Annotated in this window: 53 protein-coding genes and 1 other annotated feature (2 of these 54 cut by a window edge); of the genes, 15 read left to right on the plus strand and 38 right to left on the minus strand. The window is 39.2% G+C overall.

From position 1 onward, the window contains the following. Positions 1–799: the 3' portion of a sporulation integral membrane protein YtvI gene (gene ytvI / locus AWM68_RS15360; RefSeq protein ID WP_066243685.1), read on the plus strand. 320 nt of this gene lie to the left of the window's left edge; the window shows 799 of its 1,119 coding nt (coding positions 321–1,119); its start codon lies off the left edge, out of view; the stop codon is at positions 797–799. A 650-nt stretch (positions 800–1,449) separates the two neighbouring features. Here ytvI and AWM68_RS15365 read toward each other — a convergent pair. From AWM68_RS15365 to dnaE, 8 genes are all read right to left on the minus strand, one after another. Then, positions 1,450–1,845, minus strand: a complete 396-nt coding sequence (locus AWM68_RS15365) for an FxsA family protein (RefSeq protein WP_066243688.1) — start codon at positions 1,843–1,845, stop codon at positions 1,450–1,452. An 89-nt stretch (positions 1,846–1,934) separates the two neighbouring features. Then, entirely contained in the window at positions 1,935–3,689 is a 1,755-nt protein-coding gene (gene pyk / locus AWM68_RS15370; protein WP_066244120.1) for a pyruvate kinase, read from the minus strand. A gap of 92 nt (positions 3,690–3,781) precedes the next feature. Further along, positions 3,782–4,741 carry a 6-phosphofructokinase gene (pfkA, locus tag AWM68_RS15375; RefSeq protein ID WP_066243690.1) on the minus strand — a complete coding sequence of 320 codons (960 nt, stop codon included), beginning with the start codon at positions 4,739–4,741 and terminating at the stop codon, positions 3,782–3,784. A gap of 118 nt (positions 4,742–4,859) precedes the next feature. Beyond that, positions 4,860–5,837 carry an acetyl-CoA carboxylase carboxyl transferase subunit alpha gene (gene accA, locus AWM68_RS15380; RefSeq protein WP_066243694.1) on the minus strand — a complete coding sequence of 326 codons (978 nt, stop codon included), beginning with the start codon at positions 5,835–5,837 and terminating at the stop codon, positions 4,860–4,862. Positions 5,838–5,840: 3 nt separating this feature from the next. Then, positions 5,841–6,695, minus strand: a complete 855-nt coding sequence (accD, locus tag AWM68_RS15385) for an acetyl-CoA carboxylase, carboxyltransferase subunit beta (protein WP_066243696.1) — start codon at positions 6,693–6,695, stop codon at positions 5,841–5,843. 16 nt (positions 6,696–6,711) lie between these two features. After that, positions 6,712–7,362 carry a FadR/GntR family transcriptional regulator gene (locus AWM68_RS15390; protein WP_066243699.1) on the minus strand — a complete coding sequence of 217 codons (651 nt, stop codon included), beginning with the start codon at positions 7,360–7,362 and terminating at the stop codon, positions 6,712–6,714. Positions 7,363–7,382: 20 nt separating this feature from the next. Further along, positions 7,383–8,624: an NAD(P)-dependent malic enzyme gene (locus tag AWM68_RS15395; RefSeq protein ID WP_066243701.1), complete on the minus strand. Its 1,242-nt coding sequence runs from the start codon at positions 8,622–8,624 to the stop codon at positions 7,383–7,385. Between the two features lie 114 nt (positions 8,625–8,738). Further along, positions 8,739–12,125 (minus strand): DNA polymerase III subunit alpha, encoded by a 3,387-nt coding sequence (gene dnaE, locus AWM68_RS15400; RefSeq protein ID WP_066243704.1) that lies wholly within the window; start codon positions 12,123–12,125, stop codon positions 8,739–8,741. A 414-nt stretch (positions 12,126–12,539) separates the two neighbouring features. Here dnaE and AWM68_RS15405 point away from each other — a divergent pair, with 414 nt between their 5' ends. From AWM68_RS15405 to AWM68_RS15415, 3 genes are all read left to right on the plus strand, one after another. Next, the gene (locus tag AWM68_RS15405) at positions 12,540–12,872 is read left to right on the plus strand and encodes a YtrH family sporulation protein (RefSeq protein ID WP_066243706.1); all 333 of its coding nucleotides are present in this window, start codon (positions 12,540–12,542) and stop codon (positions 12,870–12,872) included. Next, the gene (gene ytrI, locus AWM68_RS15410; protein WP_066243708.1) at positions 12,872–13,384 is read left to right on the plus strand and encodes a sporulation membrane protein YtrI; all 513 of its coding nucleotides are present in this window, start codon (positions 12,872–12,874) and stop codon (positions 13,382–13,384) included. The genes AWM68_RS15405 and ytrI overlap by 1 nt, the downstream gene beginning before the upstream one ends. 119 nt (positions 13,385–13,503) lie before the next feature. Further along, positions 13,504–13,689 (plus strand): hypothetical protein, encoded by a 186-nt coding sequence (locus AWM68_RS15415; RefSeq protein WP_066243712.1) that lies wholly within the window; start codon positions 13,504–13,506, stop codon positions 13,687–13,689. A gap of 44 nt (positions 13,690–13,733) precedes the next feature. Here AWM68_RS15415 and AWM68_RS15420 read toward each other — a convergent pair whose 3' ends face one another. Then, entirely contained in the window at positions 13,734–14,681 is a 948-nt protein-coding gene (locus AWM68_RS15420) for a DHH family phosphoesterase (RefSeq protein WP_066243715.1), read from the minus strand. Positions 14,682–14,766: 85 nt separating this feature from the next. On the opposite strand from AWM68_RS15420, the gene AWM68_RS15425 reads away from it, so the two are divergent. After that, complete coding sequence (locus tag AWM68_RS15425; protein WP_066243718.1) at positions 14,767–15,063, plus strand: YtpI family protein; 297 nt, start codon at positions 14,767–14,769, stop codon at positions 15,061–15,063. Positions 15,064–15,315: 252 nt separating this feature from the next. Here AWM68_RS15425 and AWM68_RS15430 read toward each other — a convergent pair whose 3' ends face one another. The 7 genes from AWM68_RS15430 to AWM68_RS15455 all read right to left on the minus strand — a co-directional run bounded on the left by AWM68_RS15430 (position 15,316) and on the right by AWM68_RS15455 (position 22,021). Then, positions 15,316–16,632, minus strand: coding sequence for a DRTGG domain-containing protein (locus AWM68_RS15430; RefSeq protein ID WP_066244121.1), 1,317 nt, complete (start codon positions 16,630–16,632; stop codon positions 15,316–15,318). A gap of 82 nt (positions 16,633–16,714) precedes the next feature. Continuing rightward, complete coding sequence (locus AWM68_RS15435) at positions 16,715–16,957, minus strand: hypothetical protein (RefSeq protein WP_066243723.1); 243 nt, start codon at positions 16,955–16,957, stop codon at positions 16,715–16,717. Between the two features lie 57 nt (positions 16,958–17,014). Then, a complete protein-coding gene (locus AWM68_RS15440) occupies positions 17,015–17,695 on the minus strand; it encodes a metal-dependent hydrolase (protein WP_066243725.1) in 681 nt (226 codons plus the stop codon). Between the two features lie 120 nt (positions 17,696–17,815). Further along, complete coding sequence (ald, locus tag AWM68_RS15445; RefSeq protein ID WP_066243728.1) at positions 17,816–18,937, minus strand: alanine dehydrogenase; 1,122 nt, start codon at positions 18,935–18,937, stop codon at positions 17,816–17,818. 274 nt (positions 18,938–19,211) lie between these two features. Then, positions 19,212–19,373, minus strand: coding sequence for a hypothetical protein (locus AWM68_RS21520; protein ID WP_156488430.1), 162 nt, complete (start codon positions 19,371–19,373; stop codon positions 19,212–19,214). A gap of 63 nt (positions 19,374–19,436) precedes the next feature. Continuing rightward, positions 19,437–20,822, minus strand: a complete 1,386-nt coding sequence (gene argH, locus AWM68_RS15450) for an argininosuccinate lyase (RefSeq protein ID WP_066243729.1) — start codon at positions 20,820–20,822, stop codon at positions 19,437–19,439. Further along, positions 20,819–22,021, minus strand: a complete 1,203-nt coding sequence (locus AWM68_RS15455) for an argininosuccinate synthase (protein ID WP_066243732.1) — start codon at positions 22,019–22,021, stop codon at positions 20,819–20,821. The genes argH and AWM68_RS15455 overlap by 4 nt, the downstream gene beginning before the upstream one ends. A gap of 213 nt (positions 22,022–22,234) precedes the next feature. Between AWM68_RS15455 and AWM68_RS15460 the strand changes: the two genes are divergently transcribed. Next, complete coding sequence (locus AWM68_RS15460; RefSeq protein ID WP_066243734.1) at positions 22,235–22,549, plus strand: hypothetical protein; 315 nt, start codon at positions 22,235–22,237, stop codon at positions 22,547–22,549. 26 nt (positions 22,550–22,575) lie between these two features. Here AWM68_RS15460 and AWM68_RS15465 read toward each other — a convergent pair whose 3' ends face one another. The 8 genes from AWM68_RS15465 to AWM68_RS15500 form a co-directional block, all read right to left on the minus strand. Further along, positions 22,576–23,082, minus strand: coding sequence for a MogA/MoaB family molybdenum cofactor biosynthesis protein (locus AWM68_RS15465; RefSeq protein ID WP_066243741.1), 507 nt, complete (start codon positions 23,080–23,082; stop codon positions 22,576–22,578). Between the two features lie 18 nt (positions 23,083–23,100). Continuing rightward, on the minus strand, positions 23,101–23,931 hold the full coding sequence (locus AWM68_RS15470) for an EcsC family protein (protein ID WP_066243744.1): 831 nt from the start codon (positions 23,929–23,931) through the stop codon (positions 23,101–23,103). Positions 23,932–24,004: 73 nt separating this feature from the next. Then, positions 24,005–24,670 carry a GNAT family N-acetyltransferase gene (locus tag AWM68_RS15475; protein ID WP_066243746.1) on the minus strand — a complete coding sequence of 222 codons (666 nt, stop codon included), beginning with the start codon at positions 24,668–24,670 and terminating at the stop codon, positions 24,005–24,007. Positions 24,671–24,818: 148 nt separating this feature from the next. Then, positions 24,819–26,006 (minus strand): acetate kinase, encoded by a 1,188-nt coding sequence (locus tag AWM68_RS15480; RefSeq protein ID WP_066243749.1) that lies wholly within the window; start codon positions 26,004–26,006, stop codon positions 24,819–24,821. A gap of 206 nt (positions 26,007–26,212) precedes the next feature. Then, positions 26,213–27,211: a class I SAM-dependent methyltransferase gene (locus AWM68_RS15485; protein ID WP_066243752.1), complete on the minus strand. Its 999-nt coding sequence runs from the start codon at positions 27,209–27,211 to the stop codon at positions 26,213–26,215. Between the two features lie 188 nt (positions 27,212–27,399). Continuing rightward, the gene (gene tpx, locus AWM68_RS15490; RefSeq protein WP_066243756.1) at positions 27,400–27,900 is read right to left on the minus strand and encodes a thiol peroxidase; all 501 of its coding nucleotides are present in this window, start codon (positions 27,898–27,900) and stop codon (positions 27,400–27,402) included. 91 nt (positions 27,901–27,991) lie between these two features. Further along, on the minus strand, positions 27,992–28,444 hold the full coding sequence (gene ytfJ / locus AWM68_RS15495; RefSeq protein WP_066243759.1) for a GerW family sporulation protein: 453 nt from the start codon (positions 28,442–28,444) through the stop codon (positions 27,992–27,994). A 1-nt stretch (position 28,445) separates the two neighbouring features. Continuing rightward, on the minus strand, positions 28,446–29,117 hold the full coding sequence (locus tag AWM68_RS15500; protein WP_066243763.1) for a DUF2953 domain-containing protein: 672 nt from the start codon (positions 29,115–29,117) through the stop codon (positions 28,446–28,448). Between the two features lie 146 nt (positions 29,118–29,263). Between AWM68_RS15500 and AWM68_RS15505 the strand changes: the two genes are divergently transcribed. Next, positions 29,264–30,061, plus strand: coding sequence for an NAD kinase (locus AWM68_RS15505; protein ID WP_066243765.1), 798 nt, complete (start codon positions 29,264–29,266; stop codon positions 30,059–30,061). A 143-nt stretch (positions 30,062–30,204) separates the two neighbouring features. Here AWM68_RS15505 and AWM68_RS15510 read toward each other — a convergent pair whose 3' ends face one another. The 6 genes from AWM68_RS15510 to ezrA form a co-directional block, all read right to left on the minus strand. Further along, the gene (locus tag AWM68_RS15510) at positions 30,205–31,794 is read right to left on the minus strand and encodes an amidohydrolase (RefSeq protein WP_156488431.1); all 1,590 of its coding nucleotides are present in this window, start codon (positions 31,792–31,794) and stop codon (positions 30,205–30,207) included. Between the two features lie 151 nt (positions 31,795–31,945). Next, the gene (mbcS, locus tag AWM68_RS15515) at positions 31,946–33,520 is read right to left on the minus strand and encodes an acyl-CoA synthetase MbcS (RefSeq protein WP_066243768.1); all 1,575 of its coding nucleotides are present in this window, start codon (positions 33,518–33,520) and stop codon (positions 31,946–31,948) included. A 134-nt stretch (positions 33,521–33,654) separates the two neighbouring features. After that, positions 33,655–33,840: an alpha/beta-type small acid-soluble spore protein gene (locus tag AWM68_RS15520; protein ID WP_066243771.1), complete on the minus strand. Its 186-nt coding sequence runs from the start codon at positions 33,838–33,840 to the stop codon at positions 33,655–33,657. Positions 33,841–34,228: 388 nt separating this feature from the next. Next, positions 34,229–35,440, minus strand: a complete 1,212-nt coding sequence (gene thiI, locus AWM68_RS15530; protein ID WP_066243776.1) for a tRNA uracil 4-sulfurtransferase ThiI — start codon at positions 35,438–35,440, stop codon at positions 34,229–34,231. A 5-nt stretch (positions 35,441–35,445) separates the two neighbouring features. Then, positions 35,446–36,588, minus strand: a complete 1,143-nt coding sequence (locus AWM68_RS15535) for a cysteine desulfurase family protein (protein WP_066243779.1) — start codon at positions 36,586–36,588, stop codon at positions 35,446–35,448. A 172-nt stretch (positions 36,589–36,760) separates the two neighbouring features. Next, entirely contained in the window at positions 36,761–38,452 is a 1,692-nt protein-coding gene (gene ezrA / locus AWM68_RS15540) for a septation ring formation regulator EzrA (RefSeq protein WP_066243782.1), read from the minus strand. A 223-nt stretch (positions 38,453–38,675) separates the two neighbouring features. Between ezrA and hisJ the strand changes: the two genes are divergently transcribed. Continuing rightward, a complete protein-coding gene (gene hisJ / locus AWM68_RS15545; protein WP_066243785.1) occupies positions 38,676–39,509 on the plus strand; it encodes a histidinol-phosphatase HisJ in 834 nt (277 codons plus the stop codon). On the opposite strand, the gene refZ is transcribed toward hisJ, so the two are convergent. Beyond that, positions 39,474–40,160 (minus strand): forespore capture DNA-binding protein RefZ, encoded by a 687-nt coding sequence (gene refZ, locus AWM68_RS15550; protein WP_231868441.1) that lies wholly within the window; start codon positions 40,158–40,160, stop codon positions 39,474–39,476. The two genes, hisJ and refZ, sit on opposite strands and share 36 nt — an antisense overlap. 154 nt (positions 40,161–40,314) lie before the next feature. On the opposite strand from refZ, the gene AWM68_RS15555 reads away from it, so the two are divergent. Then, a complete protein-coding gene (locus AWM68_RS15555) occupies positions 40,315–40,800 on the plus strand; it encodes a GAF domain-containing protein (RefSeq protein ID WP_066243790.1) in 486 nt (161 codons plus the stop codon). A 58-nt stretch (positions 40,801–40,858) separates the two neighbouring features. Here AWM68_RS15555 and megL read toward each other — a convergent pair whose 3' ends face one another. After that, the gene (gene megL, locus AWM68_RS15560; protein WP_066243792.1) at positions 40,859–42,037 is read right to left on the minus strand and encodes a methionine gamma-lyase; all 1,179 of its coding nucleotides are present in this window, start codon (positions 42,035–42,037) and stop codon (positions 40,859–40,861) included. A 346-nt stretch (positions 42,038–42,383) separates the two neighbouring features. Here megL and rpsD point away from each other — a divergent pair, with 346 nt between their 5' ends. Further along, entirely contained in the window at positions 42,384–42,986 is a 603-nt protein-coding gene (gene rpsD / locus AWM68_RS15565) for a 30S ribosomal protein S4 (RefSeq protein ID WP_066243795.1), read from the plus strand. 112 nt (positions 42,987–43,098) lie between these two features. Here the strand turns inward: rpsD and AWM68_RS15570 are convergent, their stop codons facing one another. Together AWM68_RS15570 and tyrS are read right to left on the minus strand one after the other, a co-directional pair. Then, positions 43,099–44,001 carry an aldo/keto reductase gene (locus AWM68_RS15570; RefSeq protein ID WP_066243796.1) on the minus strand — a complete coding sequence of 301 codons (903 nt, stop codon included), beginning with the start codon at positions 43,999–44,001 and terminating at the stop codon, positions 43,099–43,101. Positions 44,002–44,059: 58 nt separating this feature from the next. Further along, on the minus strand, positions 44,060–45,319 hold the full coding sequence (gene tyrS, locus AWM68_RS15575; RefSeq protein WP_066244129.1) for a tyrosine--tRNA ligase: 1,260 nt from the start codon (positions 45,317–45,319) through the stop codon (positions 44,060–44,062). A gap of 276 nt (positions 45,320–45,595) precedes the next feature. Then, positions 45,596–45,814: a binding site (T-box leader), on the minus strand. 127 nt (positions 45,815–45,941) lie between these two features. On the opposite strand from tyrS, the gene AWM68_RS15580 reads away from it, so the two are divergent. Further along, positions 45,942–48,794 carry a transglycosylase domain-containing protein gene (locus tag AWM68_RS15580; RefSeq protein WP_082820741.1) on the plus strand — a complete coding sequence of 951 codons (2,853 nt, stop codon included), beginning with the start codon at positions 45,942–45,944 and terminating at the stop codon, positions 48,792–48,794. 28 nt (positions 48,795–48,822) lie between these two features. Here AWM68_RS15580 and acsA read toward each other — a convergent pair whose 3' ends face one another. Further along, positions 48,823–50,538, minus strand: a complete 1,716-nt coding sequence (acsA, locus tag AWM68_RS15585; protein WP_066243801.1) for an acetate--CoA ligase — start codon at positions 50,536–50,538, stop codon at positions 48,823–48,825. 159 nt (positions 50,539–50,697) lie between these two features. Here acsA and AWM68_RS15590 point away from each other — a divergent pair, with 159 nt between their 5' ends. Genes AWM68_RS15590 through AWM68_RS15600 form a run of 3 tightly spaced genes read left to right on the plus strand, consistent with a single transcriptional unit; the run spans position 50,698 to position 53,176 of the window. Next, a complete protein-coding gene (locus tag AWM68_RS15590) occupies positions 50,698–51,330 on the plus strand; it encodes a GNAT family N-acetyltransferase (protein ID WP_066243803.1) in 633 nt (210 codons plus the stop codon). Between the two features lie 48 nt (positions 51,331–51,378). Further along, positions 51,379–52,032, plus strand: coding sequence for an acetoin utilization AcuB family protein (locus tag AWM68_RS15595; protein WP_231868442.1), 654 nt, complete (start codon positions 51,379–51,381; stop codon positions 52,030–52,032). After that, a complete protein-coding gene (locus tag AWM68_RS15600; protein ID WP_066243808.1) occupies positions 52,022–53,176 on the plus strand; it encodes an acetoin utilization protein AcuC in 1,155 nt (384 codons plus the stop codon). The genes AWM68_RS15595 and AWM68_RS15600 overlap by 11 nt, the downstream gene beginning before the upstream one ends. Before the next feature lie 261 nt (positions 53,177–53,437). On the opposite strand, the gene AWM68_RS15605 is transcribed toward AWM68_RS15600, so the two are convergent. From AWM68_RS15605 to AWM68_RS15615, 3 genes are all read right to left on the minus strand, one after another. Further along, positions 53,438–54,139, minus strand: coding sequence for a 5'-methylthioadenosine/adenosylhomocysteine nucleosidase (locus tag AWM68_RS15605; protein WP_082820734.1), 702 nt, complete (start codon positions 54,137–54,139; stop codon positions 53,438–53,440). Between the two features lie 21 nt (positions 54,140–54,160). Further along, positions 54,161–55,162 carry a catabolite control protein A gene (gene ccpA / locus AWM68_RS15610; RefSeq protein ID WP_066243811.1) on the minus strand — a complete coding sequence of 334 codons (1,002 nt, stop codon included), beginning with the start codon at positions 55,160–55,162 and terminating at the stop codon, positions 54,161–54,163. Between the two features lie 490 nt (positions 55,163–55,652). Continuing rightward, positions 55,653–56,741: a bifunctional 3-deoxy-7-phosphoheptulonate synthase/chorismate mutase gene (locus tag AWM68_RS15615; RefSeq protein ID WP_066243814.1), complete on the minus strand. Its 1,089-nt coding sequence runs from the start codon at positions 56,739–56,741 to the stop codon at positions 55,653–55,655. A gap of 125 nt (positions 56,742–56,866) precedes the next feature. Here AWM68_RS15615 and AWM68_RS15620 point away from each other — a divergent pair, with 125 nt between their 5' ends. Continuing rightward, positions 56,867–57,671 carry the 5' end (the start) of a cell division protein FtsA gene (locus AWM68_RS15620; RefSeq protein WP_197468189.1) on the plus strand. The gene runs 1,349 nt beyond the window's last position, so only the first 805 of its 2,154 coding nucleotides appear in the window; it begins with the start codon at positions 56,867–56,869; its stop codon lies beyond the right edge, outside the window.

Below are 57,671 nucleotides of genomic sequence, written 5' to 3' on the forward strand. Positions count from 1 at the left end.
TTATTTTGAAAAATCCTTTAAAACAAATATCCTGCCATTATATCAAGATATGCTCTCTATTTACAGCCAATTAGGAACAGACCAGCAAGAAACCGTTATGGATAATATAGAGAAGGTCGGAACAGAAATCACTTCGACTGCAACAAGTATTACGCAAGCAATCATTAACAGTGTCTCTTCTATGATTGTAAGCCTTCCTACTTTTTTAACGGTATTCATCTTTTCACTTTTAGCAGCCTTCTTTATTAGTAAAGACTGGTACAGACTGACTGGTTTTCTCACTTCAACTCTTCCTAAAAAGCTAACTTTGACTGTCCATACGGTTTATATTGAATTACGAAAAGCATTATTCGGTTTTATAAAAGCACAATTAACGTTAATCTCTATTACGGCATGTATCGTTTTAGTAGGCTTACTTATTTTACAGATCGATTATGCAGTCACGATTTCCGTGTTGATTGGAGCCATTGATTTACTTCCATACCTTGGTACTGGTGCTGTTTTTTTACCCTGGATCGCTTATTGTTTCTTGACTGGAAACTATACGCTGACGATAGGACTCTCCATCCTTTATGGCATTGTCGTTATTCAGCGTCAGATCATGGAGCCAAAACTTTTATCCCAAACAATCGGACTTGACCCTCTGGCAACTTTAGTTGCTTTATTTGCAGGCTTCCAGCTATTTGGTTTTATTGGATTGATAATAGGTCCTGTGATTCTTGTTATCATTCGAGCACTTTATGAAGCGAAGTTCTTTCATGAAATTTATCAGTTTGTTATGAAGCCTATACAAAAGTAAAAAGCTGTTTTTGGATTCTATGATGCTTTTGGAAGGTTGATTTGCGTTCCAGGTTGCTATTAAGAGGAGGTTAAGCAACAATCCTTTAGAAAAAGAAACCAAAGAAAAAACGTCTTCCTAATTCATAACGCGTTCTCTTTTGGAGGAGAAAATTAGTAATCCGCAAGCTTTTTAGCAGGTGATATAGCACTATAATTAGATGGTATTTGACATGAAAAAGACCAGATTTTTATGTCTGGTCTTTTTCATTTAGCATTATTCAGTTAAAGCACCCTATTACAGAAAATTGATGCAGCAGCATTTTTTATGGTACGTGTTCTTTTATTTATTACACTTTCGCGCAAACGAATAGGGTTTTCGCTCAGTCAGGGGTCAGTTTCGCTCAATCGGAGCTCCGTTTCGCTCACAAACTTGCCATTTCTGCTCACAACACAGCTGTTTTCGCTCAATAGTGTAGAATTGTTAGCTTTCACCATACTTCGACGATTATTTTTTTTACTTACTGAGTCTTAAAAAAAGAAAAAAATGCAATAAACATAACGTTTTCTCGTATGGAGTACAAATTGTGAAATAAAATAGTGCTTTTTGATTCATTTTTTCATGATAATTCAAAAGAGCTTGTCCAAGATTGTAATACACCACATTTTACACTATCTTCTTTTAATAAAATAAAATTGACCTGATTTCATTTTTTGAAAGATCTTTGCTTTTAGCCAAAACTTTACCGGCTTTCTTAACGGGGGAAAGAGTAAAGAAAAACCTAAAAAATCGGTTAGAAATCCAGGAGTTAACAAGAGTGCTCCACCGACAAGAATACACGCTCCGTCTAAAACTGCATCCCCAGGCATTTGTCCGCTTTCCAGCTGCCTTTTTGCTCGCTGCAGCGTTTCCGTACCTTCTTTTTTTGCTAAGTAAGCTCCTAATATGCCTGTGAAGAATATGCATGCAATCGTAGCAGGGATACCGATGTATTGTCCTGCCAAAATAAAGAGAATGACTTCAATCAATGGAATGATGATAAAAATCGGTAATAATACTCGGAACAAATTAAACCACCGCTTTCATAAGACCAAATTGGATATAAGGAATTTTACGTAGCAAAAAAGAGAAGGTTTCATCCTTCTCTTTTCATCATTTAGATAACACTCTTTCTTCCATCGTAAATATAACCTACAGAAGCATCAATGGTAATCTCTTGACCATCTTTAAAGATGTCAGTTGCATTTTGCAGACCCACAATAACTGGAATACTTAGAGATACTCCACAAACTGCCGCATGGCTAGTTAAGCCGCCTTCTTCTGTAATAACAGCTGATGCTTTTTCAAATGCAGGCATCATATCACGGTCTGTGCCAACCGTTACAAGGATTGCTCCTTCTGTCATCTTCTCCATCGCTTCTTGAGCTGTTTTTGCTACAACTACTTTACCTGAAGCAGATGATTGTCCGATCCCTTGAGCTTTCGCAAGTACATCACCAATGATGTGTACTTTCATCAAGTTCGTAGACCCAGATTCACCAACTGGAACACCTGCAGTAATCACAACTAGGCTGCCGTGTTGAACCGCATTCGCTTTTAAAGCTGAATCAATTGCAATTTGGAACATTTCATCCGTTGTTCCTGCTTTTTCTCCTTTAACAGGTGTAACACCCCATACAAGAGCAAGCTTACGGCAAACATCTTCATTGCTTGTTACAGCAATGATTGGCGCTTTAGGACGATACTTCGAAATCATTCGAGCTGTTTGCCCTTTTTCTGTTGCCGTAATCACTGCATCTGCCTCTAAGTTAAGCGCTGTAAAGGATACTGATTGAGAAATAGCATCTGTAATTGTTGTTTTGCTTTCTTTGCTTTTTGACGATAAAAGTGTCTTGTAGTTTAATGAGCTCTCAGCGCGGCTAGCAATCTTGTGCATCGTTTGAACTGCTTCAACAGGATAGTTACCTGCAGCCGTTTCTCCAGATAGCATGATAGCGTCTGTACCGTCGAAGATAGCGTTAGCTACGTCACTCGCTTCAGCACGTGTAGGACGCGGGTTACGCTGCATAGAATCTAACATCTGTGTTGCCGTGATTACTGGTTTTCCGAGCTCATTACACTTCTTGATAAGCATCTTCTGAACAAGAGGCACTTCTTCAGCAGGGATCTCAACACCGAGGTCACCACGTGCAACCATTAATCCGTCAGATACAGCAAGAATCTCATCAATATTATCTACACCTTCTTGGTTCTCGATCTTAGGGATAATTTGAATATGATTCGCATTGTGCTTATCCAAGATTTCACGAATTTCGAGCACATCCGTTGCACGTCGCACGAAGGATGCTGCGATAAAATCAACGCCTTGTTCAATACCGAACTGGATATCTTTTGCATCTTTGTCTGTAATACCAGGAAGCTTTACGCTTACGTTCGGTACGTTAACACCTTTTTTGTTTTTCAATGTTCCTGAGTTTAAGATTTTTGTAGTAAGTTCATTCTGACCGATTGAAGTTACTTCAAGCTCAATCAATCCATCATCAAGTAAGATTCTTGAGCCGACTTCAACGTCTTCTACAAGACCAGGGTACGTTACAGAGATCTTCTTATCATTTCCGACAACTTCTTCCATAGAAACGATCAGTTCATTCCCAGCTACAAGTTCAGCTACTCCGCCTTCAAGTGTTTGAGTACGAATCTCAGGGCCTTTTGTGTCTAAAAGAATGGCAACCGTTTTGCCAAGTTCTTTTGAAGCTTCACGGATATTAATAATACGTTGACCATGTTCTTCAAAGTCACCATGTGAGAAGTTTAGACGGGAAACGTTCATCCCAGCATTCATCAAATCTTTTAATTTATCAATGCTTTCGCTTGCAGGACCTATCGTACAAACGATTTTAGTTTTGCGCATCATGTAAATGGCCTCCTGATTTCTTTTTTCGCAAGAAGACATCGTACGGACTAAATACAAATTTCTGCAGCCGTACGATGCTATTTTGCTGGTTATATGGATAATTCTTGAGATAATCGATACATTTGTTTGTCAATCGAATGTTTTCTTGATAAAACCTCTGTAATGTCATAATCAACAAGTTTGTTGTTTTCAATACCTACTGTTCTTCCAGCTTTGCCCTCTAATAACAGTTCAACCGCTTGCGCACCTAGTCGGCTTGCTAATACACGATCAAAAGCAGTTGGGGATCCGCCACGCTGGATATGTCCTAAAACAGTAACCCTTGTTTCAAATCCTGTTAGTGTTTCAATTTCTTTTGCAACATCAACACCGCTTCCACAGCCTTCAGCAACAATGATAATACTGTGTTTCTTTCCGCGCTCATGTCCTCTTTGAAGCTTTTGAACCACTTGTTCCATCTTGTGGTCTTCTTCGGGAATTAGAATAGTTTCTGCTCCATCAGCTAGTCCTGCCCACAATGCAAGGTCACCTGCATCCCGTCCCATAACTTCGATAATATAGGTACGTTCATGAGAAGTTGCAGTATCGCGAATCTTATCAATAGCATCAATAATCGTATTTAAAGCTGTATCAAAACCGATTGTGAAATCAGTTCCAGGAATGTCATTATCAATCGTTCCAGGAACACCAATCGTAGGATATCCTTGTTCAGATAACTTCTTTGCTCCTTGGAAAGATCCGTCCCCACCGATTACGACTAGTCCTTCGATACCGAATTTCTTTAGCTGTTCAATTCCTTTTTGCTGACCTTCTGGTGTTTTAAATTCTAAACATCGTGCAGAATGCAGCATTGTTCCTCCACGATGAATTATATCTCCAACAGAACCTAACTCTAGTTTTTTTATATTCCCTGAAATTAATCCTGCATAACCATTGTATATACCGTAAACTTCTAAATCGTGGTAGATTCCTTTTCGAACAACTGCTCGAATCGCAGCATTCATGCCGGGTGAATCTCCACCACTCGTTAGAACTCCTATCCGTTTCATGAAACATTTCACCTCTCTAGTTCTCTCGTCTTATTAAAATATCATGTTCAAATGTTGAACACAATAGACAACAATAGACAAAAAAATGCGCCTTTCCTTAAGCAGAAAGGCACATTCCCTATTTAACAACAATGGAATCGTTTACAAACCCAAATTGTCCGATTTTTTTATATTTTTCATAACGCTGATTAATAAGCTCTTCTTCGGACATTGATAACAAGTTATTTAACGATTTTTCCAAGATATGGTCAATCAATTCAGCTTGGTGCTTGGCATCTTTATGCGCACCGCCTTTAACTTCTTCTATAATTTCATCAATAATTCCCATTTCTTTCAGATCTGGAGCTGTAATTCTCATAGATTCTGCAGCTTTTTTAGCTAATGATGCGTCTTTCCAGAGAATTGCAGCGGCACCTTCTGGTGAAATTACGGAATAAGTTGAGTTTTCTAGCATGTGGACATAGTTACCAACACCTAGTGCTAGTGCACCGCCGCTTCCACCTTCCCCGATTACAACACAAATAACAGGAACCGTTAAGCCCGCCATCTCAACGAGATTTCGTGCAATGGCTTCACTCTGTCCTCTTTCTTCTGCTGCTTTTCCAGGATAAGCTCCTTTTGTATCGATGAAACAGATTATTGGTCTATTAAACTTTTCTGCCTGCTTCATCAAACGCAGTGCTTTACGATATCCCTCTGGATGAGGCATACCAAAGTTACGTCTAAGATTTTCCTTCGTATCTTTCCCTCTTTGATGACCGATTACCGTAACAGGAAGTTCCTTATAAAAAGCGACTCCACCAACAATCGCTTCGTCGTCACCAAAAAGCCTGTCTCCATGTAATTCAATAAAATCGGTAAAAAGATAGCGAATATAATCAAGGGTAGTCGGGCGTTCAGCATGCCGGGCAATTTGAACACGATCCCACGGTTTCATTTCTGAATACGTACTTTTTTCAAGATTAGCCAGTTTTTCTTCCAGCCTTTTTATCTCATCTGTTAAGTCAATATCCTTTTCGTCCATAAAAGATCTCAATTCTGCTATCTTTTTTTCAAGTTCGTGTATAGGTCTTTCGAATTCTAGTTCTGCCGCCATGCTTTAACGCCTCCCTTCTGTATGCATCTTTAACAAAGTACTCAACGTCTTTTTCATATCACTTCTATGAATGACTCTGTCCAACTGGCCATGTTTTAATAAAAACTCAGCCGTCTGGAAATCTTCCGGCAATTCTTGGCGAATCGTTTGTTCAATGATTCTTCTACCCGCAAATCCAATTAGAGCTTTCGGCTCTGCGAAGTTATAATCTCCAACAGAAGCAAAACTTGCAGAAACTCCTCCAGTCGTTGGATGTGTCATGACAGAAATAAACAATAACCCTCTGTCACTCAGTCTTTTTAGAGCAACACTCGTTTTTGCCATCTGCATTAGACTTAGAACGCCTTCCTGCATCCGAGCCCCGCCTGATGCTGTAAAAATGATAAACGGGGTTTCATTATCAATTGCGTGTTCGATCGCACGTGTAATCTTCTCCCCAACAACAGAACCCATGCTGCCCATTCTAAAACGGGAATCCATTACAGCAAGTGTTACATCTAGTCCGTTCATCTGACCCGCACCCGTAACCACAGCTTCGTTAATCTTTGTTTTCTTTCGGTCACCCTCAAGCTTTTCCACATAATCAGGGAATTCTAGAGGATTTCCTGAAATCATTTCAGCATCATATTCCGTAAAGGTTCCTTCATCAATCAGAGAGGCTATTCGTTCTTGGGATGACATCGGATAATGATACTGACAACCTTGACATACAAGCAGATTTTTTCTTAACTCTTTGGTTACCATGATGTGCTTGCACTCAGGACATTTACTCATAATGCCTTCTGGTACATCTTGTTTTACTTTACCAGTTGGTATTGTGGCATATTTTTTCTTTTTTACAAACAAACCTTTAATCATGAATGAATAACACCACCTATTCGATTGCGTTTAGGGCATCGTTTTGTTTTGATAACAAATTCGTTAGCTTTTCGGGATTCTTTTGTTCAAGAAGTTCTAAGACCTCTTTACAAAGAGCCGGTTGCCAATAGGATTTTGCCTGTTGCAAAGATGATCCATAACCCGTCAGTTCTACATATAAACGATAAAGAAGATGATTGCCGCATGATTGAATAACAATTTTTTCAAATTTTCTACAGACTTCACTTGTTTCCTTTTGGCCACCGTTATCCATTTGCCGGATTAATTCCCTTAGCTTGCTGATTGTAGAGGAATCACATCTAGTAACAGCAAGCTCTGTACAATCTTTAATAACAATGTGTCTTGTTTCCTCAAGATCTTGTCTCGCTTTTTTATCGTTCAAAATGAAAGAAGCAAGAACTTCTACAAGACGATGGCCGGTTGCTTCACGTATAAAAGTCCCTTCACCTCTTCTGGTTTCAATTAACCCGAGCAGTTCCAGAGCCCTTAACGCTTCACGAACAGACGACCTTCCAGCTTTTAAACGGTCACTTAGCTCCCGTTCAGATGGAAGCTTGTTACCCGCTTGAAGACCGTCTTCTACAATAATAGATTTAATTTGCTTTAAGATTTCAATATATACTTTTTCGGTAGGCTGGACAGACATTCCTCTCTCCTTTGCCGGTTTCATTCATCTTTTCCGATAATTGCAAGTCTCTTTGTCTTTTCAGCAATTTCTTCTGGACTCATACGGATGCGTGCAACACCTGTTTCCATAGCTGCAGTAGCAACGGCTGCTGCAACGGCTGGAGCAACACGAGGATCAAATGGTGCTGGAATAACGTATTCTGCATTTAATTCAACAGGATTTACTAAGTTTGCAATGGCATGCACAGCCGCAATCTTCATTTCCTCATTGATATGTGTCGCTCTTACATCAAGAGCACCTCGGAAAATACCTGGAAATGCAAGTACGTTGTTAACTTGGTTCGGGAAATCTGAACGTCCTGTTCCAATAACCATCGCGCCTGCTTCACGAGCTTCATGAGGCATAATTTCAGGATTAGGGTTCGCCATCGCAAAAATAATCGGTTCAGGATTCATCGATTCTACCATTGCTTTAGTAAGAGCACCTTCTACAGAAACCCCTACAAAAACATCAGTACCGCTAATGACATCAGCAAGTGTACCTTCTTGTTTTGTACGGTTTGTGAACCTTGCTACTTCTTTCTTTACACTGTTCATACCAAAAGGGCGGCCTTCGTAGATCGCACCTTTTGTATCACACATAATGATGTCTTTTACGCCAAAACGATCTAACAATTTGATGATTGCTATACCAGCAGCTCCAGCTCCATTAACAACAACTTTAATTTTTGACATTTCACGTCCAGTTAATTTAAGTGCGTTTACTAGGCCAGCTAGCGTAACAATTGCTGTTCCATGCTGATCATCATGGAAGATGGGAATATTTGTTTCTTTTTTCAATCGCTCTTCTACTACGAAACAATTAGGTGCTGCAATATCTTCTAGATTCACACCACCGAACGTCGGCTCGAGCAGTTTTACGGTTTCAACAATCTTGTCCACATCTGTCGTATTTAAACAGATTGGAAATGCATCAACTCCAGCAAAACTCTTAAAAAGAACAGCTTTTCCTTCCATAACTGGCAATGCAGCTTCAGGTCCAATATTCCCTAGTCCTAAAACAGCTGTACCGTCAGAAACAACAGCTACTGTATTACCTTTCATCGTATAGTCATAGACTTTTGATTTATCGTCATAAATATCCTTGCAAGGCTCAGCAACACCTGGAGAATAGGCAAGGCTTAAATCCTTTGCATTTCGGACAGGTACTTTTGATTTTGATTCTAATTTCCCTTGATGTGTGCGGTGCATGTGTAGTGCTTCTTCTCGTAATGTAGACATCTCTTCATCTCCTAATGATTTAAAAATTTATGGTCGATGAGTCAAATTAGGAGGTGGTCAGACCACTGTTATTGACTCATTCATTATAACAAAAGTTAACTAACTGTAAAGTTTTTAATTTTTTCTCAACACGACGTTACCCTCACCAATAATGGATTGCAACTCTAACAATAAACTTTCCGTAGCCTTTATTTTTTGAGAGAGCTGAACCTTCTGTCTGTTCTCCTCATAGATGAGCACAACAGATCCATTACCTTTCGATTGGTCCAAAATCGTCTTCACTGCATTTAAGTATTCAGGTGATTGATGATCTTTATCAATCTTTATAAATACAGTCGGTTGGTCATTGGGTTTTAATTCTTCCAGCAGCTTGCATTGATTAATAAGGATCTGTATGGTTTCGTTACGCTGCTCAACACTTCCTTCTAAAAATAATTGTTCACCTTTTTGCAGAATACTGTGATTGGCCTCGTACACTTTAGGAAAAGCAACAGCTTCAATATCACCGCTCACATCACTAATTGTTAGAAAAGCCATCAGCTCTCCTTTTTTGGTTTTAATGACACGGACTTTGTCCACTATAACACCAAGGCGGACAGAAGATCTTTTTTCCTTCAGATCCCTAATATCAGCTGCTCTCCAGCTTCCAAGGATGGAACGATATCGTTCTAACGGGTGAGAAGAAAAGAAAAAGCCAAGTGCCTCTTTTTCAAACTTAAGTTTCTCGCTTCCTTGAAAAGGCTGAACGGATACGTAAGAAGGCTTAGGAAGATTAATATCATCATCGAATAAATACATTTGATTCTTTCGTGAAATTTCCTGAAACTCTTCTCCATATTCAATCGCTGTTTCAAGTGAAGCTAACAGAACAGCTCTGTCTTCTCCAAGATCATCCAGCGCTCCTGCAAATATTAACGATTCAAGCGTTCGTTTATTCACTGTTTTTTGAGGACATCGTGCACAAATATCAAACAGATCTTGAAACGGTTCTTTATGGTTTTCTTCCAAAAGGGTTCTTACTGCTTGAAGTCCTACATTTGTTATCGCTAAAAGACCGAATGCAACAGCTGATCCTTCAGATGTAAAAACAGCTGAGCCCTTTTTTATGGATGGAGGCAGAACAGGAATTCCTTTTTGCTCAGACTCTTTTATATATTGATACACTTTATCATGATTGCCAATAACACTTGAAAGTAATGCTGCCATAAAATATGATGGATAATTTGCTTTTAAGTAAGCCAGCTGATAGGCAATTACACTGTAAGCAACTGCATGGCTCCTTGGAAACCCATAGTCGGCAAAACGAACGATCAGATCATATAGAGCATCAGCTGACTTTTCATCATAGCCTTGCTTTAAACACCCAGCCACAAAATGCTGGCGTTCACGAAGCAAAATTTCCCGTTTCTTTTTACCCACTGCTCTTCTTAACAAATCAGCTTCTCCAAGAGTAAATCCAGCAGCTTTTGTAGCGATCTGCATGATCTGTTCTTGATAGACGATAACACCATAAGTAGCTTTGAGTATGGGCTCAAGGTCAGGGTGCATATATTCAACTGTCTTTTGACCGTGTTTACCTGCAATATAATCAGGAATGTTTTGCATCGGACCTGGTCGATAAAGTGCGTTCACTGCTACAATGTCTTCAAATTCTGTCGGTTTAAGCTGCTGAAGGACCTTTCTCATGCCATCTGATTCGAGCTGAAACACGCCTGTAGTATCACCTTTTGCAAGAAGCTCAAACGTTTTAGCATCCGAAAAAGAAATTTCATTAAGATCGATTTTGACATTCTCGTTCTCTTCAATCGCGAACAAAATATTTTCAATGAGTGATAAATTGCGCAACCCTAAAAAGTCCATTTTCAAGAGTCCTGCTGCAACAAGCCAATCCATACTGTATTGAGTGAGCGGGATTCCATCGTGTCCATTCTGCAAAGGAACTTTTTGAACAAGCGGCGAACCTGATAAGACGACACCCGCTGCATGAGTAGAAGCGTGTCTAGGCAAGCCCTCAAGTGTCATGGCAATTTCAACAAGTTTTTTTACATCCGCGTTTGTTGTGTATGTTTGCTTGAGACCAGCGGATTCTTTCAACGCATTTTCTAGTGTGATCCCTGGTCTAGCAGGTATATTCTTAGCCGTCAGATCAATAAGAGAGGGAGGAAAATCCATTACTCTTCCCGCGTCTCTAATCGCAGCTCTGGCAGCCAATGTACCAAAAGTTATAATTTGAGCAACATAATCTGTCCCATATTTGTTCGCGACATATCGTAACACTTCATCACGGCGGTTGTCAGGAAAATCAATATCAATATCTGGCATCGTCACCCGTTCTGGATTTAAGAAACGTTCAAAGATCAACTGATGGTGGATAGGATCAACGTTTGTAATATGAAGAACATAAGCCACTAAAGAACCCGCGGCCGAACCCCTCCCTGGGCCAGTTATCATCTTTTCATCATGAGCAAACTTCATAAAATCCCAAACGATTAGAAAATAGTCTTCAAAATTCATATTCTTGATAACAGTAAGTTCGTACGAAAGACGCTCTTTCATGTCGGCTGTTATGGTTTCATATCTTTCTAAAAGGCCCTCTTCACACAGTTCAGTCAAATATTCAAAACTGTTACGGGTAGCTGGAACAGGGTATTTTGGAAGAGCGATATTACCTAGATCAAGCTTTAATGAACATCTTTCTGCAAGTTTAGCTGTTTCGTATAAGGCTTCTGGTACGTGTGAGAATAAATCTTCCATCTCAGGCTGTGATTTCAAATAAAACTCACTCGTTGGCAATTTATATCGATCACGATTATTAATCTTTTCCCCTTGCTTTATGCATAACAGAATGTCATGTGCGTTAGCATCTTCTCTTTTCACGTAATACGTTTCGTGCATACAAATTAACGGTATGTGAAATTTTCTAGAAAGAGACTGCAGTTGCATGTTTACCGTTTTTTCAAACCCCGTATTATGATCTTCAAGTCCAAGATAAAAACGATCAGAAAACCAGTGCTTGTAAAATTCAAGTAATCGATTCAGTTTTCCGTCTTCTCTATTCTCTTCGTTCACAACGTATTTTTGAATCTCACCTTCTAAACCAGAGGAAACAACTATTAGGCCTGCAGCATGGTTTGCGAGCTCTTTATGGGTAAGCGGTGAAACTTCCCCTTCTTGCTTTGTTTGCATAAGCGTTGTAAGTTTTAGTAAATTTTCATAGCCTTCCGTGTTCATGGCATATAAAAGTATTTTATGAGATGAGCGTATTTTCTCCTTCGTGTTTTGGTGCTGTTTTCCTATTTCGGCTTCTAAACCGATAATAGGCTGAATCCCTGCTTTTAAGCATGTCGTATAGAACTTTAAAGCGCCATACATATTTGACTTATCAGTTATGGCGAGCGCTGAGTAGCCCAATTCCTTGGCAGATTGAACGAGCTCTTCAATTCGGCAAGAGCTTTCTAGAAGCGAATATTCACTATGTATATGCAAAGGGACAAATCCCATACTCTTCACTTCCTTTCCCACCTGGTTGCAACTTCATTATAGTACAGAAGTTCGCATGTGTTAATGAAACAGTTTTCATATGTAGAGTTTCTTAATTTCATGGATGTAACAAAAAAATTTGGAAGGGGTTGATTTCCGTTTCAGGCGCTCGCTTTCCGTGGGGCAGGCGGTGAGCCACAGGAGTCTCCCACCTTACACTCCAATCAACTTAATCTATGATGTATGAAAGAAAAAGCAAGTGTTAAAATTCCTTCCTTAGTCATCATTTGCGTGTCACAGGAATTAAAGAAATATCTTTCAGTGGAAAATCCGTTTCAGAAACAACAATCTTTTAATAAAGGGCTTATTTTAGAAACGAATCGAGCATACACTCCTCAAGTTGTCCATATATTTAGTAGGAGAGGAGGATGTCTCATGGTAAGAGATTTTTTTTCGAACATCATCTTAGATTTTTCCATAGCTTTTGGCGTTTTATTAGGCGGTGCATTAATTGGCGGACTTGCAGCATTTCTGGTTGGTAAAGCTCCGATATTCGAGATGATGGAGCTGGCAAAAAGATTAAAAATATGGGCGATCGTCGCAGCTATTGGAGGAACGTTTGATACGATTACGAATTTTGAGCGCAGTTTTGAAAATGGCGCCACTATAGAGATCTTTAAGCAATTAACCTATATCTTTGTAGCGATTGCAGGAGCAAATACAGCTATGCAGTTAATTCAATGGCTCAGCCAGGAGAACATCAACTGATGAGGATCCCCCCGCTGTATCAACGAAAAGGCTACCAGCGTTTTTTTGCAGGAATGGCAATTGGCTTTATCATCGGCTGGGCGTTTTTTTTAATACAAGGCGGTTTGGCACATGAAAGGCTTATTCATAAATTAAAAGAACAAAATTCTATCATTATAGACTATAAGAAAAAAAATGAGATTTTAACGTCTGATGACAAAAGAGCCAATGAAGAACTTGCAAAGAAATTTAAACTTCATGAGATCAATGTAAGGTTTTCAGATTCAGACTCTCAAAAATTATCAAACCTGACAAGGATGCATTTAATAAAAGCAGTTGAAGACGATTTAGAGCATCTTATGGGTGAAGATACAGAAACGATCGCAAAAAGTAACACACTGCTTTTTCAAGCGATAGAAAATAAACCCTATCGCCTTGATGATGATGAACAAGCTTATCGTGTTAAGATTGACCACCTTTATCTGTATACAGGAGTACTCCGCATCTATATATCTGCAAAAGCGAATGAATGATTATGCATAAATAATGGTCGAAATATTACGTTTTTATGAATCTTAGGCAAAGAAATAGCAAAACCTCCTTAATTTGTATAAAATATGAGTAAAGAAGTGAATATTGGGGGGGGAACTACATGATTATCAATCGAAAAGAACTTGCCCGTGAAAAGGTAAAGGAATTACAGAATGGTTTTTCTGCTTTTGCGGAAACAAAGGAAGTAGCAGATCTAATCAAAAGAGAGCTTGAAAAATTAAACTTGAAAGTGCATGAAGATGTAACCGATGTTGGCTCTTGGTTTATCCCTGAAAAAGCTAACTAATTTTATTATCTAAAGCATAAAAAGGCCTCCCGATGAGGCCTTTTTTATTTTGTTTTGTATTCTCTACAAATGTTTCTGAGCTCATTAAGCACAGAACGAGTTTCATCCTTCGTATAAACCGTTGCACCAGATGCTCTTGGATGGCCACCACCGTTAAATTTAGCAGCAATCTTATTCACAACCGGCCCTTTTGAGCGCAACCTCACTCTAATCTGATCAGGTTCATCTACAAAGAACACCCAAGCCAACAAACCTTCAACATGAGAAAAGGAGTTTACTAACAGAGATGCTTCACTTGCATTCGTATTGAACTCCTTTAATGTGTCTTTCGTTAAATGGATATACCCCACACAATCATCTACGATAGAAAAGTTTTGCAGAACATGGCCGTTTAATCTTACGAGCTTTTCAGAAATCTTATATAAATTCTCATGTATTTCCGATGGAGAAAATCCTGTTTCTAGCAATGCTGCTGTATAGCGGTGGGTTTTCTGAGTCGTGTTACTAAACAAAAACCGCCCCGTATCTCCAATAATACCTGCATATAAAAGTCTTGCTGCGCTTTCATCTAACTTCAGTCCATGATCATGTCCTGACAGATATAGATCCATAATCATTTCAGAAGTAGAACTTGCTTCTGTATTCACCCAGATTATATCTCCGTAAGGATCTTCATTCGGATGGTGATCGATCTTAATAACTAGATCTCCTGATGCGTAACGGGTATCACTGATTCTCGGAGAATTGGCTGTATCACAAATAATAACTAAAGCACCTTCGTATATATGATCCTCAATATCGTCCATTCTGTTTAAAAAAGTCAATCCTGCCTCTTCTTCTCCAACTGCATAAACTTCCTTATTGGGATAACTTGCTTTTATAATAGCAGCAAGTCCGCCTTGCGATCCGAGTGCATCTGGGTCTGGTCTAACATGGCGATGAATGATGATTTTTTCATACTGTTCAATTTTCTGTAAGATTTCTTCTTTCATAGCAGACTCCTTTTAGATGTCGTTGTGGCAATTATGGTTTTAAACGTTTACAATATAGTGGAGTAAATACGTGGGGGAATTTTTAATGCCGATCTTTATTATCCTTATTATACTTTCTTTTAGTTTGTATGTGTTTTATAAAGTCTCAGAAGTACGTGCAAAAGAACCTTTTTTAAAGCGCTGGACAGGAACTAAAGCAAAGATGGCTCTTGGGGCGTTCCTGGCATCATTCGGTTTAAACGAACTGACTGCTGTAGAAGGCCGTGTTCAGCTTTGGGTCGCACTTATCTTCTTAGCATATGGAATCGTCTTATTGATCATGAACTATAAAATGTACAAGCATTTCCTTACGCTAGCACGAGAAGAAGCACAGAAAAATTAAAGAAGAATGGATAAAAAGTCCCTTTAACAGGGACTTTTTTTGGTTAGATTAGGCTTTGGAACAGTTTTTCTAGTATCTTCACTGACAAGTTGATAGTAGTGCAAGGTGTGAGACTCCTGGGGGATTAGCGGGACAGGTGAGACTCCTAACAGCGCTATGCGCTAGGAGGCTCACCGCACGCCCCCCGGAAAGCGAGCACCTGGAACGGAGATCAACAACTTTCAAGAGCATCGAAGCCAAGAAAAGAGTTTTTTAAGAACGGTGATCGAGAAGCTGAGCCATCATCATCGCTTTTCCAACAATCTTTCCTTCATGATGGATCTCCACATCAACTTTCCCAAATTTCCGGCTTACTTCCAGAACTCGTGGTATCAGTTCGATATCGCTATCGATCTGAACGGGTTTAATATAGTAGAACGTTACGTTTTCCACAACAAGGTCACCCTTTTTAATTCTTCTTAACGCTTTACGAGCTGTCTCGGTTACTAGAGTCATCAGGACACCATACGAGACTGTGCCGAGGTGATTGGTCATCTGAGGAGTGATCCTGCAAGTAAACCTCACTTCATGATCTACCTTTAACTCTTTTAATTCGGTAGTAATCAGGTCATCAAAAGTGGCTCCAACTTGCGGCTGTTTTTGCATCATCTGCATGGCTTTTAGGACATCTTGTCTTGTTAGTATTCCAATGAGTTTATGAGAAGACCCGATAACCGGCAGCAGTTCAATTCCTTCCCAAATCATCATATGGGCACATGCTGCTACAGATGTTTTTTCTGTAACCGTTAGAGGGGCACGAGTCATGACCTTTTCTACTTGCATGGATACAGGAACTCCGATAATGTCTTTAGAAGTAACAACACCCGTTACACGATTCGCTTGATCTACAACAGGATAACGGCTGTGCATCGTCTCTTTGTTTAATTCGTGCCACTTCAAAACCTTATCATGTTGATAAAGGTAATGTGTTTCATCGATTGGTATCAATATATCTGAGGCTAAGACGATATCCTTTTTGATTAATCGGTCATGTATGGCCTTATTGATCATCGTTGCTACAGTAAATGTATCGTAACTTGTTGAAATCACAGGAAGTTCAAGTTCATCAGCAAGTCTCTTCACTTCTTCATCCGTATCAAAGCCACCTGTTACTAAAATTGCACTTCCTGCTTTAAGCCCCAATTCATGAGCGTTCACACGGTTACCAACAATCAAAAGACTTCCAGCATCAACATAACGCATCATCGCTTCTAGTTTCATTGCACCAATTACAAACTTATGAAGCGTTTTGTGAAGACCTGCACGTCCGCCAAGTACTTGTCCTTCAACAATATTTACGACTTCTGCGAACGTTAGCTTTTCAATATTGCTCTTTGCTTGTCTTTCAATACGTATCGTACCAACACGTTCTATCGTACTTACGATTCCCTGGTTCTCAGCCTCTTTAATCGCTCGATAAGCTGTACCTTCACTAACCGTTAAATCTTTTGCAATTTGCCGAACGGAGATTTTTGATCCGACATCCAGGTCCAAAATATGCTGCAATATTTGTTCATGCTTGGTTAGCATTACATTCACCGTTCCTTCTACCTGTATCTATCTGTTTTGTTTATTTGACTAATACAGATTATACAGGCATACAAACAGAAACTCAACTTTCCATGTGCATTCTTTTTCTCATTTTCTGATTTGCAGAAATGCTTTGTTTCTTGACTGATCGTTTCTTTAAAGTATCTTTTTTAAACAGCAAACCAATCAGCAGCATACAGGCAAATCCGCTCCATGCAATCGTAAATATACGTTGCAAAAGCGGACCATCTAAAGAGAGTACAGGAATGGCTACATAAAGCAGTACACATAACATTAATACTTTTGCTATTTTTTCTTGGCTCATAAAAAATACAACCTCCCTTACTATCATTCGTATGCATAGAAAGAGAGGTTAGAATCATTATACGTTTAAGCTTTCACCGCTTTGAAGCACTTTTCCTTTATTTCCAAGTTTAGATACAAATGAAGCCTCTGGATCTTGTTCGATCACAGGGAATGTGTTGAAGTGGATTGGAACTGTTAGGTCTGCACCGATCCATTTTGCTGCAACGAGTGCATCTTCAGGCCCCATCGTAAAATTATCGCCTATCGGCAAAAAGGCAACGTCCGGTTTCGCAAATTCTCCTATCAACTTCATATCTGAAAATAAAGCCGTATCACCTGCATGGTATAGGGTTTTACCACCGTGTGAAAATAAAATTCCTGCTGGCATCCCCGTATACACAACAGTGCCATCTTCTTCTTCATAACTTGATCCGTGAAAAGCTTGTGTAAACTTGACTCTCCCGAAATCAAACGTGCGGCTACCGCCAATGTGCATCGGGTGTGCTTTTACTCCTTTTGAACCCATGTATTCGGCAAGTTCAAAAGGGGCTACCACTAAGCTATTGTTTGCTTTGGCGATCTCAATTGTGTCTCCAACGTGATCGTTATGGCCGTGTGTTAATAAAATTACATCTGCTTTAATATCACTAACCTTGATTTTAGCTTGTCCGTTTCCATTAATAAAAGGGTCTATCCAAACGGAATGTTCCCCTGTTTGAATCTCAAGTACCGAATGTCCGTGATACGTCACTTTCATATAACTTACTCCCTCCTCTAATAAGAATTTATTATCCTTTATCCTTACATACCCTATTATAGAACAGAAAAAAAGTCCCCTTCCAGTAAAAAGGAACGTGGACTTATTTATGTCACCGATTTATTTTTGAGTCAATATGGTAGCAGCATCTTTATAATCCAGCTTATGTGCTTCAGCAACAGCTTTATACGTTACAAAACCATCTAACGTATTGATTCCTTTTAGTAGTGCTTCATTATCTAAACAAGCTTTCACATACCCTTTGTTTGCGATCTGAAGTGCATAAGGAACTGTCACGTTTGTCAGCCCAATTGTTGAAGTTCTTGGAACAGCACCTGGCATGTTGGCCACTGCATAATGCAGAACTCCATATTTTTCATAGGTTGGATTGTCGTGAGTTGTAATCCTGTCTACCGTTTCAAAGATTCCTCCTTGATCAATGGCCACATCTACGATGACGGACCCTGGCTGCATTCCTTTTATCATCTCTTCGGTAACAAGCTTAGGCGCCCTCGCTCCAGGGATTAAAACGGCTCCTATTACTAATGCAGACTCTTGGACGGCAAGGGCGATGTTTAACGGATTAGAGATGAGTGTATTTATCTCTACTCCAAAAATATCGTCCAGCTGACGGAGACGTTCAGGATTCAAGTCTATAATCGTAACATCTGCTCCAAGTCCCATAGCAATTTTAGCCGCGTTTGTTCCAACCACTCCACCGCCAATAACCGTTACTTTGCTGCGACGTACTCCTGGAATTCCACTTAATAATATCCCCAGTCCGCCTTTAGGTTTTTCTAAAAATTGTGCGCCAATCTGAGCAGCCATCCTACCAGCTACTTCGCTCATCGGTGTAAGCAACGGTAATGTTCCGTTTGGAAGCTGTACAGTCTCGTAGGCAATCCCAATAACCTTGTTATCTGTCAGTGCTTTAGTTAATTCAGGCTCAGGTGCTAGATGTAAATAGGTGAACAGGATTAACCCTTCACGAAAAAAACAATACTCCTCTGGCAGCGGTTCTTTTACCTTCATAACCATTTCCATCGACCATGCCTGAACAGGCGTTTCCACGATAACGCCGCCTGCACTTTCATATTCTTCATCCGTAAAGCCAGAACCAATTCCAGCACCTTTTTGTATAAATACTTCATGACCAGACGCCACGAGATTTAAAACACCAGCAGGAGTCATAGCTACACGATTTTCGTTATTTTTTATTTCAGTCGGTACACCAATTTTCATCCGCTTTCCCTCCCTGATTATTTGGAAATTATTACATTATCTATAGTTACCATACCATCTAAGATTCAAAATAAAAAGTTGAAAATCATATTGAATTTTTTGCAGACAAGACAGCATTAATGTGCCCTTAAAATAATAAGGAAATTCAAAATTCAGCAGCTAATTGAAATCGTATGTTTTGCTTAGAATCAGTTTACCCCTCCTCCCCTACACACATGGCATGCAAAAAAAGACAGCTCAACTATGTGAGCCATCCCTTACTTACTAGTTATTCTTATGAAAGACTTTCTTCGTCATCTAGCTTTGTTCTTTGCTGTCCCTGATCTACTTTATCAACGATTCCGCTTTGATAGGCTTCTGTTATCTGCTGATGAACCTTCATTTCGCCTTCTGCATCGTATTCTAACTGTTGATTTGGACGTTTTTCCTTTTCCATGGTAACTTCCTCCTTCAAAGAACTTACCCATAGTTTTTGTCCTCGAAAGAAAGTTAAACGGTATTAATTTTTGGAAACGTACATTTTTGATTTCGCTGCATCAATCTGTTTGAGCACAGCATCAAAACCTGTCCCGCCTTCTGAATTTCTTCTTTCAACAGCGGTTTTTGGAGATAGCGCAACAAATAGGTCATTTTCCACAAGTGGACACCATTCCTGATATTCCTCGAGACTAATATCAAGAAGATAACAGTCTTTATGAATACAATGGAGTACCATCTGTCCAACTAATTCATGGGCTTCACGAAACGGAATCCCTTTTTTCGCTAAATAATCAGCAAGTTCAGTTGCATTCGAAAAATCTTGATGAACGGCTTTGTTCATCTTATCAGCATTCATTTTAATCTCATTCATCATGCCTGTCATAATACTCAGACATCCCTTTACTGTTTTTACTGTATCAAAAACAGGCTCTTTGTCTTCTTGCATATCTTTGTTGTATGCAAGGGGAAGTCCCTTCATCAAAGTGAGCAATGACATTAGCGATCCATAAACTCTTCCGCTCTTACCGCGAATTAATTCGGCCATATCTGGATTCTTCTTCTGTGGCATCATACTGCTGCCTGTTGTGAAACTGTCACTGATTTCAATAAATCCAAATTCCTCGGACGACCAAAGGATTAGCTCTTCACAAAAACGGGACAGATGCATCATAATCATTGAAGCATTGCTGCAGCATTCAATCGCAAAATCTCGGTCACTTACCGCATCCAAACTGTTGAGATATTTATTCGAGAATCCTAATTCGTTCATCGTAATATTTCGATTAATATCAAATGTAGTTCCAGCTAAAGCCCCTGCACCAAGCGGCATGATATCCGTTCGCTTTAAGCTGTCCTGCATTCTCTCTTTATCTCGCTCAAGCATCCAGAAGTAAGCAAGAAGATGATGAGCAAAAGAAACGGGCTGTGCACGCTGAAGGTGTGTGTAGCCCGGTATAATCGTTTCTACATGTTCTTCAGCAAGATTTAAAAGCGATTTTTGCAACTCTTCAATATGGTCTATGATATGCAGTGACTCTTCTTTCACGAAAAGATGGAAGTCAGTTGCAACTTGATCATTTCGGCTTCTCGCTGTATGAAGTTTGCCTCCGTCCGGTCCAATTTTGTCGGTTAACAATTTTTCCAGGTTCAAATGGATGTCTTCATACTTCACTGAGTACGAGAGTTTGCCTGCTTTCTCTTCCTGTACTAAAGCTAACAACCCATTTTTAATATTTTTATAAGCACTTTCATCGATAATATTGCATTCATAAAGCATCTTAGCATGAGCAAGGCTACCTTTTAAATCTTGACTTGCCAGTTGCTGATCGAACGATATGGATGCTCCGAACTCATCTACCCATTCTTCAGGTTGTTTTGAGAAACGTCCTCCCCATAGCTTTTTCACACTTTCACCTCATTTTTTTGTACCATGCTGCTTACTTTTGTCGGTAATCCCCATAGTGAGATAAATCCTTTTGCCGCAGTGTGATCAAATGCATCGTCTGATGTGTAAGTAGCCAATTTTTCATCGTATAGCGAATAAGGTGATTTTCTTCCTTCAACAATCGCATGGCCTTTAAAAAATTTGACACGGACTGTACCCGTTACATGTTTTTGTGTTTCATCCAAAAAGGCTTTTAACGATGCGTTAAGTGGTGAAAACCAAAGACCTTCATAGATTAATTCTGTCATCTTCTTTTCTATAATTGGCTTAAAATGAGCGACTTCTTTCACTAAAGTTAAATCTTCTAGTTCCTTGTGTGCCTTGATGAGTGTTGTAGCTGCAGGACACTCATATACTTCACGCGATTTAATACCTACGAGTCTATTCTCCACATGATCGATTCGTCCAACCCCATGTGCGCCTCCCCATTCGTTTAGTTGATGAATGAGAAGATCGAGCGAAACATTTTTACCATTCAGTGATACTGGGACACCTTGCTCAAAACCGATCTCAACGATTTGCGGCTGATCTGGCGTTTTCTCAAGTGATACGGTCATTTCATATGCTTCTTCAGGAGGAGCAGCCCAAGGATCTTCTAATATTCCGCATTCATTGCTTCTTCCCCAAAGGTTCTGATCAATAGAAAACGGGTTTTCCTTTTTGATCGATACCGGAATATCATGCTGTTTGGCATATTGAATTTCTTCTTCACGCGACCAGCTCCATTCACGTACTGGTGCGAGCACCTCTAGTTCTGGTGCTAGTGCTGCAACAGAAACCTCAAAACGAACCTGATCGTTCCCTTTTCCTGTACAACCATGAGCAACAGCAGTTGCACCATACTTTTTTGCTGTCTCCACTAACTTTTTAGCGATAAGCGGACGGCTTAAAGCAGAGATCAATGGATATTTTCCTTCGTATAGTGCATGGGACTGAAGAGCAACTAATGCATATTCTTCAGCGTATTCTTTTTGAACATCCAATACGATGGATTCAGAAGCTCCGATCGATAGTGCCTTTGATTGTATAAAAGGGAGGTCCTTACCCTCCCCAACATCCAAGCATAATGCAATGACTTCGTATCCTTGTTCCGCTAACCACGGTATAGCAACTGATGTATCTAAGCCCCCAGAATAAGCTAAAACTACTTTTTTCCCCATATGAAATCTCTCCCTCTGTTGAATATAAAAATGAATACGTGTTTATTTTTATACATTATAGTTTATAAAAATACCATTTAAGATAGTTCATACTATAACAAAATTCCAACAATAAATGCAAGGATATTCTTAAAAATGAATAAAAATAACATGTAACTTTTATCTCGCATCAACATCCACCCTTTTGTACAATAGGGATAGAGGTGATTTCAGTTGCAAAATAACTTTGTATGGGATGACAGGCTCGGAATATCAGTGCCGGATTTAAATAAGCCTTGGGAAACGTTTGATAAATCTTCGCAAGCAGCCATTCTATTGCATTGGGAGAAAATAAGAGGAACGATTCCAGATCGAATCGGGAAAATTGAAAAACACATTAATGAACTTCAAGATCAGTTATCTTTGGAAGAAAACTTTGAACGATCATGTGAGCTGAATTACAAAATTGCAAGTTTAGCCTCTGTCATCAATGATCTTTGGTTATGGTACAGATTGAATCAGAACATCACATCAAAAATACACGGATAAAAAAAGAGGATGCAAATGCATCCCCTTTATTTTTGCAGCTGTTGAACGACGTGATTCAGCTCTGGCACTATTAATTTCTCCATTCCCAGCTTTACAGCCCCAGAAGAGCCTGGCAGAGCAAATATGGCTGTTCTACCTTTCACACCAGCAATCGCTCTGCTTAACATAGCACTAGATCCAATATCTTCTGTATAACTAAGCATGCGGAAAAGTTCTCCAAAACCGGTTATCTCTTTATCAATAAGAGTAGATAATGCTTCAATGGTTACATCTCTTGACGCAATGCCTGTACCCCCATTGAATATTACAACATCGATCTCTTCCCTTTGTATTCCATATTGTGCCGCATCAACAATCCATTCTGTGTCATCGGTAACGATTCTATATTCAGCGATTTCATGATTCTGGGTTTCTAAATAACTTCGAATCAATTTTCCACTCTTATCTGTTTCTTCATCACGTGTATCACTTACCGTTACAATCATGCACGTTACTCTTTTAGGTGCGAGTGCTTTATGTTCTTGAACGCTCATTTTATAAACACCTGTTTCTTAATATTTTTCAAATAGATATCGCTTTTGATAAAACTTGTGTGCGATTTCCGTAATTTTTCTTGATTGCTGATAGTTCATGACGGCCCCCAAAGCCATACCAAAAATCGGTAATCCTTGTGTCAACTTCTTTCTAAGGAGCAGAATGGCCATCATCTTAACAGCTTGCTGAATAGGATGAGACATCCAAGATATATCTGCAATAACATCTTTTCCTGCATAAAAGATTGGATCTTCTTCTTCTCTGATCTCAGCCATCAGCTCATCCCACTTTTCTTGCTGAAATCGTTTTGGCATCGTTGCTGCATGATAGACTTTAAGCGATCTCATCATCTCAGAAGGCCTTTGGATGTCATATCCATAATGCATGGCGATCGATTGAACGGAACGAATTCCGAGTGCCACCATTGCTGGCAGGTCTGTCCCTAAGAAGAGAAGTCCCCCCGTTCCGGCAAGTCCACCTTGAGAAAAAGAAAGGAGCCTGTTTCGAGCGATCTGTTGATCTGCCATATAGGATAGCTGATCGATCGAGCATTTTTTCAGGTCTTCAATTTCAAATATATCGTCACGGAATACTCTTGCTTCAGACAGAAGTCTCTGTTTGGTATCTAATTGAAATTGAGAATTTTGTATGAGAGCATGAATATGGAACAATGCAGAATCCACATATTCTCCAATCGTTTCCTGCATCTCTCCAGAAAGAAGATCCATTTGTCGTGTTGCCCATTTTTCATAAGTACGTCCAAAATCTGTTGGTTCATATGTAAAAAAATCTTCTTCCCACGAATTAATCTCTTGCCAAATTTGTTCTTCGCGCTCTGTTAACGGCATACTTCTCCTCCTTAGATTCCTTTTTTATAGTGTATTATAATCTCTTCATGAAGTAAAAAAACAGCCGGTCATCTTATTTGTTAAAAGGGTTGCTCCATTCCATAAGAAGTGCATAATTACATGACTCCTCATCCTCTAGATAATTTGGGACCACTTCTAACGGTGTTCTCCCGCATCTCAACAAGAACGAAATAACTGGATCATAAAGCTCTCCAATCACTACCTTCTCTGCATATTCTGATGGCGAGAGCATTTTTGAATGCTTATAATACCCAGGCATTCTACCACCGCCTAGCAAGCGCTCCAATTTCAAATGAACAACGGTTTCATACAATGACTGCATCAAGAGTTTTCCGAGGTTTAGTTTTCTATGTGCAGGCCGGACACAAATATCAACAACATAAAGCGTGTTCCCACTGTTGTTATGATTAGTGATATAACCGCTATCTGTTATCTCTTCCCAAGTATGACGAGGATGCTTTGGATCAAAATCAACTAATAGTGCAGTAATTGAACCTGCAAGGACTCCATCGATTTCTACACATAATGCCCCATCAGGAAATAGAGAAATATGATTTTGCAGCTGCCTCTCATTCCACAAGAGTTCAGAAGGAAAAGGAGGCGGAAAGCTTTCTCGCTGAATTTGGATAAGATCCGTAAAATCCTCATTTTCATAATTACGAACAATTGCTTTTACGTTTTTATCTTTACCATATAAATATTGTTCCTTTTTGTACATCAGACAGGCCTCCCTCTATAGGTCGCACTATTTTAATTACATAAAAAGGGTTTACGCTTTTTACCATCCGTTTTCCTTCTTAAGGCTGCATCTTCAAACAAAAAACAGCCTTTTAACATGCATGAGCATGAAAAGGCTGTTTTGAAGACTACATCGTAATACGCATAGTATCTCGAGCAATCATAACTTCTTCATTTGTAGGAATTACGATAACTTTTACTGGAGAGTGAGGATAGCTGATAAATGCTTCTTTACCACGAACCTGATTAAGAGTAGGATCCCAATAAACTCCCATAAATTCTAATCCACGAAGTACACGTTCACGGACAGCTGTACTGTTTTCACCTATACCTGCTGTAAAGATGATTGCATCAATTCCAGCCATTCTCGCTGCATACGATCCAATATATTTGTGGATACGGCTCGCAAAAACTTCTAGAGCAAGCTCAGCACGTTCATTGCCTTTCTCAGCTTCACTTTCGATATCACGAAGGTCAGAGGAGAAACCAGATACACCAAGCATTCCACTCTTATTGTTTAATACATTCAATACTTCTTCAGCACTTTGACCAGTCTTTTGCATAATATAAGGGATTAAAGATGGATCAATGTTACCTGAACGAGTTCCCATAGTTACACCCGCTAAAGGTGTGAATCCCATGGATGTATCAATGGATTTACCGCCTTCGATCGCTGCGATACTTGCTCCATTTCCTAAGTGGCAAGATAAAAGGCGAAGTTGTTCAACAGGACGTCCAAGAAGCTCCGCCGCTCTCTCTGAAACATATTTGTGACTTGTACCATGGAAACCATATTTACGAATGCCAAACTTTTCGTAGTACTCATATGGCAAGCTGTATAAAAATGATTTTTCAGGCATTGATTGATGGAAAGCTGTATCAAACACCGCAACTGCAGGTACGTTTGGCAGCACATTTTTGAATGCTTTAATTCCTACAACATTAGCTGGATTGTGCAGTGGTGCTAAATATGAAATATCTTCAATTTCTTTTAAGATTTCATCTGTAATCTGAACAGAATCATTGAACTTTTCTCCTCCGTGTACGACACGGTGTCCAATTCCTTCAATTTCTTCAAGAGAAGAAATAATCTGATGTTTAACTAATTTATCTAAAAGCATAGATACTGCTTCTGAATGATCTTGGATATCTTTAATTTCTTTTACTTTCTCACCATCTACCTCGATCGTGAAAATTGAGTCATTTAATCCGATACGTTCTACAAGTCCTTTAGTCAGTACTTCTTCTTCTGGCATTTGAAGCAGCTGAAATTTCAAGGACGAGCTTCCGGCATTAATTGCAATAATTTTAGCCAAAATAGCCATCTCCTTCATATTCAATGAAAAAGAAAGATGCAAAAAGCACACTTCTGTTTCACTTGATACTATAATCCTTCCTTATTTAAACACTGCCCATTGTTAATATCAAGGTTGTAAAGCGCTTACACCTTATATTCATGCAATTCAGACTTGAATCCGTTTGCAAACACATAAAAAAACAGCAAAGGTTTTAACCCACGCTGTTATTTTTCACGTTCCCATTCTGTTTTAAACCACTCATTCATCTGTTCCATTACATTTCCTAACCCATTTTTGTTTGAGAAGGACGGCAGCTGAGCAAGCATCGCTTGTTTAGGCTTGATAGCTCCTTCTCCATTCTTTTGCAGAATCAGGATGCTCTTGGCGTGAACAGCAGATTTAAATAAGGATTCCGGAAGCTGTAAAAGTCCTAATACCGTGACTGTTTCCTTCATCCAAGCCTTAAGCAGATCAGCTTGTTCACTTTCAAATATGTTGTTCGGTACAATAAATAGACCTACACCTGCTTCTTTCAAGTGATGTGTTGCTTGTTCAATAATTAGATGATGCGCGAAAGTATGTCCTTCTTTTTCATAGACCTTAAATGCTTTTGCACCTTCATCATCAGGATAATAGCCCACAGGAAGATCTGCAATGACCACATCAACCGGGTCAGCGTAAAGCGGTTTGATCACATCTTGGTGAAAAAGCTCTACTTTATGTTTTTGAATATTGGCATTTACCCAAGCTAAACGTAAAAGGGTTTCGTCCACTTCTACTCCGAATGCTACCGTTTCTTTATCTTTAAGCTGGTTCATGACCGCTGTTATTAAATTTCCTGAGCCTACAACAGGGTCTAAAAGGGTTAGATTATCGGTTTTATTCGTAAATTTTTGAACAAGATAACCTGCAAATAAAGCAACAGCATCAGGAGTCATGGCATGATGTGGCTGAACTGCTTCTTTCATCCCTTTTAATACAGCAAGCTGAAACGCTTTACGGGTTTCTTCTTTGCCGAATTCCGTTAAGTTATTCTTCTTATATTCATCCGTTAAAACGTTTGTTAATTCTTTCGGATATTCTTTTGGGATCTCTTGAAAAAACAAGTTCTCTCCCGTTTCAACAAGGGCATCTAAATACGGTATATCAAGTTTATCTTTAATAGCCGTTGCTGTATTATCCATCGTGACAAACAATTTTTCTACATCTTTAAAAGTACTCATATAGCTTCCTCCTAAGTTTACACAGGAAACATTTTAGCAAAACAAAGGCAACAAATACAACGGTTAACGCTTTTTCCGCTAGTTCAAGTATATAATTATTTCAATAAATTATTTGAATGCATGGAAACAACTAAGAACAATAAAAAAATCTCCGGTATGCATTAGCTCTACCGGAGAGGTCTGATTGCTTATTTTGCCGCTTTAGCTGCTTCGATCGCTGCTTCATAGTTAGGATGGCTCGTTACTTCACTCACATATTCAACATAAGTAACCTTGTCTGAGCTATCAATAACAAAAACTGATCGCGCAAGAAGGCGAAGTTCTTCAATCGCAACTCCATAAGCCTTACCAAATGAAAGTTCGCGATGATCAGATAGAGTTTGAACATTTTCAATGCCAGCTGCAGCACACCATCTTTTTTGTGCAAAAGGCAAGTCCACTGAAATCGTTAACACTTTAACGTTATCAAGCTTTGATGCTTCTTCATTGAAACGACGAACTTCAGCATCGCAAACACCTGTATCAACAGAAGGCACAGCAGCAATTAAACGCACACTTCCTTTTGAGTCATCAAGAGTAACTTCTGACATATCATTTGCAAGCACTTTAAAATCAGGAGCTTGATCCCCTACTTTTACTTCATTACCTAGCAAAGTAACTGGTTTTTCTTTAAATGTTACGCTCATAATTCATGTTCCTCCTTAAAAATTATATAAATATGTACTTTCCCTTTCATCTTAAAACAATGCAGAAGAAAAAGCTAACAAGATGTTAGCTTTTTTAAAAATCATGATTTTGTGTACTCGATTGCCCTTGATTGTTTTTGTTTTTATTCATAAGGTGCTGAAGTTTATCAATTACACCGGGAGCTAGGTCTAAAATTCTCTCATATAAATGCGTACTATTATCTAAGTGAATGGTCTTAATACCTGTGTTGCTTACGACAAGAAATGCTATTGGAGTAATTGAAACTCCTCCACCACTTCCTCCGCCAAACGGCATCTCTTTCGATTGACTTGATGCTCCGTGCTGCGATGTCGAACGAGAGGATTCTTCTTGATTACCGAACTCACTTCCTCCTGCAGCAAATCCAAATCCTACCTTTGATACAGTTAAAATTACACTGCCGTCAGGGGTTTCTACAGGATCACCAATAATCGTATTTACGTCGATCATTTCTTTTAAATTTTCCATCGCGGTTTTCATCAAACCCTGGATTGGATGTTCACTCATTTTACATGCCTCCAGTCATATATTCAGAATTCACCTTAGCTGAACGACTTGACATTCGCCAGGACTTTAGGATTTTTAACATAACGACAATAGCATGCCCGATTTTAAAAGAAAACATACAAGAGAACCGCGTTTCACTATGCATGCCTTGAAAAACCGGAACGACAGAGATATTCGGACTTCCTTCGAGCTTAAAGAAAGTATTCAGGACTTGAATAGCTATTCCTTTGAAACCCCATACAGTACCAGCAGCGATGGCTGAAGATGAGGCTTCTCCAAGTCCAACCGCACTATGCCATTCTACCTTCTTTACTTTTATCTTTTTCAAGAAAGCAGCAAGAATTTTATAAAAATGATGGATATGCTTTAGCATTTTTATGGAGTATCGGTATTGTTTTTTTATTTGCTGAAAAGATACTTTTTTCTTTTTTTCTTTTTTCTGTCCCATCGTCCCCTGCTTTTCTTCTCGAATTTTAATTGAATGGTCCTCTGCATCAACAGCTATAAGAGGCACGTTCAATTTATATTTAATAAAACGATACATTCTTAAAGTTACAGTAATATCACTATTGTCATTACGGTGAATAAAATACACCGTAATATGAATGGTTGATACACAGAATAAGATAAATAAAAACAGCAATATACCTAATAGAATCAAAATCCAGTTCATACAAGCTCTTCCCTTCTATGCTTTCATTATGGGCAGAGGTTATTTAATCTAAACTTATCTATGTCTGTTACAATAGAAACAAGGAATTCTAATGTAAAATGAGAACACAATAATTTAAGCAGAGGAATTTTAGGAGGGAATACTGTATGACTGTGCGCAATAAGATTTTCTTTTTTTACAAGAAGGAAGATTCGATTCTAGAGAAGACTGAGCGTTTAAAAGCATTGGCAAATTCTGAAGGTTTCGAAGTTGTTGAGAATGAAAAAGAGGCGAATATTATTGCAAGCATAGGTGGTGATGGCTCGTTCTTACAAGCCGTCCGGAAAACGGGTTTTAGAGATGACTGTTTATACGTAGGAGTCAGTACGTTAGAATCTGAGTTCTATTGTGACTTTCATATTGATGACCAGGCAGGTATGATGAGTGCGATTAAAAATGAGCAGATCGAAGTCAGGAAGTATCCCGCTTTATCGGTAAACATTGATGGACAAGGATCATTCTATTGCTTAAATGAATGTTCTCTTCGCTCATCTATAATTCGTACTCTTGAAATTGATGTGTTTATTGATGATTTGTATTTTGAAACGTTCCGCGGTGATGGGATGATTATTTCAACGCCAACTGGCAGTACAGCTTACAATAAATCAGTCAACGGCGCAGTTGTAGACCCTATGCTTGCTTGTTATCAAATTAGTGAGCTTGCTTCCTTAAATAATAATCACTACCGTACCCTTGGCTCATCATTCTTATTAAGTGATAACCGAAAGATGACTCTTATCATTAAACATGACAATAGTCATTATCCGATCATTGGAATGGATAATGAGGCGATGAGTATTAGGCATTGTGAAAAATTAAGTTTTGAACTAACAGATAAAAGAATCAAGACGGTAAAATTAAAAGACAATTCATTTTGGCATAAAGTAAGAAGAAGTTTTCTCTAATTTCGTTCCAGGTTGTCGTTTTCGGTAGGCAGGGAGCCTGTCAGAAACTCTCTTCTCCATAAATCTTAAATACAAAAAAGCTTGCAGTTCACACCGCAAGCTCTTTTTTAATTTGGTTCATCATAAATATGAATTATTTAAATTTATGTTGTTTTCTCATAAACAATATCACCATCTACAATCGTAAATACAACATTAACTTCGAGTATTTCATCGACTGACATCTGAAATAAATCTCGATCTAACACCGTAAAATCAGCGATATATCCTTCTTTAATCAAACCTCGTTTATCTTCTCGCATAATCGCAGCGGCACTGCCTGATGTATATATACTTATTGCCTCATACATCGTTAATTTTTGCTCAGGTACATATCCTTCATGTTTTTCTCCTGGTTTCTTTCGTGTTACAGCAGCAAAGATTCCAAGAAGAGGATTTACAGGTTCAATCGGAGCATCTGAGCCACCAGCACAGATCAACCCTTCATCAATCAATGTTCTAAACGGAAAGGCATAGGGAATTCTATCAGTTCCGAGCCTTTCAATCAGCCAAGGAAAATCTGAAGCAACAAAACCAGGCTGTATATCTAAAATGACCGAAAGTTGTTTCATTTCTTCAATTAAATCTTCGTCTACCAGTCCAACATGGATCAAACGGTCTCTTCCATTCTTTGGTGGACATTTCTTTATAGCATCAATCGTTTGTTTAAGAGCCATATCACCAATGGTATGTACAGCAATATTCATGTTATTTTCACGAGCGATTTTTACAAGTTGCAATAATTCCTTATCTTCGTGTATAGATACTCCTGATGTCTCGGGAGCATCATTGTATGGCTGTGACAACCAAGCTGTCCGACCACCGAAAGCTCCATCTGCAAAAATTTTCAAAGCACCGTATTCTACAAAAGGAATTTGGTATTCCTTTTCAATTTCTTTAAAGTCCTTAAGTGCTTCGTGATGAACTAATAGATGTGCTCGAAACTTTAAACGTTCCTCTTCAATAACAGATCGATAAGCTTTTAACGGTCTTTCCACATAGCCATAATAACTTAAATCTTCGGAATGACCTCCCGTAATCCCTAATGAATGAAGATGCTGAACAGAGGTTTTCAAGGCTCGATTTAAATATTCTTGAGATACTTCTGGAACCACTTTCTTAACAAGCTCTGCTGCAGCATCATGTAATAAACCGGTTGGTTCTCCATTACTGTCCTTTACGATAATTCCACCTGCAGGATCAGGTGTTTCTTTTGTAACACCTGCTAATTCGAGAGCTTTAGAATTGGCTAAAAAGGCATGACGGCAAACTCTAGATAGGAGAACCGGACGGCCGTCTGAAATCGAATCCAGCTCATTTTTATGAAAAATTTTGCGGTCGATAAAATTGTTCTCATTCCACCCCTCACCAATCAGCCATTCCTCTGAGTGAAGCGTGTTTACTTTCTCTCGCAGTGCGCTTTCCATTTCTTCAGCGGATGTCATTTCTGAGAGATCTAATCTGATTAATTTCTCACCATGACCAATCAGATGCAAATGACTATCTACAAATCCTGGATACATCACATTTTCTTGTAGATCCATTTTTTTTTCAATGCGTTCACTATACTTGTCTGTTAAATGCTCTTCAGTCCCGGTTTCTACGATCAAACCGTTCTCCACAAATACCGCTTCACTAAATTCACCTTCAGTTACCATTGTACAAATCTTTCCATTATGAAACAAAGTCCCCACGTTAATTTACCACCTTTAATGAAACACGTTTTCTAGAATAAGTATAACTTTTTTCAAACCAAAAAAGCAGATCAATATCTGCTTTTCGTAGCTCTTTTTAAAAGCTGTTTTCGCAATCGCAAACATCTTTTGCATTCAAAATCAATAGAAATCATCTTGTTTTTGAAGCTTCTAACTGACGAAGTTCAATACGCCGAATCTTACCTGATGTTGTTTTCGGTAGATCGCTTACATATTCGATCGACCTTGGGTATTTATATGGAGCCGTAAGCTGCTTCACGTGTTCTTGGAGTTCTTTCGTTAAGGTATCCTTGTCAGCCGATTCGTCGCGGAGTACGACAAAGGCCTTAACAATATGTCCTCTAATCTCATCAGGACTTGCAACTACAGCGCATTCTTTAACTGCTGAATGCTTTACGAGAGCATCCTCTACTTCAAATGGACCGATTGTATATCCAGATGAAATAATGATATCGTCTCCTCTTCCTTCAAACCAAAAGTAGCCATCAGCATCTTTCTTGGCTTTATCTCCTGTTACATAATAGTCTCCTCGAAAAGCCATCATCGTTCGATCCTGATCTTTGTAGTACTCCTTAAAAAGAGCTGGACAATTTTTATGAACAGCAATATCTCCAACCACTCCTGCGTCTACAGGATCTCCATTCTCATCAATGATTTCTACATCGTTCCCAGGTGTCGGTCTGCCCATAGATCCAGGTTTGATCTCCATGCCTTCCATTGTTCCGACTAACAATGTATTTTCAGTTTGTCCATAACCATCACGCACATTGATATGGAAATACTTTTCGAACGTCTCAATTACTTCTCGATTAAGTGGTTCCCCAGCAGATACAGCACTTCTCAAATGCGGTAAACGATATTGATCTAAGTTATCGACTTTTGCCATCAATCGATATTCTGTTGGCGTACAGCATAAAACAGAAATCTGCTGGTCTTGTAATAGGGTTAAATATTTTTGCGGATCAAACTTTCCTTGATACACAAATCCTGTTGATCCTGTTCCTAAAGTGGATAAGAATGGGCTCCAAATCCATTTTTGCCAGCCTGGTCCTGCAGTTGCCCAGACTTTGTCATTCTCTGATATGTTGAGCCAACTTTTTGCAGCTGTACGTATGTGAGCATAAGCCCAGCCATGTGTATGAACAACACCTTTTGGCTGCCCAGTAGTACCTGATGTATAGGATAAGAAAGCCATGTCATCTTTAGAGGTTTCAGGGGCTTTATAGGAAACGCTTACATTATTCGTTATGGCGTGCAGACTTAACCAGTTATCCGTTTCTCCGTTAGCGCTGATTTTATATGTAAGTGTTGGCAGGTCGTCTTTGATTTCATTCACTTGCTCTGTAAAACGATAATCTGCAATGATTGCCTTTGCTCCACTATGCTGCACACGATAACTTAAATCTTTCGCTCTTAGCATTTCAGAACACGGTATAACAGAAATCCCTGCTTTTAAGCAGGCAATATATACAGCATACGTCTCAATTAATCGAGGCATGATGATGAGTATACGATCACCTTTTGTGAGCCCTAACTCTTCTAAAGAATTTGCAATTTGATTAGCTCGATCCAAAAGCTTTTTGTATGTAATCTCTTCGGTAACATTTTCTTCATCCATCCAGATTAAAGCTTTTTTATCAGGGTCTAAAGCGTATTTTTCCATTTCTTCTGTTAAGTTATAAACACTTGGAGCAATCAAATTCATATCACCATTCACCCTTTCGATATATTCATGTTGATCAACTCCATTATAATATATTTTTGAAAATTTATAAAATTAAGTTTTTTTGGCCAATTAAAAAGGAGCGGGGACAACCCGCTCCGTTAGCCATTTGCTATTTATTTTGAGTATCCACCTAGAGCTTGAGCTACTAGACGCTTAGTGATTTCTCCACCTACAGATCCGTTAGCACGTGAAGTAGAATCTGGTCCAAGGTTTACACCGAATTCAGAAGCGATTTCATACTTCATTTGGTCTACAGCTTGTTGTGCACCTGGTACTACTAATTGGTTTTGGTTTGCCATGTTGTTTCACCTCCTTTGTACTAATAATGTGTGTCGAAATGGCCGATTCAATTCTTGGAAATTGTTGTGTGTGTTGCCATTTTCATTGTTCATAGTGCAAAAGAAAAAAGCCGGCACAAATGTGCCGACCTACTCGCTATAGTTTTGTTGTTATTGACCCAATATGATACTGGTTCTTCATCTAAAACAATTGTGCATTTGATTCATTTAATCCTTTACTTCATTGACAAGTTGATTGGAGTGCAAGGTGTGAGACTCCTGCAGGACAGGCGGGCAGGTGAGACACTTAAGAGTGAAACGTACGGATGTGGCTCACCGCCTGCCCCGCGGAAAGCGAAGCACCTGGAACGGAAATCAACAGCAACCAAGGACTCCAGTGAGTCGTTACTTAGAGCAAATCATTAAAGCTTTCGTCAGTTGATTTTCCTTCTTCAAGAATCAGCGTTTCAACAGTATTAACTGCTTCCTCTATCAATTCTTCAAGATTTTCAATTTTCTTCTCAAATTGAATCGCTTTATCCCGCTTTGGTTTTGTTTTTGGAGCTGATGGTAAGAAAATGGTACAGCAATCTTCATATGGACGGATGGAAATCTCATATGTTCCGATCTTATGCGAGATATTCATGATCTCAAGCTTGTCCATCGTAATAACCGGGCGCAGAATAGGCAGATTTGTTACTTCATTAATCGCATACATGCTGTGCATCGTCTGACTCGCAACTTGACCAAGGTTCTCTCCGTTTGCAATAGCCATCGCATTGTTATTTTCTGCTAATCGTTCCGTGATTCTAAGCATAACACGTCTCATAATTGTCATGCTGTAGCTAGAAGGAATCTTATCTTTTATTGTTTGCTGAATTTTAGTAAATGGAACAACATGGAGCTTGATCTTTCCTCCGCTATAGCGGGTAAGCTCTTGCGTTAAGTCAACTACCTTTTGCTTTGCGCGTTCACTTGTAAAAGGAGGACTGTGGAAGTGTACACCTTCAATACGGACACCGCGTTTCATCGTTAAATAACCGGCAACAGGACTGTCGATACCGCCTGAAAGCATCAGCATCGCCTTACCTCCGACACCGACTGGCAGACCACCTGCACCTTCAAACGATGTAGAACTGATATAAGTCCCTGTATCTTTCACTTCAACCTTTACATTTACGTCTGGATTATGAACATCGACTGTTATACCTTCTGTGTTTCTTAAAAGGTATCCTCCGACTTCTTGGTTAAGTTGCATCGAATTTACAGGAAATGACTTCAAAGACCGTTTACCTGTGACTTTAAACGTTTTTTTACCTTCAATTGCTTCTTTAAGTGCTTCTAATGCGGCTTTTTGTATTTCTTCCAAATCATTTTCGGCTCTTACAGCTAAACTTATTGAATGGATTCCGAAAATATCCTGAAGGGATTTAACGATAGGTTCATACGCATGCCCATTTAATTCAATGACAATGCGATCAAACAGTTTAGCCATTTTCAAATCGCTATATGGTCGCATCTTTCTTTTAACTGTTTCAAAAAGCTGTGATTCAAAATGTCTTCTGTTTTTACCCTTAAGTGATAATTCTCCATAACGCACTACTAAATGATCATAAATCATCTTCATTACCTCATTACCTTTTTAAAATTTATTATCTCTTCTTTCAATATCGCCAGTGCACGTGTTGCCTCTTCCATTGTGTTTTCATAAGAAGTACTCATTCGAATAGCAGTAGATGCTCGTTGTTCACCTAACCCCATCTCAATGAGGATACGGCTGGAACCTCCTTGTTTCGATGAGCATGCAGAACGCGTTGACACATAAACGTCTCTTTTATCAAGAGAATGAATAAGAACTTCTGGTTTAATGCCCAAAACTGAAAAATTGATAATATGTGGTGCAGAATGATTCTCTGGGGTATTAACTTCAACACCCTTTAATTTTCTCAATTCTTCCAGCATAAATTGCTTGATTTTAAGCAAATTCTTTTTCTTATCTTGCATCTCCAGAAGGATCAGTCTCAGTGCTTTTGCCATGGCTACGATCCCAGCAACGTTTTCTGTTCCAGCTCTTTTCTTTAATTCTTGTTCTCCACCGGTAAACAATGAAGAAAGAGAAACGCCATTTTTTACGAAAAGAACACCATTTCCTTTTAAACCGTGAATTTTATGTGCGGATATCGTGCATAAGTCGATTACCCATTCCTTTAGCGGAAGTTCGACCTTACCAACTCCCTGCACATTGTCCACATGAAAAAAGATTTTTCGATGTTGTTTCAATATCTTGCCTATTTGTTCTATAGGCTGTATTGTTCCTGTTTCATTATTCACATGAATAATAGATACGAGTATCGTATCAGGCCGTATCTCACGTTCTAGATCTTCTATAGATATTAAGCCCTCATGATTGACAGGCAGGTAAGTTACTTCAAAACCCTTTGATTCTAAATATTGAAAGGACTCAAATGAAGATGCATGCTCAACGGAAGTGGTAATAAGGTGTTTGCCTCGATTTTGATGCTGAAATGCAATTCCTTTGATTGCGATATTATTGCCCTCTGTTCCTCCAGAAGTAAAAATAACTTCTGATGGCGCAACTTCCAGCAGCTGAGCAATTGACTTTCTTGCTTGTCCAAGTAACTTCTCAGCCTCTCCTCCCTTTGAGTGCAGAGAAGATGGGTTAGCAAAATATTTTTCAGACACCGTGACAAAAGTATCAAGAACGTCCTTATATGGCTTTGTTGTTGCACTGTTATCCAAATAAATCATTTTTGAATCCTCCAATTATCCATTCCATACCGAATCTAAACACACATTTCATTATCATACCATAATTTAGATATGAAGCGCATCTACACTTTGTGTATAGTTTTTGTTAACCCTCTAACATTCAATCTATCTGAACAGCAAAAAAACTGCAGGAATAATACCTGTCAGTTTTTTACACGTGTGACTTTAAATTGATTTCCATCTCTTTCAGAATTCCTGGCTGTACACTTTCAATTGCGGATGCGGCAATTTGAAGTGCATCTTCATATTGATAATTACGGAAAGCGATCTCTGCTTCAATCAATCGAATGGATACAGATCGATAAGAGCTTCTGAATCTGTTTCCATATTGAATCAGTTTCTCTGCTAGATATGCATTTTCAATCATCTGAGACGTTTCTTCATAACCTTCATTAACAGCATCATGTGCTTTATTTAGTACGTAGGAAACATCAGACATTTCAAGCGGCTTCTCATCCAGTTTTTTTGAGACCTCAATGATATATTCTTCGGCTTTTCCAATCGTGATCAAATAATGTTCCGGCAGACCAGGCAGATTGCTTTTTTGAACCATTCTTCTTGCTTCTAAAAGTTTTTTTCTTAATTCTTTCAGGTTTTGTTTTGTATCGAGCTCATCTTTTCTTAGATTATGAAGCATCTCTTCATAAACCTTTTGAGAACGTTGGAGCTCTTCCATCTGTTTTTGCATCTCCTCCATCATCTCGCGAATAACGGAAAAGGATTCTCTTTTCTCATCAATCGACTCTTGAATGATGAAGAATCGGCTTTGAAGTTTATGAAAAAGTTTTTCGATTTTCTTTTGCATATCAGCTTCATTTTGTTCAATGAGATAGGTAGATGAAACGATTTGGGTCTCGTGCTTAAGAGTTTCAATACGGTCCTTAAGGTCTTCGATATTAGAGAAAAAGACTTCTCTTTCTTTCAAAACATATTGTTTTGAATGAACTTCATTCTCTAGCATTTCATATAATTGATCCATCTTTTGTACGGTTTCATCAAGATCCTTTTGAGCAGAATCTAATTCAAGCTCATACACTTTGTTTAAGGCTTGTTCGTTCAATTCTTTTAATGAGCTGATTTCTTTCTCGATTCCAATATGATGAAGAACATAGCCTTGCTCTTCCATTTCAGTAAAACCAGCGCTTAGTTCTTTAAGGGAATTAGGGATATCTGATTGCAGGATTACAAGCAGCTCTGGTACACCTTGCATCTTTGTTTTACATACAGAAATTCTGTTTAAGCTTTCTACTAATCTTTGTCTAGCTTCAAGATGACTTCCCTGAACCGTTAGAGATTCAAATGTTTCGAACAATGATTTGATCTCGTCTAGTTCCTTATCAAATATTGGTGCTGTCTGACCAAAAGCACGGATGTGCGTTAAATAATATTTTTTTGTTTCCTGCAGTTTCTCTTTTGCTTCAACGATTTCTTCTCGATTCAATTCTTCACTCGTCACTAATTCATTAATTTCAGAAGTGATCTCTTTAATTCTCGTATCCATTCTATCTAATGACTGATTAACGTTCATTAGAATAGTACGCGCTTTTTTAAAACGATACTTATCTGTATATTCTTCAGCATCAAATAAATTTTCTTCTAAATTCGGAAGATGTGCTGTTACCATCTCGTCCCATTCTTGACGCCACATCTCGAATTTCTCTTCCGTTTCACCAATCATCGCCATACCCTTAACTTTTGATATTTCTTCTGTTAATGGGCGATTCATAATTTGCATCTTCCATGCTTCAAGTCGGTCAATTTCTTTATAAATTCTCCGGCGTGACATGGTACCGTAAAGGATCAATGCTAGGAATGTAACTATGGCAATGACTATGTATATCATCAGAGGCACCCTTTCTATCTGTTCATTATTTCCCAATTCATTGTATTATGTAAAAAGTATGTAATTTCTTTTTTACGACCACATTTAGGTTAATCATCTATAAAATTGCAGTTTAATGCTTTTATGATAACATGTAAACAAACATTTGACGCAAAAAAATTGCATAATACGATAATTTTTTTCCAAATTAATGAAGATATTGTCGAAAGGAGTAGAGTAAGGGATGTATTATGATGGTCATATCCATACCCCTTTTTGTCCACACGGATCTAAAGACACATTAGAAATGTATATCGAAAGAGCTATTTCTCTAGGTTTAAAGGGCATAACGTTTACGGAACACGCTCCGTTACCCAAAACATTTACAGATCCTGCTCCAACTAAAGACAGTGCAATGCTTTACGGACAATTAGGGGACTATTTTGATCACATAAAAGAATTAAAGAGATTCTATAATAAAGAAATTGAAATAAATACAGGATTAGAAGTGGATTTTATAGATGGCTATGAGGAGGAGACAGGGCAGTTGCTTAAAGAAGTTTGGCCTGAACTTGACGATGCCGTTCTATCTGTCCATTTTTTGCAAATGGAAGATAACTACTATTGCATGGATTATGACGAGAATGTCTTTAAAGAAATGATCCACAAAACGGGAACACTTTCTGCTCTTCATTCCTTGTATTTTGAGACTTTAAAAAAATCGATCACTCATTCATTTGGAAAGTTTCAGCCAAAAAGAATCGGTCACATAACACTGGTAAATAAATTTCAGACACTCTTTCCATCTAACTTCAGCAATGAGAAGGAAATAGATGAGATATTAACAGCCGTTTCTGAACGCAGCTTGTCCCTTGATTATAACGGCGCGGGTGCGGTTAAACCATATTGCTTAGAACCTTATCCATCCGACTGGATCGTAAAGAAAGCTCAAAAAAGAAAAATCCCTCTCGTTTACGGGTCGGATGCCCATAGCGCTAAGGGACTTGGTCAAGGCTTTGATCAACTCGTTCCATCTATAGCCTTAACTTCCCCACTTCTCCTGAATAGAGCCGAATAAAGGCTTTTGTACAGCAGATAGCAGAGGATTTTTTCTTTCTGGTTGGCAAACACACTTATCAAACCAGTTCATCATCCACTTTTTGTATGGTTGGATGAACGTTTCAGTTTCAGCACTAATCTGATACACTTCAGCTAAATATAGAGGATGCAGAAAAGGAAGCATCATCATATCCTTAAATTGTATGGTTAAAAAATCTACAGGCTGTCTTCTGAATTCCTTTTTCTTCATGCCTTTCTCAAATAACGTTTGCAGAAAGTATTTTTCTTTTACTAAATACGTAGACATGAGTTCACGAACTAAAGTGGAATCAAGTGTCATTTCACGATAGACAAATCGCGCTAGAGGAAGGTTCCTTTGTTGATAGATCAGCAAAGCTTCTACCACTTCGATAAAACTTCCTTTAACCGATGGAGAGCTCGATGTATGATAAATAATTTCAATCCGTCTAATATAGCCTTCAAAAAATGAAGTGATCAATTCTTCGAGAAGCCCTTTCTTCCCTCCAAAATGGTACGAAATCAATGCAAGGTTCACTCCTGCTTTTTTTGCTATTTGCCTAACAGTCGTTCCTTTGAAACCTTGGCTTGTAAAAAGAGCAATCGCTGCTTCAGCTATTTTCAGTTTCGTTTCCATTGGATCTGCCTTCATTTTCATCCACCGTCCTTTCCTCTCATGTATAAAATTCTTGGACGGCAGACATAAACCTTTATGAATCGCTCGACAAATAAGGGCTTTTGAGTGTATAGTTCAACATTATTTGATAGGATAGAATAAACAATTTATCAGGTTTGGAGGAATCTTGATGTTTTCCGTTCAACAATATAGTACAAACAAAAATGAAGCATACTCTCTTCTTTTCAAACAGCTATCTGCTCTGTTAGAAGGTGAGACAAACACAACGGCAAATCTTGCAAATGCTTCAGCACTATTAAACCAATTTCTAGACAGAGTAAACTGGGTTGGATTTTATACCTTTGAAGAAAGTTCAAATCAATTAGTATTAGGACCATTTCAAGGATTGCCTGCATGTGTCAGAATCCCTCTTGGCAGAGGGGTGTGCGGAACATCAGCTCAAAATCAGGAAACACTGGTTGTAAAGGATGTTCATAAATTCCCAGGTCACATTGCATGTGATGCAGCTTCTCAATCCGAAATCGTCGTACCTCTTGTAAAAGACGGAAACCTTTTAGGAGTTCTAGATATAGACAGTCCAGAGAAAGCACGTTTTGATGAAGTTGATCGTGAAAATCTAGAGAAGTTTTGTGATATTTTACTTCAGTATATTTAATTTTATCTCAGCAATAGCAAAAGCACTGTGCCATTCGCAATAGCACAGTGCTTTTTCATTACAATTGATTCAATCCATGTTCTAGATCAGCCCAAATATCCTCCCATGCTTCTAGTCCTACAGACAAGCGCAGAAGCTGATCGGTTATACCCATCTGTAATCGGTTCTCCTCTGGCACAACAGCATGTGTCATTGTAGCAGGATGCTGAATAAGTGTTTCAGCGTCACCAAGGCTTACCGCAATCTTAATTAGTTTTAAGGTATTCATAAACTTTTGAGCCGTTGCTTTGTCACCTTTTACCTCAAAGCTTATCAATCCGCCTGAACTTGACATCTGTCTGTTTGCAAGCTCATATTGTGGGAAATCTGAATCGCCAGGGAATAACACTTTGCTTACAGCATGATGTTCTTTTAATAAATTCGCCAGCTTCTTTGCATTATCACAGTGACGATCCATTCGAACAGGCAGTGTTTTTATTCCTCGAAGAAGCAGCCAAGCATCAAACGGTGACATAACGCCACCAATATCTTTTTGTGTTGTCATAGCCAAATGACTCATCAATTCTTTTTTACCTACAGCAAGACCACCTATCACATCACCATGACCACATAGATACTTAGTAGCACTGTGTATAACCACATCGCATCCTAATTCGAGCGGGCGCTGAAGATAGGGAGATGAAAACGTATTATCAACGACAACCGGAATTCCATATTCCTTACCAATAGCAGCTACCATTTTTAAATCAACAAGCTTCATGGTTGGATTAATAGGCGACTCAATATAAATGACTGTTGTATGATCGGTAATCGCTGATCGTATAGATTCTTCATCGTTCATCGGATGAAAGGCATGTGTTATGTGATACTTTTCCTCCATTAACTGAAGAAGTCCAAACGTACAACCATATACTCCTTCAGAACAAAGAATATGATCCCCCGTTTTGGTCAATCCAAGTAAAATGGCAGATACTGCAGCCATTCCTGAACCAAACGCAAGTCCTTTTTCTCCATTCTCCATAGCCGCAATCCGTTCTTCTAACATCGCAACCGTCGGATTGCTAAGTCTAGAGTATATATAGCCTTCTTGCTCTCCAGCAAACCGTGCTGCACCTGTTTCAGCAGTGTCAAAGACAAACGTAGATGTCTGAAAGATTGGAGGTGACAAACTTCCGCTATGCTGATCAGCATTGTATCCCTTGTGAATCACTTCTGTTTCAAAGCGTTTTGTGTCCATTTTTACTTCTCCTTTTACGGCGTTTTAAAATGTAAGCGCTTTCTTAATACTATCATATAAAATTTGAAGACAATTTACAATTTGTCCCCATAAATGTTCTATGTATTCGTGATGTAGTTGACATAGCTAGAGAAAAAAGTTTATACTATTCTTTGTGTAAAATAAGCGGCACTGTGTCCATCATTTGTTTTTATTTTGTACCTTGATCTTTTGTTATCTAAGGAACATCGCGTAGCTTCATGGCTGCTGAAGTGAAGTTGTTTTATATACAAAATATGCATATGAAAAGGTCATAGTCACTGTTATTGTTTTAACACAAAACAAACAAGTGAAGGAGGAGTCAATTATGGCTCGATATACAGGTTCAACGTGGAAAGTTTCCCGTCGTCTTGGAATTTCTCTAAGCGGAACTGGAAAAGAATTATCAAAGCGTCCTTACGCTCCAGGACAACACGGTCCTACTCAACGTAAAAAAATCTCTGAATACGGTTTACAGTTACAAGAGAAGCAAAAGCTTCGTTACATGTACGGTGTAAACGAGCGTCAATTCCGCCGCATTTTTGATGATGCTGGTAAAATGGCTGGTATCCACGGTGAAAACTTCATGGTTCTTTTAGAATCTCGTTTAGACAACGTAGTTTACCGTCTTGGTCTTGCTCGTACTCGTCGTGCTGCTCGTCAATTAGTAAACCACGGCCACATCACAGTAAACGGAAAGCGTGTTGATATCGCTTCTTACCGTCTATCTGCTGGCGATGTAGTTGGTGTTCGTGAAAAATCTCGCAACTCTTCAGCTATTAAAGAAGCTATCGAAGTAAACAACTTCGTACCTGACTTCTTAACGTTCGATGAGAACAAATTGGAAGGTACTTTCACTCGCTTACCAGAGCGTTCTGAACTTCCTGCTGAGATCACAGAACAGCTTATCGTTGAATTCTACTCTCGTTAATAAGAGTGAAGAAACCCCTGATACCTTTAATGGCATTAGGGGTTTTTCTTTTTGGTTTTTACAATAAAAAACCTGCACGGAATATCAATTCTGTGCAGGCTTGCTTTATAAATCAATCTACTTCTTTCCCCATACTTTCTTGAAGGATATAGAACCATTGCTCACGTGACAAAGGAATGTTTGCTGCATTAACTGCAGATTGAATACGCTCCATTCTTCCGCTTCCAACAATCGGCATGATTTGTGCAGGGTGGTTTAACAGCCACGCATACGCTACTTCATCAATGGAAGAAGCTTCTGTTTCAGCTGCAACTTTTTCAAGTGCCTTTTTCACACGCTGTCCTTTTTCGCCTTCTCCTTTAAACAGTCTTCCACCAGCTAGTGGAGACCAGGCCATAGGGCGAACCTTTTCTTTTTGAAGATGATTAATCGTGCCATCAAAGAAAGGCTTTTCGTGAAGAACAGACAACTCGATCTGATTCGTTACAAGTGGGCCATCAAATTCATGCTGCAGCATTTCCATTTGAGCAGGAGTGAAGTTAGAAACACCAAAATGTCTAACCTTTCCTTCTTTTCTTAGTGTGTGGAAAGCATCTGCTGTTTCTGCTGGGTCCATAAACGGATCTGGACGATGGATCAATAATACATCTACATAGTCTGTATTCATTTTTTGCAAAGAATTTTCTGCAGACCAGATAATGTGCTCTTTGCTTGTATCGTAGGATTTAATCGTGTGGTTCGGACGATTTTCAGAAATTAGCTTGATACCGCACTTCGTCACGATTTGAATATCTTCACGTAAAGAAGGTTTTAGTGCCAATGCCTGTCCGAAAAGTTCTTCACACATATAGTTTCCATAAATATCAGCGTGATCGAATGTAGTAATTCCAGCCTCAATACATTTCTCCATAAGTGAAAGAAGTTCTTCAGGTGATAGATTCCATTCCGCTAAACGCCAATGACCATGAACAATCTGTGAAAATTGAAGGTCCTCTGCTAATTGGATTTTTTTCATAACAAACACTCCTTTAAATAGAGATAAGAACCTTACTCAAGGCTCTTATCATAATTGATTAATATCTGATCAGCGTGTACTTTTTCTTTCCGCGTCGTACAATAACAAACTTGTTTTCAATACGGTCTTTTTCACCGATCATGTAAGCTGTTTCTTGAACCTTTTCACCGTTAATCGATACAGCCCCATTTGTTACATCTTCTCTTGCTTGACGTTTGGAAGGAGAAATCTTCGCCTCAACAAGCAAATCTACAATATTCAATTCCTCATTGTTTTCTACCGTGAAAGAAGGAACATCCTTAAATCCTTGTTCAATTTCAGCTGCAGTTAATTCAGAAAGATTTCCACTGAAAAGTGCATCAGTAATCTTTACAGCTTGCTTATAGGCTTCTTCACCGTGAACAAGTGTTGTTACTTCTTTTCCTAAAGCTTTTTGAGCTTCACGTTTTTCTGGTGCTTCAGCTAGGGATTTTTCAAGTACTTCAATTTCTTCTTTTGACAAGAAAGTGAAGTATTTAAGCCAATTGATTACATCCGCATCTGCAGCGTTAACCCAGAATTGATAAAACTCATAAGGAGTCGTTTTTTCTGCATCCAGCCAAATCGTGCCTGATGCTGTTTTCCCAAACTTAGTCCCATCCGCTTTTGTAATTAAAGGAATCGTTAAACCAAACGCTTTTTCTTCTTCACCAGAACGTCTGATTAATTCCATACCAGCTGTTATGTTACCCCACTGGTCACTTCCACCGATTTGGAGCTTTACGTTCTCTTTTTGGAAAAGATTAAGAAAATCATATGACTGTAAAATCATATAAGAGAACTCAGTAAAAGAAATCCCTGCTTCTAATCGTGAATCAACAGAATCTTTCGCAAGCATGTAATTAATTGAAAAGTTCTTACCAACATCACGCAAAAATTCAATCATTGTAAGCTGGCTTAACCACTCATAGTTGTTCACTGTTTTTGCAGGATTAGTTTCTCTTTCAAAATCAAGAAGTCTCGAAAGCTGATTTTTAATTTTTTCTGTCCATTGAACCACAATCTCAGCTTCGTTCAACGTTCGTTCTGTTTGTCTTCCACTTGGATCACCAATCAACCCTGTACCACCGCCAACAAGTGCAAAAGGCTGATGGCCAGCTTCCTGAAATCTTCTCAATGTAAGGATCGGCAATAAATTACCAATATGAAGACTGTCTGCAGTAGGGTCAAAGCCGCAGTATAGCTTTACAATCCCGTTTTCAAGCTCTTTTTGTAGTCCTTCTTGGTCTGTGATCTGATTGAGCAGACCTCTAAATTCTAAATCCTGTAGAATGTTCATGTTTTCTTTCCTTTCTTTTTTTAATAAGACTGCATTGCTAAACAACGTTGCTTTTGAAAGTATTGATTTCCGTTTCAGATGCTCGCTTTCCACGGGGCGAACGGTGAGCCTCCTGCCGCTTTGCGCCATTAGGAGTCTCCACCTGACCGCTCGTCCCGTAGGAGTCTCGCATCTTCCACTTCAATCAACTTTTCGTTGAAGAATAATAAAAGTAAAAAAGCAACAATCATTTGTAAGCAACCCTTAATATAAATAAAAAAAGTCCCTTTCCAATTGGAAAGGGACGTGATGACAATCTCGCGGTACCACCCTAATTAAAAGCTAATAATAGCTTTTCACTTCATTCCGTAACGGTTTTATCCGTTCTCTGCTACTAAAGTTCACAGAGACAGCTCCAGGAGGTAATTCACAGCATGCCTTTATACTGGTTCGCATCAACCACCAGCTTTCTGAAACAGGGAGACACCTGCTACTGATTCCTATCTTTGCTTTAGCCTATATTAATCTTCATTTATTTTTACCACACAGTTGAATTTCATGTCAATCTTCTCAATAGAAAAACTGTATTCTATCACAATTCGACCTTATGTTATAATACACAAGGGGGAGGGATTACCAAATGATGTCTTATTTTGATGGACTTAAGCACAAATGGGAGAAATTTGTCCACTTTTTAAAAGAAAAAGGAATTATTCGAACAGCACGAATTACATATAACGTCACATGGAACATGTTTTTGATTGTCACTGTACTATTGATTCTTGGTGGTGTTTTCGCAGCAGGGGTCGGAGCAGGCTTCTTTGCTTCTCTTGTGAAGAATGAACCCGTCCGCGCCTACTCTTCAATGAAAGAAGACATTTACAACTATGAAGAAACAAGTACCGTTTATTTTGATAACGATCAATACATGGGCAAACTTCAATCCGATTTAGACAGACAGGAAGTAAAATTAAAAGATGTTTCTCCATACGTTATTAAAGCTGTCATTTCTACAGAAGACCAATATTTTTATGAGCATGATGGTGTTGTGCCAAAAGCCATTTTCCGTGCCATGTATGAAGAATTTTCTGGCGCTCCAATCGTGACTGGCGGAAGTACTTTAACACAGCAGCTCATTAAGAATCAGATTCTAACAAATGAAGTCTCTTTTGACCGAAAAGCGAAAGAAATTCTTTTAGCGATGCGTCTTGAGAAAGTATTGAAAAAAGACGATATTCTCGAAGCTTACTTAAATATCGTGCCTTATGGTCGAAATTCATCCGGCAGAAATGTCGCAGGTATACAAGCAGCTTCAGAAGGTATATTCGGAGTACCTGCTTCTAAATTAAATCTCGCACAATCCGCTTATCTTGCAGGTCTGCCAAAAAACCCTTTCGTTTATACACCATTCACTAAGGGCGGCGAACAGAAAGAAGATATGTCGGCTGGTATTAAACGCATGAAAACCGTACTAAGCCGTATGTTATCAGCAGGTTCTATCACACAAGCTGAGTATGATGAAGCAACGAGCTATGATATTCAAAAGAATTTAACGAAGAAACAGCAATCTTCATTTGAAAAGTATCCAGCTTTAACTGTCGAAGTTCAAAAGCGTACGATTGAAATTTTAACAAAACTGCAAGCAGAAAAAGATGGTAAAAAAATTGGGGATTTAACTCCTGAAGAACTAAAGGAATATGAAGATAATGCTCGAGTTCAAGTAAGACAAAAAGGCATTAAGATACATACGACAATCAATCAAAAAATATATGATGAGATGCAGGCCGTAATCGCTAATGCTAATTTGTTTGGACCTGCAAATGAGTATGTTGGAAATAAAAAATTAGAAAAACCTGAGCCTGAGGAAGTCGGTGCTACTCTCATCGACAACAAGACGGGTAAGATTATTAGTTTCGTAGCAGGCCGAGATTTCAATCGCGAACAAACGAACCATGCCACAGTCATGAAAAGACAAAATGGTTCAACTATGAAGCCTTTACTTGCCTATTCTCTTGCACTTGAAACGGGTAAAGTTCAGCCAGGATCCATCGTACCTGATTCACCAATCCAATATGGTTCACATTCAATCGGAAACTGGGATGGTAAATACGATGGTCTTGTCTCAGTTAGACATTCCTTAAAGTATTCAAGGAACACACCAGCTATTAGAAGCTATATGCGTGTAAATACGGATGAAGCTTTAAATAGATTAGCTAGAATGGGAGTGACTTCTATAAGCCCGAATGATAGAGGAGCACCAGTTCTTGCTATCGGAGGAATGACAAACGGTGTTACCGTTGAAGAAAATACAAACGCGTTTGCAACTTTTGCAAATGGAGGTAACTTCGTCGACGCGTACATGATTGAAAAGATTGAATCAAATGATGGCGATCTAATCTATCAACATAAATCAGAACCTGTACAAGTGTATTCTCCGCAAACATCTTTTTTACTTCTTGATATGATGCGTGATGTTGTTAATGGAGGTACAGGAAGCCACATCAATCGTTATCTTGCTTTTAATTCAGATTGGGCAGGAAAATCAGGTACGACGAATGATGATTATGATTCTTGGTTTGTTGGTTCAAATCCTAATGTTTCCTTAGGGGTTTGGCTAGGATATGACACACCAGACTCACTCGTTAAGGGTGATGGCGGAACAGGAAAACGAAATCAGCGTATTTGGGCGCTTCTCGCTAACGCAGCTTATAAACATTCACCGCAGTTAATGGATCCTGAGCAAAGGTTTGCGATGCCTTCAGGAATTGTACGCCGTGAAATCTGCGGTATTTCAGGTAAACTGCCTTCTGATCTATGCAGAAGTGCTGGTTTAGTTACAACAGATTTGTTTAATGCAAAGTTCACACCAAAAGAAGTGGATGACACACTCACAAAAGGTCGTTACGTCCTTGTAGGAGATGCGAAATATAAAGCACTTCCTTCTACACCACAAGAGTTCACGAAAGATGGTGTATTAATCAAGGAAGAGTTCTTAAAAGAACTGGGCTTAGAAGCATTGAATAAATTAACGAAAACAACGAATCTTTTAGATAACATCGTTCCAGAGAAAGAATTAAAAGAGAATGGTAAAGTTCCATCTCCTGTCGCTGGAACAAAGATGTCTGATGGTATCCTTTCATGGTCTTCTCATGGAGAGAGTGATGTTATCGGATATCGCATCTATCACTCTGCTGACGGCAGTTCGTTTAAAAAGATCGGCTCTGTAACGGCTGATAAAACGTCTGCAAAAGTACCAAACGGAGTGGTTTACGTAACGGCCGTTGATATTGCTGGCAAGGAATCCCCGGCTCAAACGAAAGTTCAGGTTGGAGAAAAGAAACCACCTTCTGAGCCAGCAACTCCTCCACCACCAACCGGTGGAGATAAGCCTGGAGAACCACAAGATCCGCCACCGCCACCAACAGATCCTGGTAACGGCGATCCGCCTCCGGCAACTACACAAGATAATAAGAAAGACAAAAAACCCTCGAATTGATTTCGAGGGTTTTATCATTGGTAGGATTTTAGTCTTCCATCGTAGACAGATCACCTGTTGGCAGATCTAGTTCCCACGCTTTTAGAACGCGACGCATGATCTTACCGCTTCTTGTTTTTGGAAGCTTATCACGGAATTCAATTTCACGCGGAGCTGCATGTGCTGCAAGACCTGATTTAACGAAACTGCGAATTTCTTCTATTAGTTCTTCACTTGCTTCATAACCAGAACGAAGCGCAATAAACGCCTTGATGATTTCACCGCGAACTGGGTCTGGCTTACCGATAACACCAGCTTCTGCTACAGCTGGATGTTCAACAAGCTTGCTCTCTACTTCAAATGGACCAACTCGTTCTCCAGAGGTCATGATTACATCATCAATTCTTCCTTGGAACCAGAAGTACCCCTCTTCATCCATATAAGCCGAATCTCCAGAAACATACCAGCCTCCTGGGGTAAAGTACGAATCATATTTTTCAGGATTATTCCAGATGGAACGCATCATAGACGGCCACCCTTTTTTAATCGCTAAGTTGCCCATTCGATATGGAGGCAAGATGTTATCCTGATCATCAATAATAGCTGCTTCAACACCAGGAAACGGTTTACCCATCGATCCTGGTTTAATCTCCATAGCAGGATAGTTACTGATCAGCTGTCCGCCAGTTTCTGTCATCCACCAGTTGTCATGAATACGAAGATTGAACACCTTCATACCCCATCTGACAACTTCAGGGTTGAGCGGCTCACCTACACTTAAAATATGACGCAGCGATGACATATCAAATTTCTTAACTACTTCATCTCCCGCACCCATGAGCATACGGAATGCCGTTGGAGCGCTATACCAGACTGTAACACCATAATTTTCGATCGTTCCATACCAATCTTCAGGAGAAAAACGGCCGCCACGGATAACGCTTGATGCTCCATTTAACCATGGACCGAATATTCCATAAGATGTTCCTGTTACCCAGCCTGGGTCGGCTGTACACCAATAAACATCGTCTTCTTTCAAATCTAGTACCCACTTAGAAGTCTGATAGTGCTGAAGCATCGCATTATGAACATGCAGCACCCCTTTTGGTTTTCCAGTAGAACCTGATGTATAGTGAAGAATCAATCCATCTTCACGGTCCACCCACTCAATATCGAGGTCTCTTGACGCTTTTTTCATACGATCAAAATAATTTATATATGGTCCTTCTTCTTTTACACCCTCATCTACCAAGATTACATTCTTCAACTTAGGCAGCTCATCAACTGGCACACGCTCTAGAAGTGAAGGGGTAGTGACAAGCACCTTCGCCTCACTGTCTTCAAGTCTGTCGCGTACCGCACCTTCCATAAACGCTTCAAATAGAGGTCCAACGATTGCTCCTAGTTTGATCGCTCCAAGGAAAGTAAAGTATAGTTCAGGTGAACGCGGCATGAAAATAAAGACGCGGTCTCCTTTTTCAACTCCAACTTGACGAAGCATATTACCCGCTTTGTTGGACATTTCTTTCATGTCCTTGAATGTATACTTTTCATCTCTTTTTTGATCGGAAAAGTAAAGAGCTACTTTGTTTTTACGATGGGATGCTGCATGACGGTCAATGGCTTCATACGCCATATTTACTCGCCCTGTTTTGTGCCAGGAGAATTCTTTCTCAATGTCATTCCAATCAAATGCTCCGTATGCTGCCTCGTAATCTTGAAGATTAAAATCACCTTTTATTATCGGAAGCGCTTCCAGTTTCATTGCTAAATCTCCCTTCCCTATTAAATATCTCTTTCAGTATATCATATTATCAAAATTTTTTAACTTATTAGAATGATCTATAAAAAGCAATTGTAAACCCTTACAAATGCCTTTTATCATGTATAATAGGAATTGGAAACAAATCTAGGTGGTGTAGACATGAAACATAATAAAACATATAACTGCGTTGCTTTAAAAACAGCTCATGGCACAATTACTGTTGAGGGACCCGTGTCAGCTGATACACTAGAGGGACTTTATTTTCATGAAGACCTAAAGGCGTTCAGACCCGCAAACGAGCAAAAAAAGGCTGTTACTGAGATAGCAAAACTTGATGAAGGCAGAATTATTATCGCGAAAAATAAAGATACCGTTATCGGTTATGTTACATACGTCTACCCTGACCCTCTTGAACGTTGGTCAGAAGGTAACATGGAGCGTTTACTAGAGTTAGGGGCTATAGAGGTAATCCCGGATTATCGCAATTTTAAGGTTGGAAAAACACTTTTGAAGGTTTCTATGATGGATGACGCGATGGAAGATTATATTATTATCACAACAGAGTATTATTGGCACTGGGATTTAAAAGGTACAAAACTATCAGTCTGGGATTACCGCAAAGTTATGGAAAAAATGATGAACGCAGGTGGTCTTGAGTATATGGCTACTGATGACCCTGAAATCAGTTCACACCCAGCCAATTGCTTGATGGTTCGAATCGGAAAGAGGATTGATTTAGATACCGTTCAGCAATTCGACCGGCTGAGGTTTAAGAATCGATTTATGTATTAAGCGATGTGGAAAACAGTAAGTCTATAGAGAAGAAAATAGGAGTGGTACATGATGATCGTTCAAAATATGATGCAAAAAAATGTTGTAACGATTCATGAAAACGAAACGATCGGTACAGCTTTAAAACTAATGTTAGAGAGTGATATTCGAAACCTGCCTGTTATTGATAACAATGGCAGCTTATTAGGACTCATTACAGACCGCGAAATAAAAGATGCAAGTCCATCTATTTTTCACCAAAACGAACATCCGGAAGATTTTGAAAAGCCAGTATCGAGCATTATGAAACCCGCTGCCTTTACAGCACATCCACTTGATATAGCAGAAGAATTATCAACTATCTTTTCTGAACATAACATCAGCTGCATTCCTGTACTTGAGGAGAAAAAGCTTGCCGGTCTAGTTACAGAGCGTGAGATGCTGCATGCATTTATACAATTGACAGGCACGCATCAGCCTGGATCTCATCTAGAGGTGGCAGTTCCGAACGAAGCAGGTCAATTGGCTAAAGTAGCGAGTGTTTTGAAAGATTTTCACTTAAATATCAGCTCTGTTCTCGTATATCCTTCTCATAATGAAAAAGAAAAGATTATTGTTTTCAGGGTTGGAACGATGAATCCCCTTCCTGTCATTGAACACTTGATCGAAAATGGCTATGAAGTGAAATGGCCACCTGTTCCGGGTGAACAACATGAAAAATGATTCTGTTTTTGTCTATTCACCAGATCTTTTAGGATATAAGTTTAGTGATACTCACCCTTTTAATCAGCTCAGGGTGCAGCTCGCTTACGAGTTATTAAAAGATTCAGGGTGCTTGAATGACGATCAGATCGTCACTCCTAGAAAAGCAACGGATGATGAGATCATGCTGATTCATGATAAAGGGTATGTTGATGCGGTAAGAAAAGCTGGAGAAGGTCAGCTTAAAGGGGAGATCGCTTTAAATTATGGATTGGGTACAGAAGATACCCCAATATTTCCTAACATGCATGAAGCAAGCAGCTGGATTGTAGGAGCCACGTTAACAGCTGTCGATTGGGTGATGGAAGGGAAAGCGAAACATGCTTTAAGTTTGAGTGGAGGACTTCATCATGGATTTAGAGGAAAAGCATCTGGGTTCTGTATCTATAATGACAGCTCCATCGCGATTGAATACATGAAACAGAAATACAATGCTCGAGTACTCTATGTGGATACTGATGCCCATCATGGAGATGGCGTACAATGGGCCTTTTATGACGATCCTGACGTTTGCACATTATCCATACATGAGACGGGACGCTATCTGTTTCCCGGTACAGGATCCATTCATGAAAAAGGTGCAGGTAAGGGATACGGTTTCTCATTCAATGTACCTGTAGATGCTTTTACTGAAGATGAATCGTTCTTAGAATGTTATGAGAAGAGTCTGTGGGAAGTTGCCGAGTTTTTTAAGCCAGATGTCATCATTACACAAAATGGGGTCGATGCTCATTATTATGATCCTTTAACACATCTGTCAGTTACGATGAAGACCTATACAGAAATTCCTAGGATTGCAAAAGAAGTAGCTGAAAAGTATTGCGGCGGCCGCTGGATTGCTACAGGCGGAGGCGGTTATGATATTTGGCGGGTGGTGCCAAGAGCGTGGTCATACTTATGGTGTGTGATGAATGGACTGGCTCCTTCAGGACAAATCGCTGAAAACTGGCTAGAGCGATGGACGAATGAAGCGAAGCATCCGCTTCCACAGACGTGGGAAGATGAGTCTGGCATCTATAAGCCAATCCCAAGAAAAGATGAAATCACATCAAAAAACAGAGCAACATTAGAAAAGAGTCTATATTCCATACGTAAAAGTTCATAAAGAAGTTCATAAAGAAAAAGAGGACTAAGCGTTTTAGTCCTCTTTTTGTGTTAACAGGCGCTGTTCGAGACTGATTTCTGTTGTGCATTTTCATAATTTCAAGGTAATCTTAAATATAACCACGGTAAATCCAATTAATTTCACGGTAATCTAAATTAATTTCACGTATAAATGATTTTATCCGATTTTCGACAATATCTCGGGCTTAAGAACCAAAAAACTGACCCATCATGGATGATGAGCCAGCTTAGAAAATATACCTTATAATGCTTCTATAATGCTCTCTACCATATCAGAAGACCGTCGTGCTGCTAATGCTGTAAACTCGGCAAAGCTAGCCGGCGCTTCACCATTCGCCTTATCAGAGATTGAACGGATAATTACGAATGGTACTTCGTTTAGGAAAGATGCTTGAGCAACAGCAGAACCTTCCATCTCAATACACGTACCATTAAAAAGAGCAGAATATGTTTCTACAAGCTCACGGTCAGCTATGAATTGATCACCGCTTAACACTTTTCCTACTTTAACTTTAGGCCCATATAATCGTTCAGCAGCATTCTCTGCTAATTTAATGAGTTGTGCATCTGCTTTAAATTCAGAATCGAAAGCAAACATAGGAATCGTCCCTTTTGGAAAGTCTGGACTTAGTGCCGAAGCATCAATGTCATGCTGCATTGCACTCGATGATATCACGATGTCTCCTACTTCTAGTTCAGGATCAAGTGCACCAGCTACCCCTGTAAAAAGCACATGAGTAACTTGAAATCTATCGATTAAGATTTGAGTCGTTATCGCAGCATTTACCTTACCAACACCGGACTTACACAGCACGACTTCTTTGTTATGATGTGTGCCTTCATAAAATTTATTTTGTGCGAAAACACTTTCCCCATATATATCTAGTGCTTCTTTCATATAAACGATTTCCTCGTCCATCGCACCGATGATGCCAATCTTCACTTCTCCCACCTCAACACTTCATTATTGTTTTGTAGATTCTCTGAACTGAATACGATGAGGTAATACAACCGTATGTTCTTCAACCGTTTCCTTGTTCATCAGTTTAGTCAATAAACGCATCGCAACTGCTCCGATATCATACATCGGCTGAACAACTGTAGATAAAGTAGGACGAACCATAGTAGCAAGTCTTGTATTGTCAAATCCGATCACTTCAATATCTTCAGGTACTTTCAGACCCCGATCTTGAGCACCATGAATAACACCAAGTGCCATTTCATCGGTACCTACAAAAACGGCTGATGGAGTATTACCGCTGTCCAGGAAACTTTCAACAGCTTCAATACCAGAATCGTATGTGTATTCTCCAACGAATACTTGGCTTTCATCAACTTTTTTCCCGTGTTCTTCTAAAGCTTTTCGGTAACCGTTAAACTTATAATATCCGTTGATCGGATCTTCAAGTGGCCCTGTAACCATAGCTACAGATGAATGCCCTTTTTCAAGCAAGTGGGATACGGCTTCATAAACAGCATCTTGATAGTTAATGTTTACAGATGGAACCTCTTCGTTCATGTCAACTGTCGCTGCCATTACGATAGGAACTGCTGCACGCTTGAATTCTTCAACATGTTCTTCTGTAATTTTGCCGCCCATAAATACGATTCCATCTACTTGTTTACCGAGCAATGTATTTAAGAGATGGATTTCTTTTTCCTTATTCTGATCTGAGTTACACAGAATGATGTTGTATTTATACATCGTTGCGATATCTTCTATTCCACGTGCTAACTCCGCAAAGAATATGCTGGAGATATCAGGAATGATTACACCTACAGTTGTAGTTTTTTTGCTCGCTAGCCCTCTTGCTACCGCGTTTGGACGATAGCCTAGTCTCTCGATGGCCTCAAGTACTTTCTTTCTCGTTGATGGCTTAACGTTAGGGTTTCCGTTAACTACACGTGAAACCGTTGCCATTGAGACACCTGCCTCGCGAGCCACGTCATAAATTGTTGTATTCAAAAAAAATCCTCCTTATAATACTGCATATCCGACAGCTTATGTAATGCTATTATCATACGATAAAGTAGTAAAGTAGGCAACGAATAGGGACATGTTTCACGATATATTCATACATTTAAAATGGAAATAAAGATAACACTCCTGTTTTGCTTATTTTTGGCGAAAATAGGAAGAATCATACTCTTTTTATACAGCTTCTTTACATACTAAAAAAACCGGCAGCTTTTATCTAACAGGCTGACCGGTTTCTTTATTTCTGTGGGCTGTTTTCGTAAATCTTGATGCTATTGGAAGTCGTTGATTTCCGTTCCAGGTGTTCGCTTTCCGCAGGGCAGACGGTGAGCCACATTCTTACCGTTTCACTTTTAAGTGTCTCACCTGCCCGCCTGTCCTGCAGGAGTCTCCCACCTTCCACTCCACTCAATTATCGTAGAAGAAAATAAAATGAGCTTTGTAAGCAACAACCTCTAAGAAAAGAATTATTATTTTTTCAAACCAGCTGGTTCATTTTTAGGAAACCTGATGATACAAGCTTTTCTATAAATTGTTCAAATTCTTTTATGTTCATTTGCTGAGCAGCATCAGATAAAGCTACTGCTGGGTCTGGATGGACTTCTGCCATTACCCCATCTGCTCCAATGGCTAGAGCTGCTTTTGCAGCTGGAAGAAGCAAATCTTTTCTGCCTGTTGAATGCGTGACATCTACGAAGACAGGAAGGTGAGTTTCTTGTTTTAGGATCGGTACTGCTGTTATATCTAACGTGTTTCGGGTTGCTCTTTCATACGTTCGAATTCCTCGTTCACAAAGAATGATTTGTCCGTTTCCTTGAGACATGATGTACTCTGCTGAATTTATAAACTCTTCAATTGTTGCTGCAAGCCCTCTTTTTAATAGAATTGGCTTATTAAGCTTACCGGCTTCTTTTAACAGTTCATAGTTTTGCATGTTTCTTGCACCGATCTGAATGATATCCAAATATTCACATGCTTCTTCAAGGTCTTGCGGGTGAACAATTTCACTGATCACTGCGCAGTTGAATTCATCAGCAACTCGTTTTAAAATCTGAAGACCTTCCACTCCTAAACCTTGAAAATCATATGGAGATGTTCGAGGTTTATAGGCGCCTCCACGCAGGATTTTAAGACCATTTTTTGTAATGGCTTCTGCCACTTCTGCCGTTTGTTCATAGCTTTCGACCGCACAAGGACCTGCAATCATGATTGGGTTTCCATCGCCGACGCGCGTTCCCTTAACGGTTATAATCGTATCCTCTGGTCTTTGTTTTCTCGAAACAAGAAGTTCTTTTTTGTGGTCATCCTCTTGCAATTCAAGCCCCGCTTTAAAGATTTCTTTAAATAGATGCTGAAGTGTGCTTGTTTCGAATGGCCCTTCATTGTCTGATGAAATAAGATCGAGCATGTGTCTCTCTCTTACAGGATCATACTTTTTCATTCCTTGAGCTGATTTAATCTTACCGATTCTCTGAACAAGTTCACCTCGTTTATTGATTAAGGCCAATAGCTCCTTATTCACATCATCAAGTTCTGTCCGTAACGTGTTCAATTCTAGATGATTCATATATGTGCACCTCAGTATTTATATATTGTAAGAAATATGATACATTTCTAATAATTAGGACGTTTGCTATAACTATGCATGCGACTACTACCAATACGTCTATCGTATCAAAAAGAGGTGCCTTCGTGGACAAAAATCTTTTATTTGCACTAGATATCGGCACACGTTCGGTTGTTGGAATGATTTTAAGGCAGCATTCGAACGGAAAATATGAAGTTTTGCATATGAAAACGATTGAGCACGATGAAAGATCTATGCTCGATGGCCAGATTCATCATATACCTGCCGTTGCAAAAGTGATTAAAAACATAAAAAAACAGCTCGAACTAGAAGTTGGACCACTAAACAGAGTATGTGTGGCTGCAGCAGGAAGGGCATTAAAAACTGTAAAAGGCCGTTCTGAAAAAGATATCACATTAAACGCTGTTTCTTTTCAACAAGAAGTCATACAAATGGAGCTCGCAGCGGTTCAGCAAGCTCAAAATCAGTTAGCACGTCTATTAGATGAAAAATCGAACCTGCTCTACGATTGCGTCGGATATTCCGTGCTGCACTATTACCTGGATGACCAAGAGATCGGGAGTTTTATCGGGCAACAAGGAAATACAGCCAGTGTGGAAGTCATTGCTACCTTCTTGCCAAGAGTGGTTGTCGATTCCTTAATGAAAGCATTACAAGAAGCTGACCTAGAAATGGAAGCACTAACCTTAGAGCCGATTGCAGCAATCAATGTGCTTATTCCTTCTTCTATGAGGAAATTAAATGTTGCACTTGTAGATATCGGGGCAGGAACTTCAGATATTGCCATTACAGCCCAAGGAACTATTGTCGCTTATGGAATGGTGCCGATAGCAGGAGATGAGATCACAGAAGCCGTGAGTTCAGAGTTTCTGCTTGATTTTCCAATCGCTGAACACGTTAAACGGTCTC

Source organism: Fictibacillus phosphorivorans (assembly GCF_001619875.1).
Lineage (GTDB): Bacteria > Bacillota > Bacilli > Bacillales > Fictibacillaceae > Fictibacillus > Fictibacillus phosphorivorans_B.

Excerpts from the sequence above, each read along its gene's own strand:
- AWM68_RS15520 (WP_066243771.1), bottom strand. The coding sequence starts at position 33,840 with ATGGCAAACCAAAACCAATTAGTAGTACCAGGTGCACAACAAGCTGTA.
- hisJ (WP_066243785.1), top strand. The coding sequence starts at position 38,676 with ATGTATTATGATGGTCATATCCATACCCCTTTTTGTCCACACGGATCT.
- ezrA (WP_066243782.1), bottom strand. The coding sequence starts at position 38,452 with ATGATATACATAGTCATTGCCATAGTTACATTCCTAGCATTGATCCTT.
- AWM68_RS15590 (WP_066243803.1), top strand. The coding sequence starts at position 50,698 with ATGAAACATAATAAAACATATAACTGCGTTGCTTTAAAAACAGCTCAT.
- AWM68_RS15465 (WP_066243741.1), bottom strand. The coding sequence starts at position 23,082 with ATGAGCGTTCAAGAACATAAAGCACTCGCACCTAAAAGAGTAACGTGC.
- AWM68_RS15435 (WP_066243723.1), bottom strand. The coding sequence starts at position 16,957 with ATGAGCCAAGAAAAAATAGCAAAAGTATTAATGTTATGTGTACTGCTT.
- AWM68_RS15455 (WP_066243732.1), bottom strand. The coding sequence starts at position 22,021 with ATGGGGAAAAAAGTAGTTTTAGCTTATTCTGGGGGCTTAGATACATCA.
- AWM68_RS15500 (WP_066243763.1), bottom strand. The coding sequence starts at position 29,117 with ATGAACTGGATTTTGATTCTATTAGGTATATTGCTGTTTTTATTTATC.
- rpsD (WP_066243795.1), top strand. The coding sequence starts at position 42,384 with ATGGCTCGATATACAGGTTCAACGTGGAAAGTTTCCCGTCGTCTTGGA.
- AWM68_RS15615 (WP_066243814.1), bottom strand. The coding sequence starts at position 56,741 with ATGAATCATCTAGAATTGAACACGTTACGGACAGAACTTGATGATGTG.
- AWM68_RS15570 (WP_066243796.1), bottom strand. The coding sequence starts at position 44,001 with ATGAAAAAAATCCAATTAGCAGAGGACCTTCAATTTTCACAGATTGTT.
- pfkA (WP_066243690.1), bottom strand. The coding sequence starts at position 4,741 with ATGAAACGGATAGGAGTTCTAACGAGTGGTGGAGATTCACCCGGCATG.
- refZ (WP_231868441.1), bottom strand. The coding sequence starts at position 40,160 with ATGAAGGCAGATCCAATGGAAACGAAACTGAAAATAGCTGAAGCAGCG.
- AWM68_RS15395 (WP_066243701.1), bottom strand. The coding sequence starts at position 8,624 with ATGTCTACATTACGAGAAGAAGCACTACACATGCACCGCACACATCAA.
- AWM68_RS15425 (WP_066243718.1), top strand. The coding sequence starts at position 14,767 with ATGCCGATCTTTATTATCCTTATTATACTTTCTTTTAGTTTGTATGTG.
- dnaE (WP_066243704.1), bottom strand. The coding sequence starts at position 12,125 with ATGGGATTTGTCCCTTTGCATATACATAGTGAATATTCGCTTCTAGAA.
- AWM68_RS15485 (WP_066243752.1), bottom strand. The coding sequence starts at position 27,211 with ATGAGTACTTTTAAAGATGTAGAAAAATTGTTTGTCACGATGGATAAT.
- AWM68_RS21520 (WP_156488430.1), bottom strand. The coding sequence starts at position 19,373 with ATGGAAAAGGAAAAACGTCCAAATCAACAGTTAGAATACGATGCAGAA.
- AWM68_RS15415 (WP_066243712.1), top strand. The coding sequence starts at position 13,504 with ATGATTATCAATCGAAAAGAACTTGCCCGTGAAAAGGTAAAGGAATTA.
- AWM68_RS15595 (WP_231868442.1), top strand. The coding sequence starts at position 51,379 with ATGATGATCGTTCAAAATATGATGCAAAAAAATGTTGTAACGATTCAT.
- AWM68_RS15430 (WP_066244121.1), bottom strand. The coding sequence starts at position 16,632 with ATGCTAACCAAGCATGAACAAATATTGCAGCATATTTTGGACCTGGAT.
- tyrS (WP_066244129.1), bottom strand. The coding sequence starts at position 45,319 with ATGAACATTCTACAGGATTTAGAATTTAGAGGTCTGCTCAATCAGATC.
- ytrI (WP_066243708.1), top strand. The coding sequence starts at position 12,872 with ATGAGGATCCCCCCGCTGTATCAACGAAAAGGCTACCAGCGTTTTTTT.
- ald (WP_066243728.1), bottom strand. The coding sequence starts at position 18,937 with ATGAAAATTGGTGTACCGACTGAAATAAAAAATAACGAAAATCGTGTA.
- ytfJ (WP_066243759.1), bottom strand. The coding sequence starts at position 28,444 with ATGAGTGAACATCCAATCCAGGGTTTGATGAAAACCGCGATGGAAAAT.
- AWM68_RS15580 (WP_082820741.1), top strand. The coding sequence starts at position 45,942 with ATGTCTTATTTTGATGGACTTAAGCACAAATGGGAGAAATTTGTCCAC.
- AWM68_RS15420 (WP_066243715.1), bottom strand. The coding sequence starts at position 14,681 with ATGAAAGAAGAAATCTTACAGAAAATTGAACAGTATGAAAAAATCATC.
- AWM68_RS15535 (WP_066243779.1), bottom strand. The coding sequence starts at position 36,588 with ATGATTTATTTGGATAACAGTGCAACAACAAAGCCATATAAGGACGTT.
- AWM68_RS15475 (WP_066243746.1), bottom strand. The coding sequence starts at position 24,670 with ATGTACAAAAAGGAACAATATTTATATGGTAAAGATAAAAACGTAAAA.
- acsA (WP_066243801.1), bottom strand. The coding sequence starts at position 50,538 with ATGAAACTGGAAGCGCTTCCGATAATAAAAGGTGATTTTAATCTTCAA.
- AWM68_RS15600 (WP_066243808.1), top strand. The coding sequence starts at position 52,022 with ATGAAAAATGATTCTGTTTTTGTCTATTCACCAGATCTTTTAGGATAT.
- AWM68_RS15405 (WP_066243706.1), top strand. The coding sequence starts at position 12,540 with ATGGTAAGAGATTTTTTTTCGAACATCATCTTAGATTTTTCCATAGCT.
- thiI (WP_066243776.1), bottom strand. The coding sequence starts at position 35,440 with ATGATTTATGATCATTTAGTAGTGCGTTATGGAGAATTATCACTTAAG.
- AWM68_RS15555 (WP_066243790.1), top strand. The coding sequence starts at position 40,315 with ATGTTTTCCGTTCAACAATATAGTACAAACAAAAATGAAGCATACTCT.
- AWM68_RS15390 (WP_066243699.1), bottom strand. The coding sequence starts at position 7,362 with ATGTCTGTCCAGCCTACCGAAAAAGTATATATTGAAATCTTAAAGCAA.
- AWM68_RS15505 (WP_066243765.1), top strand. The coding sequence starts at position 29,264 with ATGACTGTGCGCAATAAGATTTTCTTTTTTTACAAGAAGGAAGATTCG.
- accA (WP_066243694.1), bottom strand. The coding sequence starts at position 5,837 with ATGGCGGCAGAACTAGAATTCGAAAGACCTATACACGAACTTGAAAAA.
- accD (WP_066243696.1), bottom strand. The coding sequence starts at position 6,695 with ATGATTAAAGGTTTGTTTGTAAAAAAGAAAAAATATGCCACAATACCA.
- megL (WP_066243792.1), bottom strand. The coding sequence starts at position 42,037 with ATGGACACAAAACGCTTTGAAACAGAAGTGATTCACAAGGGATACAAT.
- pyk (WP_066244120.1), bottom strand. The coding sequence starts at position 3,689 with ATGCGCAAAACTAAAATCGTTTGTACGATAGGTCCTGCAAGCGAAAGC.
- AWM68_RS15440 (WP_066243725.1), bottom strand. The coding sequence starts at position 17,695 with ATGAAAGTGACGTATCACGGACATTCGGTACTTGAGATTCAAACAGGG.
- AWM68_RS15470 (WP_066243744.1), bottom strand. The coding sequence starts at position 23,931 with ATGCCGTTAACAGAGCGCGAAGAACAAATTTGGCAAGAGATTAATTCG.
- mbcS (WP_066243768.1), bottom strand. The coding sequence starts at position 33,520 with ATGAATTTGATTGCTCCAAGTGTTTATAACTTAACAGAAGAAATGGAA.